Raw genomic sequence first — 48,394 nt, forward strand, 5'->3', positions numbered from 1 at the left:
CGGCGGGCCCGGACCGGCTTCTCGGCCGCGGGGACCTCCTCGGCCGGAGCCTCGGCGACGGCGGCGGGGGCCTCGGCGACGGCCGGCGCGGTGACGACGATCGAGGCCGCCTCCGGCGCCCCGGCGGGGGCCTCGGCACGCTTGCGGGTCCGGCGGGCCCGGACCGGCTTCTCGGCCGCGGGGACCTCCTCGGCCGGAGCCTCGGTGACGGCAGCGGGGGCCGGGGCGGCCTGCGCCTCGGCCGGGATCACGGTCTCGGCGGCCTCGGCCGCCGCGCCCTGCGGTGCACCCGCCGGGCGGGACACCGCGCGGCGACGGCGGCGCGGCGGCGCGGCGGACGCGCCCTCGCCACCGGTCGCACCGGTGTCGTTCGGTTCCGTCGCAGACTGCTGCGGATCGGTGTTATCGAGCATGCGGGTGGATCTCCCGTCAGGCCCCCGGGCTCCGCATCCGGGCACGGCACGACACCTGCGGCCGGCCGGCACCGCTCACGGTGCTCGGGCCGGACCCTTTCACGGTGCCGCCGCGCGGACGCGAGGCCGCACAGGGGCTCGTAGTCTCGCTCGGCGCCCCACGCTCGGCGGGGTGTCGAAAGTCTTCTGGTCTGACCAGTCTTCTGTGGTTTTCCCAAGCTGCGCCGTCCCCCAACCCCGGGTGGCTCCCGGAAGGGGTCCTCGGGCCCACCGACCGTCCTGGTCGGCGGGCCGCAAGGGGCCGGCCTGTGCTGCGACGACGCTCGCTCCCCTGGGGAGCCGCGGGAACCCCGGAGGTCCGTCGGATCCAGTGAGGCACTGGATCCGGCCTCCGCCCGCTAGGCGGACGCGGTAGCGCGCGGCCCTGCGGCCGGATCGGAACCGGCCGGGGCCGCGGCGCGGTCGAGCGCCAGCGGGTCGGTCACCGTGCCGGACTCCTCGTCGAGCGGCCCCTGCGCCAGCCTGGTCACCTCTGCGGGGACCGGCGGCGCCAGGTCGGCCGTCACACGGAGACCGGACAACACGTCGTCGGGTCGTACGGCTGGTGTGGCGTGTCGTACTACCAGGCGCAGTATCGCACAGGCACGGCCGGTCCGAACATCGTGGGCCGCTCCGGCCTCCGTGTCCGCACCGCCGTCGACCTGCGGCGCGAGCACCTCGAGCGCCGCCACGGCGCCGCGCGCGTCGAATACGCGCACGCCGTTCTTGGTCTGGCGCTGCACCTCGACCCGCTCCTCGGCGAGGAAGACGCCGACCGCGCGGGCCGCCTCCTGCGGCTCGACGCCGTCCAGCCGCACCCGCCACTCGGAGGCCTCCAGGCGCTCCACGAAGTTCGGCGTCCGGACCTCGACCGCGTCGATGACGTCCAGTCCGGCGGGCAGCGACTCGTCCAGCTGGGCGCGCAGCGCCTGCGGGTCGCGGACGGCGGCGAGGCCGATCTCCAGGTACTCCGCCTCGCTGGCCACCCCGGTCGGGGCGGCGTTGGCGTAGGACACCTTGGGGTGCGGGGTGAAGCCGGCCGAATACGCCATCGGCACGGCCGAGCGGCGCAGGGCGCGCTCGAAGGCGCGCTGGAAGTCGCGGTGGCTGGTGAAGCGGAGCCGGCCGCGCTTGGTGTAGCGGAGACGGATCCGCTGCACCGTCGGCGCGGGCGGCGGACCGTCGGGCGTACGGCGTGCCAGGTCGCTCAGTCCTTAGTCAGTTGTCCCCGTCCGGCGCGGCGGGTTCCCGCCACTGTCCGGACTCTGTCACCTCAAAGGGTACGCGCCCCGCCGCGCCCCTCGCTCCGCCCCTGGTCAGCCGCACACCGACGACCCCCGGCCGGAGTGCTCCGGCCGGGGGTCGTCGGTGTGCCGAGGGACTACTTGTTCACGACCGTCAGCGGCAGCATCTTCTTGCCGGTGGGACCGATCTGAATAGCGGTCTGCATCTGGGGCCATATAGACACAGGGGTAAAACCGGCCCTAGCGTCTCTGGCATGGGGAAACGCAGCCGCACGGCCTCAGCAGCCGCTCAGAAGGCCTACACCGTAGAAGCCGAATGGACCGCCGCAGACCTGGCCCAGCTTGAGGACTTGAAGAGGGCCGAGGCCGCCCTTCCGGACGACGCTCCCAGGGCCTTGCTCTCGGTCCGGTTGTCCGTACTGACGGAAGACACCACCTCCCCCGTGCGTCAGGAGCTCGACCTGCGCAGGGAGGCACTGAACCGGGGCTGTCGCGTCGTCGGCGTCGCCAGCGACCTGAACGTCTCAGCCACGAAGGTGCCGCCATGGAAGCGGAAGCAGCTGGGCGAATGGCTGAACGACCGGGCGCCGGAGTTCGACGTGCTCCTGTTCTGGAAGCTCGACCGCTTCATCCGCCGGCTGTCCGACCTCAACACGATGATCGACTGGGCGTTGAAGTACGGGAAGAACCTGGTCTCCAAGAACGACCAGATCGATCTGACCACGGTCGTCGGGAAGATCATGGTCACGCTGATCGGCGGCATCGCCGAGATCGAGGCCACCAACACCAGCACACGCGTTGCGAGCCTCTGGGACTACGCGAAGACACAGGGTGACTGGCTGGTGGGCAAGCCCACCTACGGATACGTCACCGGTGAGGACGAAAACGGAAAGGTCGTCCTCTATGTAGAGGACGACGCCCACAAGGCCCTGCACTGGTGCCGACGCATGGCCAGGCGCGGGGTCTCCGCCACACGGATGGTCAAGGTCCTGAAGCGCTCGAAGCTGATGGGCGAGAAGCTCACGACCTCCACCCTGCTCAGCCGACTGCGCAACCCCGGCCTGATGGGGTACCGCGTTGAGGTCGAGATGAAGGGACGCGCCCGCCGGTCAAAGCTCGTCCTGGACCAAAACGGCAAGCCCATCAGGGTGGCACCGGGCATCTTCACGGAAGATGAGTTCAACGAGTTGCAAGCCGACCTCGACAAGCGCAGCAGGAACCAGCCAACGCGCCAGCCTGGCGGCGCCACAAAGTTCCTCGGCGTCCTCACCTGCGTCGATTGCACGACGAACATGACAGTCAAGAGGTACGAGAACGCGTATGGCCCCTACTCCTACATGCGCTGCCAGAAGTGTAGGAGCGGCGGACATGGCATCCCGAACCCGGAAATGATCTACGCCAAGGTGGTCATGGATGTTCTCTCAGTCCTTGGCGACGAACCGGTGCAGGTCCGGGAGTACGCACGGGGTGCGGAAGCCCGAGCCCAAGTGGCGCAGCTTGAAGACTCCGTCGCCTACTACATGAAGGAGTTGGAGCCCGGCGGCCGGTACACAAAGACGCGCTTCACGCGCCAGCAAGCGGAACAGACGCTGGACAAGCTCATCACCGAACTCGGAGAGATCGATCCCGAGACCACCGAAGACCGTTGGGTGAACGTGGCCAACGGCAAGACGTTCCGGCAGCGGTGGGAAGAGGGCGGCACCGAGGCCATGTCGGCCGACCTCATGCGGGTGGGCGTTCGGTGCGAGGTCACCCGCACCAAGGTGAAGGGCCAGCGCGCACCCGCAGTGAAGCTGAGGCTCATGATCCCCAAGGACTACCGAGAGCGCCTGATCGTCAAGGAAGACCATTTCGCGCGCGAGCTCTGACGCGGGGAAGCCAGCCCGACGTAGAACGGCATGCGACAGGCCCCGGCAGTGAGTCGGGGCCTGTCGTCGTCAGTGCTTGGCCGGGTCGTACGGCTCTTCGTTGCCGTCGTCGTCCACGATCACGATCTCGCTCCAAATGACCTGTCCCTGAGCTTGCCCAGGCGCTCCTGTCCCCTCAACAGAAGCAAACAGACTGGCCGCCGCACCTGACACACCAGGATCGGCGGTCATGACGCTTCCCTACTTGCATCGGAACGTCTCGCACCTTCGCGGGCCATCTCCCGGTTCGTAGCGAGATCTTCGGCGATGCCAGCGGCGATGAGGGCTTCGGCGGGGGTGTAGCCGGTTCCGGCGAAGCGCCAGGCGGATTCGGTGGTGGTGTCGGTGTCCCAGTCCGTGTAGAGGACGGGGGCGCCGGCGAGGGTGCGGGCGTGTTCGGCGCGGTCGGCCCGGAGTTGGCCGTAGGTGGTGGAGTAGGCGTGGGTTTTGGTGAGGCAGTGGCCGCGGTAGCCAAGCATGTGGGCCCAGGTGCGCAGGCGCAGGTGTTCGAGTTCGGGTAGTTCGCCGAGGCGCCAGGCGGTGGCGATGAGGGCCCGTATGTGGGGCGTGACGTGGAGCGCTCGGATCTCGGCGAGGGATTCGATGCGGCGGTCGACGGCGCCGGCGGTTTCGGCGCTCTTGCTCGTGTACTTGGCGACGTAGGCAGCGACAGCGTCGTCGGTGAGGTGAGCGCCGTCGCCACCGCTGAGGGGATGGGCGTCGAGCTGGGTGCCGAAGCTGAGCCGTCCGTCGCCGTACGCCGCCGATTCGGGGCGTGACAGGGCGACGGCGGCAACCGCGGAGCGCACGGTCTCCATAAGGAGGTCGGCTGTGGCCCAGGGCGGGGGCGGGGAGGTCGGTCCGGTGGGTCCGTCGAGGCGGACGACGGCGTGGAAGTGGACGGCGCCGCGCTTCTGGTACTCGGCGACCTTCGCCGTCGAGACCCGGATCAGCTTGCGGACGGCCGTGCGGCCGTGGCCGGTGCGGGTGGCGACGTGGTGGTAGAGGTTGTCGCGGAAGGCCTTCCACAGCGCCGGGGCCATGGCGTTCCACAGAACGTGGCCGGGGTAGTCGTAGCAGTCGGCGCAGAGCGGCTGTCCGATCAGGGGGTCTGTGTCGGGGTGGGTTCGGCCGCAGCCGTGCCGTCCCCCGTGTTCACAGCGACGGCGGGCCCGGTGGCAGTCGCCCGCGCGGTGGACCGGGCCGAAGGACGGCGCCGTGAGGGTGACGAACAAGCGGGGGTGCGTGCGCACCGTCTCCGGGACGCCTTTGCCGCCGATGAGGCCGGAGCGGACCAGGTGGAAGGTGTCGCCGCTGTACTCGCGCGAGCAGGACGGGCACCGGGTGGCGCGGCGGTTGCGGCAGCGGACGGCGAGCCGGCCGCCGGGTTCGGTGGCGGTCGAGTAGTGCCGCAGGACCTCACCGGTGCCGGCGTCCAGGGTGGTGGTGTGCCCGGTGAGGTAGACCGGTTCGGCGCAGCCGCCGGTGGCGCGGATCTGCTCCAGCCAGCGGTTCAGGTCCGGCATTTCACCGAGGCGGACCAAGTCCCGATCAATAGAGGGTAGTTGGCGCAGCCGCGCCTCCCGGTCGAGGAGGGCGCGGCGTACGGTGGGGTCGGTGTAGGGGTTGGGGGCAGGGGTCATGGGGGGTGTCTCCAGGGCCAGGGTTCGCCGGGCCCCGGCCGGGCCAAACAGGTGGTCCGGCCGGGGTGGGCGTGGGGGCGAGTGGAGGAGGTCCGGCGGCTCGGGGTGGAGCCGCCGGCGGTGGCTGGGCTTGCTGGCACGGTGATCACGTCTTTCAGGTGGTGGTGTGGGTGAGGCCCTGGACGATCCAGGTGACGGCGTAGACGATCGGGTCGGTCCAGCCGATGCGGTCGAGGTAGATGGCGAGGACGCCGACGAGGGCGACGTGCCAGGCCTTGATTTCGCCGGAGCGCACCAGGAGGAAGGTGGCCAGGGCCAGGAAGGCGATCAGGATGAGGGCGGCGCCGTTGCCCATCAGAGGTAGACCCCTTCACTCGGCTCGTCCACGTGCAGGCCGGGCCAGGTGGGGGCGAGGCGGGCGTGCTTGCGTGCGGCGCGGCGGGCCTGGTCGGGGGTGACGTGGATGGAGCGGGCCCGGAGCCACTGGCCGTCGGTATCGGCGGTGATGGCGACGCCCTGTTCGGCGAGGGTGATGCGCTGGGCTGCGGCGAGGGCGTCCTTGTTGAGGTCGCCGAGCGCCATCTCCGCCGTGCCCGCGTCGCTCACCCGGTGGCAGATCCGGCCGGCCAGCTGAGCCCGCAGGGCCGTGACGCCGGGGCCGAGGTCGGAGCCGACCCGCTGACCGGCGATCACCAGGTGGATACCGAGCGCGGCGCCGAGCTGGGACAGCCGCAGGAGGTTCGTGGAGATCTCCCCGACTTCCGCCTTGTCCTCTCGCGTCGCCATCAGGTACAGCTCGGCGACTTCGTCGACGATCAGGACGACGGGCAGCACCCGGGCCTTGGCGGGCAGGTCCCAGATCGAGCGGGCCCCGACCGAGCGGCAGAACTGCATGCGCGCCTCGGTCTCCGCCACCAGCTCCGCGAGCAGCCGGGCCGCTTCCGCGCGGGTCGAGGCCAGCGCCGACAACCGGTCCTCGAACAGCGAGAGTTCCATGCCGCCCTTGAGGTCGATGCCGAACAGGGCGACGCGTTGCGGGGCGAGTTCCTTGACCAGGGAGGCGATCAGGGTGGACTTGCCGGAGCGGGTGGCGCCGACGATCAGCCAGTGCGGCGCCCGCCGGAAGTCGATCACCCACGCGCGGCCGTCCTCCAGCAGCCCGACCACCGCCCGCAGCACCCGCTGCTTCAGCTGGTACGGCACGACCGGCGCCCGCAGCGGGTCCCAGGCCAGCGCGGACAGGGTGACGAACCCGCGCTCGTCCGAGGACAGCCGGACGGCGTGGACCCGCCAGGCGTGCGTCAGCGCTTCCACGGCGGACAGGAAGTGATCGGGCACCTGCCCCGGGTGCATTCGCACCGCCACATCCAGGCCACCACGGCGGAGCTTCGGCGCACCCAGGCGGGGCGGGACCGGCTTGAGGGGATCGCCCCTCACCACCAAGTCCCCGAGCAGGGCCCGACTGGGACGCTTGGCGACGGCGAGGCCGAGGTTCGTGGTCAGCCGCCGCCAGGTGAGGCGGACCCGGATCACGGTGACCGGGTAGCCGAGCACGCACCACCAGATGTAGGGGTAGGAGCGCCGCAGCCCGGGACCGGTGGCGAGGAGGATGAGCACGGTGGCGAGCAGTGCCACCCAGAGGAGCTGGGCGAGGATCACGGCCGGCCCCCGTTCTCCAGGGCGGTGTTGTGAGCTTCGGTCTCCAGGTCGCGGGCCTGGCCGGCGGCCTTGGCGGCGAGGGTCGCGATGTGGTCGAAGAGCTGGGCGCCGCTGCTGTCGGCGGCGAACGGGTTGACCTCGTCGGCCAGGTCCCCGAGCTCACCGAGGAGGCGGCGGAGCCGGGCGCGGGTGACGGTGCTCATCAGGCGTCACCACCCTTGCGCGAGGACGACGCCGGGGCGGATGCGGGGGCGGCGGTGGGGACGGGGGTGATGGCGTCGGCGCGGAAGGACAGGCCGTGCCGGTCCCCCATCGCCCAGGAGAAGGCGGTCAGGCCGGTGACGTGCACGCGCACGCCCTCCACGACGCCGACCGGTTCGCCCGAAACGCTGATCTCGATGATCGAGGCCCGCCGGCCGTCCTGCCGCACCGCGACACCGACCGTGTACACGGTCTGCCCCTCACGGTCCTTGCGCACCTCTCCGGTGTCGCGGTTCGCGATCCGCACCTCGGGGGCGACGATGCAGGTCATCGTGCCGAGCCGGGTTCCGTCCACAGGAATGGACTGCATGAGCGCACGCTCCAATGGAGCAAAGGCCGCTTAACGTCGGTCGTCAAACGTACTTACCTTTGCGCTTCGATGATGCTCCTCCTTGACGCCCCGGCGCAAGCGATTCATGCTTACGTTTAACGCCTAGCGACTGACGACAGACCTACAGATGCCGCCCGACCAGGGCAAACGACGATTCACGAACTCTCAAAAACCACACGGCACACACGCGACGCGGGCCTCCCCGGCGCCCGCACCAAGGGGTCAACACCATGGCGATCATCCGGAACGAGGCCCTGCACAAGCAGGTGGCGGCAGCGATGCGACAGGCGATCGCCACCGGCGAGTGGCCTCCCGGCACGCAGCTGCCCACGGAGACCGATCTCGCCCAGACCTACGGCGTCTCCCGCCCGACCGTCCGTCTCGCCGTCGCCGCCCTCCGCAGTGAGGGCCAGTTGGACGTGAAGCAGGGCCGGGGCACCTTCGTCCGCACCAGCGTCAACGGCCCCTCCGCCACCATGGAGCGCACCGTCACCCTCCAGGCAGGCACCTACCGGACGCCCACCGACATCTGGTTCGGGCACGGTGAGGAGCCGGCCGTCTACCGCACCCGCACCGACGCCATCACGGCTCCGCTGCTGGACATGGGTGAAGACGAGCTGATGTTCGGCGTCGATCGCCTCATCGCCGACCCCGCCGGAGACGGCCGCGCCCTTCACCGCCTGCTGCTGCCGATGGAGCGCAGCGAAGGGACGTCTCTCGCCCAGCAGCCGGGCGTGACACCGGCCGAGGCCTACGCCGCATTGGCCGCCGCCGGGCACGAACCAGCCTGGCGTGACCGGGTCAGCGCCCGCGTCCCCCAGCCCGACGAGCGGGAAGCCCTCCAGTTGTCCGAGGCCGCCGTTCTGCTGGTTGTCCACCGTGTCACCTATGACCAGACCTCTGGCCTGCCCTTGATGCTCGAAGAGACCAGGCTCGGCGCCGAGTGCACCGGCCTGACCTTCGACATCGAGGCCACCAAGCCCAACCGCACCCAGAAGGCCAAGGCCACCCACTGACACCGTCGTCCAACATCGCGATCTTGGGCATGCCGAGCCGAACGCGCCGTCAGCCGCCGGCCAGTGCTTCCCGAAACCCATCAAAGAGTGACAACTTGGGCACCTGAAGACCTCGTCGTCTCAGGATCATTGAAAGTGCTTCCAATAGGTTAAATTCTGGCATTCCTGACAAAGAATCCAGGCACCGAGCTACAGCGACACCGGCCGTCCCCGTCGATCGCGCTGCCGACCAACCGTTCTTCGGAAGAAATCCGAGTCAGGCTCCGTAGACCGTGAGGCGCCATGGCGACGTGTACTATCCTCCAACTCGGCTGCCAGTACCTCCGCCTGCTGGCGACAGGCTAAAGCAGCTGGCAGCACGCACATCGAACCGGCCAGGCCCAGTCAACGAGCATGGAGTGATCGAATGCCATCACCGCAATACCGCAAGGTCCTCTTCGCGGTGTGCGCGATAGTCGTGTTCGCGGCCCTCTCAGTCGGAGTCACGGCACTGCGATCCAGCGCGAACGACCATGCCGACACCGACGGGCTCCTTTCCGCTCAGGTCCTTCTCAGCGCCGACGGCCGCACCATCACGGCGCCGGTCGACTGGGTGCCATGCCAGATGGCGAAGCCGCGAGTTTTCGCACGTGAGACATCGCAAACAGTCGCCGCAGACCTGAAGGTGGGAAACACCGCAGATCTGACTCACCAATGTGCCGGCTCCAGCGTGGAGAGCAGTTTCACCCTCCAGGCACCCCTCGGAAACCGAAAGTTTTCGGAATTCAACACGGGGAAAGCAATAACGCCATTTCCTGCTGCCCGGCTCGTTAACATTAGCTACCTTCCGACCGGCTTCTCGGAGACTCAAGACGTCCCCCGAGAATTCGGAGCTACTGGCGGATCATGGAAGCCCAATCCGTTCAACCGCAATGATGCCAGCCCTTCCTGGACCCGATTTTTCGCGAATGCCGGCACCCCGGCCCTGAGCTTCACCCAAGTCCTCGCAACCCCCCAAACCACGTGCCCGCCGGGAACAGAAAACGGCTGCTCCGCAGCAGCACCCCCTCAGCCCGATGCGCCGGCAGTCAACGGGCACAACGTCACAGTGCTCAGCGATAGTGATTCAGAGCGCGCTATCACATGGTCTGATGAGGACATGACTTTCACCCTGGAGAGCTACGCTCCGCAGCACTCGGCACTGTCGTTGGACGAGCTCCTGCGGGTGGCCAGCGGCGCGCGACAGCCCTGAGGCGAGGTGAACTGACGGTCACTGCCGCATCCAAGAGTCGCGAAGCAGGGGTAGAACCAATAGCGGCGAGGGGCATTCCGCAACACCATCCAAGGCCATCCCTCGCCATGGTCGACCAAGCCTCAATGGGCCATCGGCAAACAAGATCAAGTCGGACATTTAGCTCATTTAAGTCGATCTATCCTAAACTCTCCGGGTGCTTGGAAAAATCGAACCTGGTATACCATCTTCCACGTATTCACACGATCGGAAGGTGGGGGATGAGCTTCAATTCAAGAGGCTGGAAGATCTCTTCCGCCGCGCTGGTGGCACTGCTCGCCGGCGCGGCGTTTACTATAGCTTCACCAGCCAACACCTCGCATGCAGCTGAAAAGCAGCCGGGCACCGCGGCCTCGCTTAAGGCATGGGCTTTCTTTGACCCGAGTCAAGCCGAAATCCAGCGCAAACAAAAGGTTCTCGACGGAATAGTCGACCAGGTAACCGAGGGAAGGTCCGAAGGAGATCGAGCCCAAATACCTGGCTTTTCAAACGTCGTAGTTGATCCTGCAGGAAACAAGCTCCGCTTCTACTGGAAGGGGCAGGTTCCTGGCAACGTCACCAAGATCCTGCATTCCCTGCCTTCTGGAGTAACTGCCGAAGTCATACCAGCCAAGTACTCCATGGCCGAATTGCATGCCGCGCGAGACAAGCTTGTCAAGAATGAAATGCCGGTCACTATCCCAACCGGGCCGACGGCAAGCACCGGCCCGGCATCCAGTGTCAGCCTGATGGCGAGCACCAATGCCACGACGGCCGCCAGTCGGATCACGAGCATGGCGCCTGCACTCGACGGCAGCGGACTGGAGATCGGCTACGACGAGGATCGTGGAATCGGCCAGCGAGACGAAACCGATCCGCTCACGAGGTCGGCGCGATCAGAGAAGAATAGCGAGGTCAAGTCAAAAACTGATCTCCTCACTGGGGTAGAGACTCATGTAAACTATCAGCCCCTGAGCAAGGACCTGTCTACTCGTTATGCCGACCAAACCCCATGGTTTGGCGGCAGCTCTCTGACCACTCCTTCGGGTGAGATATGCTCCAGTGGTTTCGCGGTACACAGCAACTACAGCAACCGGGACTTGCTGATGGCGGCTTACCACTGCGATGGGGGAGCTGGCGGGGATTGGTACACACTTTCATCTCCACCGTCACCGATCGCCAGAAGGCACATCGGCACTTCCTCTAACGAAGTTCACCCGGAATACGATGTGGTTGGAATCGCCCCCGACTCCGGCATGACCGGCCGAGAAGTCTACGTGGGCACCGTAGACGACAGCTCCGGTCCCAGCTTGCCGGTTGCCGGCTGGAGCGCGAATAATACCGGGGATCTCGTTTGTACCGACGGTGCAAACTCCGGCGCACACTGCAACGTGCAAATTAAATATACCGACATCAGCATCACCGGGCCAAATTACATCTACCGACCGGACGTAGATCTGGCCGTGCAATTGAGCGACTGGAACTCTACGGATATTGGCGCTGCCGACGGGGATAGCGGTGGACCTGTCATCTCAATGGACGGGACCTACACACACGCATACGCGCGGGGCACGATCACTGCAAATTATGCACTAATGGATCACTGCCCTCCCTTTGTGCGCCTATGGAACAGCTACAAGCCGTGCTACGGCGGAACCTACTTTGTCCCGATTAGCCAGTCCCTATTGCACATGAACTGGACGCTCAAAACCCAATGATATTCGAATAGGCTGCGGCTGGCTTTTTCGGCTGTAGTCAAGCTGCTCTCCTCACCTGAGCAATAATTTCGTTGGCGCGAAGCCGTGGTATCCACTGGGACGCCACGGATTCGCCCGGAAAGCCGACCGCTCTGGACCGGCCACACTGCGCTTGTGAGCGGAAGACCTAATACTCCCAAACAGGTGACGCACCGTCTTGATGTCGAAGGACGGGAGCACTACTCTCTCGCTGCTGGCCTCGCCGGCCAGCCCCGACGTCCGAGCCGGGTGCGGCGGCTGTCGCAACTTGTCTTTACTTACTCAAGCGGCGGCGCCGAGCGCCGCCGGGCGGGCCCAGCCGCCTCGGCCGGGCTGCGGCCTGCCGGCCGGTCCCGGCCGGGCGTCTGGCCCGCCCGCAAGGCACAGCACTCTTAAGGGCCGAAGGCGTGCGGTCCCGTTCGCTGTCGGGGTGGCTGGGGTGGCCGGCCGAGGGAGGCTTTAGGCACCTTGCTGCGTCGGGGCCCGCGTCGGGCAAGGACGGGGGGCCACTCGGCCACATTGCGGTCAGGCCCAAAAGCCCTGACCGAGTCCGCAGCAGCTTACGGCCCCCCGACCATGCCCGACCCCAACCCGGCAAGGACACCGCCCAAAGCCTCCCCCAACCGGCCACGCGCACCGGCTCCCCACCCACCGGGCCGATCAGGTCGGCTCACGGCGCACGCTCGCAGCCAGACGCAGCAACGCCTCCAGGCGCAGCCAGCCCGCCGCCCTGCCCTCCAGGCGCACCACCGGTCCGCCCTGGGCGTCGGTGTCGGCGATGGCGCGCAGGGCGGAGCGCTCCACGCCACCGGCCGCCAGCAGGGCGTTCAGCTCGTCCGCCGCGTCGCGCGCGACACGCCACCCGGCCGCGTAATCCACCCCCGGCAGCCACACCCACGAGTCCGGGTCGAGGCCGGCCGCCAACTCCGCACCGAAGTCGTCGTCCCCGTACAACAGTCTCTCAACTCCCCTGTCCCACAACCGAACCGGCCAACTGTGCGCACACATGCCGAGGAGCCCGATACCATCGGCACCGGGTTCCGACCCACCGGACCACCCCACTTTCCCGCCAAGGTCAGGGGTGGTCCGGTACGTCTTCAGTTGTCCCTGCTCACGCCAGGGGCCCTACCGCGCAGCCTCACCCTTCTCGGGGTCGCGGCCGAAGATCCGGCGGAACAGCTCCGCCTCGTCCAGTCCGGCGAGCGGGTCATCAACTCCCGTGCGCTCCCGCCAGACCCGGCGCGCCAACCTGTCCCGAGAGCTGTCGAGGTATCCGAACTCGGCGAACCAGGCCGACACGTCGCGGTGGACCGCACGCCGGCTCGGGGAGACGGCCCGCACGGGCCAGGAGAACTGGCCGTGCAGCGACCACCACCACACGACCCGGCCCCACCAGGTCCAGGGATCGTGCCGGATCACGGGCGCGCCTCCGGATCAGCCGGGTAGAGCTTGACCACGTACGGGGTGATCCCGACGAACGCGAGCGCGCGCACCTGCCCGTACATCGCGAGGCGGTGGCCGACCGAGGGCACCGCGTCCGGCCCGAACAGGTCGTCGAAGTACTTCCACTGCTCCGCATCCAGCGGCAGCGCCCGCAGCGAGCCGAGCAGCGCCGTCAGCGCGTCCGGCAGCCGGGAGAACCGCGCGGGCTCTGTGACGCCCCGGACCTCCACTGCCACCGGGAACGGGTACGGCGCATTCAACTGAGCAGTGCGCCCGGTTCCGGTCATGACCTCCCCTTCCTGCGCGCACGGCGCTTGCACGCCGGAACGGTCAGCTTGCGCTCCATCAGTTCGAGCTCCACCCGGACCCGCACCGAGGGCTGGCGCGTCCGCCGCACCTCACCAACGAACGCCGACTTGCCGCCCCTGAGCGGCGCATCCGTATCCAGCGCCCACCTCAGGTAGTCACTGATCGGCTCGATCGCCTCAGCGAGCGTCGCCGGCTGGTCGATGGGGAACCCGCACTCCACCGCCTCCAGCAACTTCGTCAAGGACTCCACGTGCAGCAACGCGCCCCGGGCGGTGGACAGCAGCTCCGCGAGCCCCATCTCCTCCAGTGGCACCCCCGCCTTGAGCGCCTCCACGGCCCAGTACGCCTCATCCACCCGCCACCGCCCCAGGCTGAACGCCAGATGCGGAAACCGGTCAGCCGGACGAGGCCGGGCCCCGGCACCCGGCTCCATGGGAAGGCCCGTCACGCCGCCACCTCCCCCGCACGGCGCGGGTGCCACCGGTGCACACCGACCGCCTGACCGTTCACGACGATGAACCGCGCCAGCGCCTTCCGCAGCCCCGCACCGCCGTAGAAGCACCGCGTCCCCGCCACCCCGGACACCCTCCCCAACCTCATCGCCCACCACCTTCCGGGCCCACCAGAGCCCAAACGAACTTCCCGATACCTCCAGGCCGCGGGCAGCAGCCCCACTCCGCCGACAAGGCCTCCACCAGGCACAACCCCCGCCCCGAGCTGTCATCCGGGCCAGTCGAACGCCGGATCGCCGGCTTCTCGCTGCTCGCGTCGTGCACCTCCATCCGAAGGTGGTCACAGACCAGCTCGAACCGAACGGCAATGCGTCGCCCCTTGGGCACGCGAGCGTGAACCACGGCGTTGGTCACCAGCTCCGACAGCACGAGCAGGCCGCTCGGCAGGAGCTCAGCCCGTCCCGGGACACCGATCAGGAAGTCCCGCAGCAACACCCGAGCCGCATGGACCGACAGACGATGGCGTGGAAGCGTCGCCTCGAACGCGGATTCTTCGGTCACCGACTTGTGGGCCGAAGCGTCGTCCTGGAGTTCTCCCGGACTGATCACATCCACCACCCTCCCGACGCCCAAAGGGAGGCCCGAACGTGGATGTTCCGGCCCTTGACACCAGGCTGCCGGGACGGGATGCGGACTTCGTACCCAAGGTGATTACCCAATGTGGGTAAACTCACAGGTAATCAACTTCTGTGCAGTGATAGCCGATCAGCACCGGGGGCAGTGGTGACCGAGGCGCGCGTTCCGGACAGGCTCCCACCAGGTCTGCTCTCCAATCCGGAGATGATCGAGGCGTGCCGAAGACGAGACTTCGCCGCCGTCTTCCGGCTGCTCAAGCTGGCCGGGATCTACCCGTCGCTCATCGCCCGTGCCTGTGACATGACGCCGAGCCGAGTCGGCGAGGTCATGGCCGGCAAGCCCAAGATCGAGAAGATCGACGTCATCGAGCGAATCGCCGACGGCCTTCACATCCCGGGGCGCATGCTCGGCTTGGCTTCTCGGCCCTGGGAGCAGGAAGCACCCCCGTCGCAGCCCCGACACCGCGGACCGGAGCCATCGACGAGCGGGCCGTGTCTCAACTCGCCGATCGACCACGAGTTCTTCGTCAGCTACCTACGCAGCGCCATGCCCGGCCACTACAAGGCCGCAAATCTACTCGGCTCACGCCATGCACTCGATTCGGTGACGCGGCACCTCCAGCTACTTGACCGCCTTCAGCAGAACGCCGGGGGTCGCGCCCGCGATCAACTCCTCACCATCGGTGCTCGCACGGCGGAGTTCCTAGGCTGGCTGAACCAGGACCTCGGAAACTTCGACCGGGCCTTGTACTGGTCGGACCGCGCCATGGAGTGGGCGCAGGAGTCCGGGGACGACGTCATGGCCGCCTACATTCTCTTCCGGAAGAGCAACCAGGCCACCGCCCAGCGCAGCCCTCAGAAAGCCGTCAGTCTTGCCCGCGCTGCCCAGCGGTCGGCCGGCGCCACCCAGCGAATCCGCGCCCTGGCCGCCCAGCAGGAAGCCCAGGGCCACGCCCTCATGGGCAACCCGCGCTTCGCGCAGACCAAGTTCGACGAAGCCCACGAACTCGCTGCCGCGCCAGACGACTCGTATGATGATGACGCGCTCGACCTGGCGTACTGCACGCCAACGTACGTCGAGATGCAACGCGCGAACTGTTTGATCGAACTCGGCGACCCGCACACGGCCGTGGGCATGTTCGAGGCGGAACTTCGGGTCCTGCCGCCTCTCTACCGCAACGACCAAGGGGTGTACCTCTCGCGCCTGGCGCGCGCCTACGCGGTCTCCAACGAGCCAAAACAGGCCGCCGCCGCAGCAGACCGGGCGCTGTCGATCGCCATCGACACCGAGTCCGCGCGGGCCATGTCCGAGCTGTCCGCCGCAGGCAAGGCCCTCCGCCGATGGAGCGCCGTACCCGAAGTGGCCACGTTCACCAACCGTTTGACTCTGATGAGCAGCAAGGAACCCTCTCGACCATCAACGACCTGATGAGAGAGGCTGAGCCCATGGACGCACTGATCACGGCCGCCACTTCCGCAGACGAACGCAGGCGCGGTACAAAGATCGCCGTACTGCCGGTCGGCAGCTTCGAGCAGCACGGCGAGCACTTGCCGCTGACCACGGACACCGTCGTCGCCAGCCTGATCGCCCAGCGGATCGCCGCCGACTACGACCTGTTCCTCCTGCCGCCGATCACGCTGTCCTGTTCCCACGAGCACGCCCACATGCCGGGCACGGTCAGCATCAGCGCCGCCACGCTCTACGCCGTGATCAACGACACATGGAAGTCCCTCCAGGCGTCCGGGGTCCCCGGTCTCCTGATCGTGAACGGCCACGGCGGCAACTACGTCCTCTCGAACGTCGTCCAAGAGGCCAATACGGAGGGCCCGCGCGTCGCCCTCTTCCCCGTTCGGGAGGACTGGCACCAGGCCCGCGAAGCCGCCGCTCTGGAGAGCTCAGGTGCCGAGGACATGCACGGCGGCGAACTGGAGGTGTCCCTCCTCCTCCACGGCGCACCCCACCTCATCCGCGAAGGCATCGAAGGCGACGACCACGACGCCCCGGAGCGCCCCCACCTCCTCACCCTGGGCATGGCCGGCTACACCGAGAACGGCATCATCGGCCGCCCGTCGCTCGGTACGGCCCAGAAGGGCAAGGCCATCCTGGAGAGCCTGTCCAAGTCGGCCGCCGCGCACCTGTCACTCATAGGGGGTAGCTGACAACAGTCGGCTACCCCGTGAAGGCGGGCAAGGCCCCACCAATCACAAGAGCCCTCCCCGACAGAATCGGGGAGGGCTCTACGCGTCGCCTGAAGGCCTCAGACCCACTCGATCGAGGACTCGATGCCCGGGGCACTCTGAGCGGCGGGCAGAGGGGTCCTCTGGCTGCCTTGCCGGGCCTCCCCGGGGCGGACGGGGCCGCCCGGGGCGCGCATCAGGCCGATCGCGCCCAAGACGAGCTCCCGTTCACCCTCCGGGAGGCTGTGAATTAAGTCACACAGCTCGCTAACCGTGTCACCCATGCTTCGGCTACTTCTGCTGGTCAGAGCCGTTGACGACCGTCAGCGGGAGCATCTTCTTGCCTGTCGGGCCTGTTTGTACCCATGTCCCCATCTGGGGACACACGCCGCAGTCGAAGCACGGCGTCCAGCGGCAGTCGTCGACCTCGACCTCCTCCAGGGCGTCCTGCCAGTCCTCCCACAGCCAGTCCTTGTCGAGGCCGCTGTCCAGGTGGTCCCAGGGCAGCACCTCCTCGTAGGTGCGCTCGCGGGTGGTGTACCAGTCGACGTCGACGCCGGTGCCGGCCAGGGCCTTGTCGGCGCAGGCCATCCAGCGGTCGTACGAGAAGTGCTCGCGCCAGCCGTCGAAGCGGCCGCCGTCCTCGTAGACGGCGCGGATGATCCCGCCGACCCGGCGGTCGCCGCGCGAGAGCAGGCCCTCGACGATGCCCGGCTTGCCGTCGTGGTAGCGGTAGCCGATGTTCTTGCCGTACTTGCGGTCGCCGCGGATCGAGTCGCGCAGCTTGGCCAGGCGGGCGTCGGTGGCCTCGGCGGACAGCTGCGGGGCCCACTGGAACGGGGTGTGCGGCTTGGGCACGAACCCGCCGATGGAGACGGTGCAGCGGATGTCGTTCTGACCGGTGACCTCGCGGCCCTTCTGGATGACGTTCTTCGCCATCTCGCCGATCTGGAGCACGTCCTCGTCGGTCTCGGTCGGCAGGCCGCACATGAAGTACAGCTTCACCTGGCGCCAGCCGTTGCCGTACGCGGTGGCGACGGTGCGGATCAGGTCCTCCTCCGACACCATCTTGTTGATCACCTTGCGCATGCGCTCGCTGCCGCCCTCGGGGGCGAAGGTGAGGCCCGAGCGGCGCCCGTTGCGGGACAGCTCGTTGGCGAGGTCGATGTTGAAGGCGTCGACGCGGGTGGACGGCAGCGACAGGCCGATCTTGTCCTCGGTGTAGCGGTCGGCCAGGCCCTTGGCGATGTCGCCGATCTCGGTGTGGTCGGCGCTGGACAGCGACAGCAGGCCGACCTCCTCGAAGCCGGTCGCCTTGAGCCCGCGCTCGACCATCTCGCCGATGCCGGTGATGCTTCGCTCCCGCACGGGGCGCGTGATCATGCCGGCCTGGCAGAAGCGGCAGCCGCGGGTGCAGCCGCGGAAGATCTCGACGGACATCCGCTCGTGCACGGTCTCGGCGAGCGGGACGAGCGGCTGCTTCGGGTAGGGCCACTCGTCGAGGTCCATGACGGTGTGCTTGGACACCCGCCACGGCACGCCCGGGGCGTTCGGCACGACGCGGCCGATCCGGCCGTCGGCCAGGTACTCGACGTCGTAGAACTTGGGGACGTACACCCCGCCGGTGCGCGCGAGGCGCAGCAGCAGCTCGTCGCGCCCGCCCGGACGGCCCTCGGCCTTCCAGGCCCGGATGATGTCGGTGATGTCGAGCACGGCCTGCTCACCGTCGCCGACCACCGCGCAGTCCAGGAAGTCCGCGATCGGCTCGGGGTTGAACGCCGCGTGACCGCCGGCCAGGACGATCGGGTCGTCGTCGGTGCGGTCCTTGGCCTCCAGCGGGATGCCGGCCAGGTCGAGCGCGGTCAGCATGTTGGTGTAGCCGAGCTCGGTGGAGAACGACAGGCCGAAAACGTCGAAGGCCTTCACCGGCCGGTGGGCGTCCACCGTGAACTGCGGCACGTCGTGCTCGCGCATGAGCGCCTCAAGGTCCGGCCAGACGCTGTAGGTGCGCTCGGCCAGCACGCCCTCGCGCTCGTTGAGCACCTCGTAGAGGATCATGACACCCTGGTTGGGCAGGCCGACCTCGTAGGCGTCGGGGTACATCAGCGCCCAGCGGACGTCGCAGGCGTCCCAGTCCTTGACGGTCGAGTTGAGCTCGCCGCCGACGTACTGGATCGGCTTCTGGACGTGCGGGAGGAGGGCCTCCAGGCGTGGGAAGACCGATTCGACAGTCATGTACTAGGAACCCTTACGACGTGATTCGGGGCCGCGCGCACCGGCAGGCGACGGCTGGGAGGGGTGACCCTCAAGGGTAGCCCAATCCGGGGAACGACCCGGCGGGCCCGATCGGCGGCCACCGCCCGCCGGACGCCCGCGGCGCCGCCCGCCCCCGCCCCCGCCCGCGGCGCGCACCGGCGCGGCCCGGTCCGTTCGCACCCGCCCCGCACGCACGGTGCGCGCCCGCCGTCCCCGGGCCGTCCGCCGTTGACACCCCCGGACGGCCCGTGCGCTACTGGCAGGGCTCCGCCACCGACCCCTGCACCCCTTCCCGCGCCGGGAGTTGGGCCGTACGCTCGGCCCCTCGCCGACTCCCCACCGGCGACCGACACCGCCCCGGCCCGCGGGCCGCGGCCGGCGGCGCACCCGTCCGCGCCCCGGCGGCCCTCGCCCGGGGGCAAGGAGAAGCATGACCGACACCGGCCACCGGGTCCGTCCGCCCCGGCCCCTCGACGTGACGCCGGCCCGCTACCCGACGGTGGCCGGCGCCGAGGCCGCGGCCCGGCGGCTGGCCCGCAGCCACCCCGACCGCTGCCGGCTGCGCGAGGTGGGCCGCTCCCGCGCCGGACGGCCCCTGCTGCTGCTCTCCGTCGACCGCGGCCCGCACACCGTCCTGGCCGTCGGCGGCCCCCACCCCAACGAACCCGTGGGCACCGCCACCGCCGTCCGCCTCGCCGAACTCCTCCTCGCCTCCCCCGCCCGCCCCGGCCTCTCCTGGCACTTCCTGCTGTGCCTCGACCCCGACGGCGCCGCCCTCAACGCCGGCTGGCTCGACGGCCCCCTCACCATGCGCCGCCACTACCAGCACTTCTTCCGTCCCTCCTTCGAGGAACAGCCCGAACTCCTCCCCGCCCCCGCCGCCGGCCGCCGGCCCATGCCCGAGAGCCTCGCCCTCACCGCACTCATCGACGAACTGCGCCCCTTCCTCCAGTGCTCCCTGCACGGCGTCGACTTCGGCGGCGCCTTCGTCCAGCTCACCCGCCCCGTCCCCGGCCTGCCCGAACGCTTCGCCCGCTCCGCCGACCGCGCCGGCCTCCCCCTCGACATCGACTCCTTCGACGCCATCGGCTGGGCCAGCCCCGCCCCCGGCACCTACCTCATGCCCACCCCCGGCAGCGGCGCCGCCACCCGCGCCCTGCCCGACGAACCCGAACTCTCCACCTGGTCCTACGCCACCCGCCACGGCGGCGTCACCGCCGTCCTCGAAGTCCCCATGTGGTCCGTCGACGCCGTCGCCGACCCGCGCCCCCACCCCGCCGTCGGCCCCGCCGTCACCGCCGCCGCCCGCACCCTGCGCGACCGCGCCGAGGAACTGGCCGGACTGCTCGCCCGCGTCCCCGTACACGCCCGCGCCGTGCACGGCCCCCTGGTGCGCGCCGCCGATTTCAACCTGGCGGTCTGCCCGTCGGTCGCGGACGAGTGGCTGGAGCGCTGGTGCGCGGAGCCGCTCACGGTCTCCCGGGTGACGACCGCCGCGATCGTCGCCGCCCGGGTGCCGCTGCGCGTCGCGTCGATGCTGCTGCGGCTGCTGGCCGACGTCCGCGGACCGGGCGCGGAGGCCGGCCGCGAGCGCGCCCGCGCCATCGTCACCGAGAGCCTGAACCAGCTGCGCCACCGCTTCGGCGCCCGCTGGGTACCGGTCGAGGAGCAGGTGGCCCACCAGACCCGGGCCGCCCTCGCCGCCGCCGAGTGCCTGCTCGGCTGACCCTCAACGGCCGAGCCCCGTACAGAAGTCGAGGGCCGGCCCGGGAATCGTTGCCGGACCGGCCCTCGACTCGAGGACGTGCGCTCACGCCGCTCTCACGCCGCTATCGGCCGCTGGCTGCGCACCGCCTGGAGCAGTCCGATCGCGATCCACACCGCGAACATCGACGAACCGCCGTACGACACGAACGGCAGCGGGATGCCCGCCACCGGCATGATGCCCAGGCACATCCCGATGTTCTCGAACGCCTGGAACGACAGCCACGCGATGACGCCCGCCGCGACGATCGTCCCGTACAGGTCGGTCGCCTGCCGCGCGATCCGGCAGGCCCGCCACAGCACCACGCCGACCAGCAGGATGATCGCCAGCGCCCCGACGAAGCCCAGCTCCTCGCCGGCCACCGTGAACACGAAGTCGGTCTGCTGCTCCGGCACGAACTGCCCTATGGTCTGCGTCCCGTGGAACAGCCCCTTGCCGGTGAGCCCGCCCGAGCCGATCGCGATCCGGGCCTGCGCGGTGTTGTAGCCGACGCCGGAGGGGTCGAGCTGCGGGTTGGCGAACGCGGCGAAGCGGTCGATCTGGTACTTGCTCAGCAGCCCGAACTTCCAGACCGCGACGGACCCCGCGGTGCCCAGGACCAGCAGCCCGAGGACCCAGCGGTTGGCCGCGCCCGAGCCGAGCAGGATGCCCAGCACGATCGCGGACATCACCATGACCGACCCGGCGTCCGGCATCAGCAGCACGAGGCCCATCGGCAGGCACGCCCAGACCAGGCCCCGGAAGACCGCCCGGTGCGAGGGGAACGCCCGCTCCCCCGCGTCCACCTGGTCCGACAGCACGACCGCCATCGCCAGCACGATGCCGAGCTTCGCGAACTCGGCCGGCTGGACGGAGAAGCCGCCGCCGAGCTGGATCCACGAGTGCGCGCCGTTGATGGTCGAGCCGATCGGGCTCAGCGTGGCCATCAGCAGCAGGATCACGGCGACGTAGACGAAGGGCACGAGGGTGCGGAAGCGCCGGCTCCCTATCGCTATCACGACGGCGCACAGCACGAGCCCGACGACGACGTTGGTGAGGTGCCGGTAGAGGAAGTACTGCGGGTCCCCGTGGGTCAGCGAGTCCCGCCCGCGGGTGGCCGACCACACCAGCAGCGAGCTGCCCAGCGAGAGGGTCAGCGCGGCCAGCAGCAGTATCCAGTCGAGCCGCCACAGCGGCGAGTCCTTGGCGAGGGCCTTGGACACCCCGGTGCGCTGCGGCGAGAGCCGCAGCTGCCGGTAGGAACCGTACGAGGTCATGCGCGTCCCCTTCCCGCGCCGCGCTGCGGTTCGAGCGCGGCGCCGGCCGCGGCGAGCAGGGGCGCCGTCGGGCCGGCCGGCGGCGCCGGGTCGAGGAAGACCCGAGGGGAGCCGCCGGTCACGCCCGGGTCGGCGAGGCCGGACGGGTCCTCGACGGTGTACGCGGCCGGCTTGATGATCGCGGTGCCGTCCGGGTTGAACTTCGGCAGCTCGGCCTGCGGTGCCGGCAGCAGGGCCTTGCCGTTGTCGACGTTGCCCTTGTCGTCCACGCCGTACAGCGCCTGGTAGATCCGGCGGATCGCGTCACCGGAACCGCCGGAGCCGGTGCCGCCCTGGCTGATGGTCATGACGACCGCGTAGTCCTTGCTGTACGTGGTGAGCCACGAGGTGGTCTGCTTGCCCTCGACCTCGGCGGTGCCGGTCTTGGCGTGCAGCTCGATCTTGCCCTGCGGCCAGCCGGCGCCGGCGAACTTCCAGGCCGCGGTGCCACTGGTGATGACGCCCGCGGTGGCCTGGTCGATGTAGCTGAGGAGCTTCTGGTCGCCGGGGAACTTGGCGTCCTCGTGCGGGGCGATCTCGCGGACGAGGTCCCCGCCCGGGCTTATCACCGCCTTGGCGATGGTCGGCCGGTAGAAGGTGCCGCCGTTGGCCAGCGCCGAGTAGATCCGGGCCATCTGGACCGGGGTGACGAGGGTGTCGCCCTGGCCGATCGCGAAGTTGACGGCGTCACCGGCGCGCATCTGGTAGCCGTCGACGCAGTTCTCCCGGGCGATCTGGTCGGAGAAGCTGTTGCCGCCCTTCTGCGCCTGCGCGCACCAGGCGTCCTTGTTGTTGTCGTAGAAGGACTGCTTCCACTGCCGGTCCGGCACCCGGCCGGGGACCTCGGCCGGCAGGTCGATGCCGGTCTTGGCGCCGAGGCCGAACTCGTGGGCGGTCTTGAAGAACCAGTCACCCGGGTCCTTCTTCGGCTTGATGCCGCCGTCCTTCATCCACTGGTCGTACGCCAGGCCGTAGAAGACGGTGTCGCAGGAGACCTCCAGCGCCTTCTCCAGGGAGATCGCGCCGAAGTTCTCGCTCTCGAAGTTCTTGAACTCGCGGCCGCCGATGGTCATGGCCTTCGGGCAGTCGTACCGGCCGTCGAGCGAGTAGCCGGCCTGCACCGCGGCGGTGGTGGAGACGACCTTGAAGGTCGAGCCGGGGGCGGACTGACCCTGTATGGCCCGGTTCAGCAGCGGGAAGTTGGAGTCCTTGCTGGTCAGCGACTGGTAGTCCTTGCCGCTGATGCCGCCCACCCAGAGGTTGGGGTCGTAGGTCGGGGCGCTCGCCATGGCGACGATCCGGCCGGTGTGCACGTCCATCACGACGGCGGCGCCGGAGTCGGCCTCGTAGTTGCGGTTGGTGACCTTGTCGAAGGTGTTCCTGGCGTCGTTCATGGCCTGCGCCAGGTTGTCCTCGACGACCTTCTGCACCCGGGCGTCGATGCTGGTGACCAGGTTGTCGCCGGTCTGCGGGGCCACCGTGCCGGCGGTGCCGATCACCCGGCCGAGGTTGTCCACCTCCAGCTTGGTGATGCCGGCGGTGCCGCGCAGGTCGCGGTCGTAGACCGACTCCAGGCCGGCCCGGCCGATCTGGTCGGCCGGCAGGTAGCGGTCCAGGCCGGTCTTGGCGGCGGTCTTGCTGACCTCGTCGTCGGTGACGGGCGAGAGGTAGCCGAGCACCTGGGCCATGTTGGCGCCCTCGGCGCCGGTGTAGCGGCGGACGGCGGTGGGCTGCGCGGTGATCCCGGGGAAGTCCTCGCGGCGCTCCATTATCTGCATCGCCTGCTGGGTGGTCGCCTCCTTGGTGACCGGGATCGGCTGGTAGGGCGAGCCGTTCCAGCAGGGCTGCGGCGTCTTGGCGTCGCAGAGCCGGACCTTCTCCTGCACGTCCTTGGCCGGCATGCCGAGCACGTCGGCGAGCCGGGCGAGCACCGCCTTGCCGCCGTCCTTCTGCTGGAGCAGCGAGGTGCGGCTGACGGAGACCACCAGGCGGGTCTCGTTGCCGGCCAGGATCCGCCCGGAGGCGTCCAGGATCTCGCCGCGCACGGCGGGCTCGACCACTTCGCGGATGTGGTTGCCGGTCGCCTTGGCGGTGTAGACGCTGGCGTTGCGGATCTGCAGGTACCACAGCCGCCCGCCGAGGGTGGCGAGCAGTGACAGCACCAGGATCTGCAGCACCACCAGACGGATCGTCACCCGCCGGGTTCGGCCGGTCTCGGGGATGTTGCTCACGTCTCGTGCGCTCCAGGGTGCGGGAGGGTCGGGAGGTCAAGGGCCGCGGGGCGGGGCTACGGGCGCCGGGCGAAGCCGGGCACGCGCCGCTTCCGGTAGCCGGGGCCCGACGAGACCTCACGGGTGGTGCGGTAGCGGGCCAGCGTGCCCAGGCCCGGGCCGCCCTCGTCGTCGTCGCTGGCGGCGGTCACCGGGTCGCGGCCGAAGCGGCGGCCGAGCAGCATCACCAGCGGCACGACGAACGGTGCCAGCAGCAGGTCGTACAGGAGGGCGCTGATCACCAGGCCGCCGAGCCCGACGTGCCGGGCCGCGGTGTCGCCGACCAGCGCGCCGACCATCGCGTACAGCAGGGTGGAGGCGACGGCCGCGGCCGCGACGACCAGCAGCGCGCTGGAGACGGACCGCTGGCGGCCGTGCTCCGGGCGCAGCAGTCCGGCGGCGTAGCCCATCAGGCAGAGCACGAGCGCGTAGCGGCCGATCGCGTGGTCGGAGGGCGGCGCGAGGTCGGCGAGCAGTCCGGCGCAGAAGCCGACGACGCAGCCGCCGGAGGGCCCGTAGACCATGGCGAGGCCGACGACGACGAGCAGCAGTATGTCCGGGGTGGCCCCGGGGAGCTGGAGCCGTCCGAAGACGCTGACCTGGAGGATCAGGCCGAACAGGATTAGGACGGCGGAGACGGGGATGCGGGCGAGGCGCATGGCTCAGTTCCCCCCAGTGGGCTTGGCGGGCGGTGCGGCGGGAGCCGTGGTGGCGGGCGCCGCCGGTGCGGCGGGGGCGGCCGGGGCCTGGCTCTGGCCGGCTGCCGGCGCGGGCGGCAGCACGCCGTCGCGCGGGTCGGTGCGCGGCGGCACGACGACGACGCCGACCAGATCCAGCCGGGTGAACTGGACGAACGGCTCGACCAGGACGGTCTTGGTCAGCTGGCCGGCGTTGGCCTGGACCTCGACGACCTTGCCGACCGGGACGCCGGGCACGAACGGGCGGCCGCTCTGCGAGCCGAAGGTGACCAGCCGGTCGCCGGCCTTGACCTGCGCCTTCCCGTTGAGCAGGGAGACCTTCATCGGGCTGTCGCCGCCGCCGGAGGCGAAGCCGATCTCCCCGCTGCCCTCCAGCCGGGCGCCGGCGGTGAAGCCGGGGTCGGAGGCGAGCAGGACGGTCGCGGTGGTGGGGGCGACGGTGGTGATCCGGCCGACCAGGCCCTGGCCGTTGATGACGGTCATGTCGCGGGTGAGGCCGTCGTCGCTGCCGGCGTCGATGGTGATGGTCCAGGAGAAGCCCTGGGCCGGGCCGATCGCGATGACCTGGGCGGCCTTGACGGTGTATCCGCCGGCGCCGGCGGTGCGCAGCAGGTCGTCGAGCTGCTTGGTGCGGCCGGCGGCCATGTCGGAGGAGGCGAGCTTCTGCCGCAGTTCGGTGTTCTCGCGGGCGAGCTGGTCGGTGCGGCCGCTGTTGGTGGCGGCGTCGCGGAAGGCCCGGACGGTGTTGGCGACCGGGTCGACGAGGGTGGATGCGCCGCGCTCGACCGGGCCGAGGACTCCGGCGGCGGCGCGCCTGGCACCGCCGAGCGGGGAGCTCTCACCGCCCTTGATGTCCACGGTGATGAGCGCGAAGGCGACGGCCACCAGCAGGATGAGCAGCAGCCGGCTCTCTCGTGTGTCCCTCACGGTGCTGGTACTGCCCCTTCGTACCTGGCCGGCCGCCGGGGCTGTGGGGCCCTGGCGGCGGCGGCCCGTTCAGTTGAGTGTCGGGTGTGTCGTCGGTGCTAACGGCGCGGCTGGGCGTCGAGTACCTGCTGGAGCGCCTCGAACTCCTCGACGCACTTGCCGGAGCCGAGCGCGACCGAGTCGAGCGGGTTCTCGGCGATGTGGATCGGCATGCCGGTCTCGCGCCGCAGCCGCTCGTCGAGGCCGCGCAGCAGGGCGCCGCCGCCGGTGAGCACGATGCCGCGGTCCATGACGTCGCCGGCGAGCTCGGGCGGGCACTGGTCGAGGGTGGTCTTGACCGCGTCGATGATCGAGTTGACCGGCTCGTCGATGGCCTCGCGGACCTCGGCGGCGGAGATGACGACGGTCTTGGGCAGGCCGCTGACGAGGTCGCGGCCGCGGATCTCGGCGTGCTCGTCCTTCTCGCCCTCCAGGCCGTAGGCGCTGCCGATGCTCATCTTGATCTGTTCGGCACTGCGCTCGCCGAGGAGCAGCGAGTACTCCTTCTTGATGTGCTGGACGATCGCGTTGTCGAGTTCGTCGCCGGCGACCCGGATGGACTGGGCGGTGACGATGCCGCCGAGGGAGATGACGGCGACCTCGGTGGTGCCGCCGCCGATGTCGACGACCATGTTGCCGGTGGCCTCGTGGACGGGCAGTCCGGCGCCGATGGCGGCGGCCATGGGCTCCTCGATGATGTGCACCTGGCGCGCGCCGGCCTGGGAGGAGGCCTCGATGACGGCACGGCGCTCGACGCCGGTGATGCCGGAGGGCACGCAGACGACGACGCGGGGGCGGGCGAGGTAGCGGCGGCGGTGGATCTTGAGGATGAAGTAGCGCAGCATCCGCTCGGTGATCTCGAAGTCGGCGATCACGCCGTCCTTGAGCGGGCGGATGGCGACGATGTTGCCCGGGGTGCGGCCGATCATCTTCTTGGCCTCGGCGCCGACCGCGAGGATGCCGCCGGTGTTGGTGTTCACCGCGACGACGGACGGCTCGTTGAGCACGATCCCCTTGCCCCTGACGTACACCAGCGTGTTGGCAGTTCCGAGGTCGATCGCCAAGTCGCGGCCGATGAACGACAGGTTGCTCGCCATGGGGTGTAGGTGCCTTCCCGGGCTCGGAGTTCATGAGGGGTGGACGACTGCGTGCGCCCACGCTTGGGCGGAGACCAGCTGAGCTGCCTTACCGGGCCCTTGAGTCGCGTCCATCGTAGTCACGCCTCGCGGTACGGACGTCGACGTGGGGCATACCGTCCATTGTCCGGAGCGTGATCGCTTCTCCGAGGATTGGGACGCCGTGTCGGCACCCCCAGTTCCCTATTTCCCGATAAGAATGCCCCGGCCGGGCCAATGGTCCCGACCGGGGCAGTCCCTAAGTCCTCCGGGTGTGTCGCCCGGGCCGGCTCAGGCGTGCGCCGGGAAGAAGATCTTGATCTCGCGCTCCGCGGACTCGGGCGAGTCGGAGGCGTGGATCAGGTTCTCGCGGGTGATCGTCGCGTAGTCGCCGCGGATGGTGCCGGCACCGGCCTCCAGCGGGTTGGTGGCGCCGGCCAGCATGCGGATGCCCGGGACGACGTCCTCGCCCTCGACGATCAGGGCGATCGACGGGCCGGAGGTCATGAACTCCAGCAGCGGCTCGTAGAACGGGCGGCCGACGTGCTCCGCGTAGTGCTGCTCCAGCGTCGCCCGGTCGAAGGTGCGCAGCTCGACGGCGGCGAGCTGCCAGCCGGCCTTGCGCTCGATGCGGCTGATGATCTCGCCCGCCAGGCCGCGGCGGACGGCGTCGGGCTTGAGCAGGACGAGAGTGCGCTGGGACACGGTGCGTCTCCTGGGGAATCGGTTCGGCATACGGTATGCGGGTACGGCAGAGGTTACCTTGCGTGAGCGACCCGCCGGTTCCGCTGGTCTAGGCCTCCGCGGCGGCCGCGACGGCGGCGGCGCGGGCGGCCTTGAACTCGTCCACCTTGCGGCCGTAGTGCACCGAGCACCACCACAGGGCGGCGAAGACCACGCCGAGGCCGAACATCGTCGGCAGGATGAAGCCGCTGGCGATCAGGCCGATCTGCAGCGCCCAGCCGATCTGCACGGCGCCGGGCCGGTTGATCATGCCGCACAGCGCGATGCACAGCGCCATCGCGATGCCGCTGACGATCCAGACCGAGGCCGTCGAGACGCTGGAGAGCCGCATCGCGACCAGCGCCGCGAACATGATCAGCAGTGCCTCGCCGATCAGCGTCGAGGAGCAGAGCGTCCTCATCTTCACTTCCTCCCGAGCAGCAGGCGGGCCTCGCCCACCGTGATGACCGAACCGGTGACCAGGACCCCGGCGCCGCCGAGGTCGCCCTCCTCCTCGGCGAGGGTGACGGCGGCGGCGATCGCGTCGTCGAGGCGGGGCTCGACCTGGACGCGGTCCTCGCCGAAGACCTCGACGGCGAGCGCCGCGAGCGCGTCGACGTCCATCGCGCGGTGGGTGGAGTTCTGGGTGATGACGACCTCGGCGAGGATCGGCTCGAAGGCCTCCAGCACGCCGGCCACGTCCTTGTCGCCCGAGGTGCCGATCACGCCGACCAGGCGGTTGAAGCCGAAGGACTCGGTGATCGCGGCGACGGTGGCGCGGGCGCCGTGCGGGTTGTGCGCGGCGTCCAGGATGATCGTGGGGCTGCGGCGGACGATCTCCAGGCGGCCCGGTGAGGAGACGCCGGAGAAGGCCTGGCGGATCTTGTCCACGTCGAGCTGCCCGCCGCGGGCGCCGCCGACGCCGAAGAAGGCCTCGACCGCGGCCAGCGCCAGCGCCGCGTTGTGCGCCTGGTACTCGCCGTGCAGCGGGATGAAGACGTCCTCGTACTCCTCGCCGCCGAGTCCGCGCAGCGTCACCAGCTGGCCGCCGACGGCGAGTTCACGGCGGATCACGCCGAACTCCATGCCCTCGCGGGCGACCGTGGCGTCCACCTCGACGGCCCGGCGCAGGATGACCTGGGCGGCGTCCAGCGGCTGCTGGGCGACCACGGCGACGGCGCCGGACTTGACGATCCCCGACTTCTCGACCGCGATCTCGCCGGTGGTGTCGCCGAGCTTGTCGGTGTGGTCCAGCCCGATCGGGGTGATCACCGCGACGGCGGCGTCGATGACGTTGGTGGCGTCCCAGGAGCCGCCCATGCCGACCTCGACCACGGCGACGTCCACCGGGGCGTCGGCGAAGGCGGCGTACGCCATGCCGGTCAGCACCTCGAAGAAGGACATCGGCACCGGCTGCTGCGCGTCGACCATCTCCACGTAGGGCGCGATGTCGCGGTAGACCTCGACGAAGCGCTCGGGGGCGATCGGGGCGCCGTCCAGGCTGATGCGCTCGGTGACGCTCTCCACGTGCGGGCTGGTGTAGCGGCCCGTGCGCAGCTCGAAGGCGTTGAGCAGCTGCTCGATCATCCGGGCGGTGGAGGTCTTGCCGTTGGTGCCGGTGATGTGGATGGAGGGGAAGGACCGCTGGGGCTGGCCCAGGATGTCCATCAGCGCCTCGATCCGGTCGAGCGAGGGCTCCAGCTTGTTCTCCGGCCAGCGCTTGGACAGCTCGACCTCGACGTCGCGCAGGGCGTCGCCGGTGCCGCCGTCGGCGGGGCGGAGGGTGTACGGGTTCGGGTCGGCCTTGTCGCTCACGACCACAGTCTACGGAGGGTCGGCGGCCCGTCCTCACAGGGTGAGGTCCGGGGTGAGAACGACCACTTTGCCCGGTCTTGACCCTCGATTCCCAGTTCACTCCCTTTACTATCGATTTAGCGAGTTTGAACCGCAATGAAGCATCGATTCGCATCCCTGAGGAGCCAATAGCCTTTGATCACTGGGAGTGCCACGCCATGCCCGACGTCCTGCACGACTGGATCGTCCTCCGGCAGGACACGATCGTCCGGCTCGCCGGGCTGATCTCACTGCTGCTCGTCGCCTACATGGTCCTGGTGTTCGGCCGCTTCCTGGTCTACTGGGCCGGCTCCCGCCACGCCTTCAAGCGCAACCTCGCCGCCGAACCCGGCGACCCCGCCGCCTTCCAGTGGCACCTGGTCATCCCCTGCCGCGACGAGGAGGCCGTGGTCTCCCAGACCCTGGCCGGCCTGCGCGCCTCCGCGCCCGAGGCCCACCTGTGGGTCATCGACGACGACAGCGAGGACGCCACCCGCGAACTCGTCCTCGCCGCCGCGGCCCACGACGACCGCGTCCACCTCGTCCAGCGCCGCCGCCCGCACGCGCGGATCGGCAAGGGCGCCGCCCTCAACGCCGCCTACCGCGAGATCTCCGCCCGGCTGCCCGAGGACACCGACCGCTCCCGCGTCGTCATCGGCGTCGTCGACGCCGACGGACAGCTCGGCGCCGGCACCCTCGCGCAGGTGTGCAGCGACAAGGCGCTCGGCCGCCCCGACACCGGCGCCGTCCAGATCGGCGTGCGCATGCGCAACGCCGACGACGAGCTCCCGCTGCCCGGCCGCGGCCGCACCGCCAACGCGTTCGCCCGCGCGCTCGTGCGGATGCAGGACGTCGAGTTCCAGGCCAACAACGCCGGCATGCAGCTGCTGCGCCGGCGCACCGGCAGCGTCGGCCTCGGCGGCAACGGCCAGTTCGTGCGCCTCACCGCCCTCGACTCGCTCACCGCCGAGGAGGGCCGGGCCGGGCGGCCCTGGCCCGAGCGCGCCCTGCTGGAGGACTACGAGTCCGGCCTCGACCTGCGCCTGGCCGGCTGGCGCCTGACCCACGTCACCGAGGCCCAGGTCTCCCAGGAGGCCCTGGTCTCGCCGCGCCGCTTCCTCACCCAGCGCACCCGCTGGGCCCAGGGCAACATGCAGTGCCTGCGCTACACCGGCCGGGTGCTGCGCTCCCCGCACTACACGTGGCCGGGCAAGGCCGAGGTGCTGTACACCTTCCTGCAGCCGGTGGTCTGCGTGCTGCTCGTGCTGCTCACCCCGCTGTCGATCGTGATCACCGCGGCCGGGCTGGTGCTCTTCCCCGCCGAGACCGCCGACTTCCAGCTGCGGTTCGGGCCGTACATGGCCGTCGCCTTCGTCGTCGCCACGCTGCCGATGGTGTTCTGGGGCTTCGCCTACCGCACCCTCGTCCACCCCGACCGCCGCCGCCTGACCGGGCTGCTCTGGGGCGTCCTGGTGTGGATCTACGCCTACCACCTGTTCGTCGTCGCCACCCGGGCGGCCGTGCGGATGCTGCTCGGCCGCAACGGCTGGGCCAAGACCCGGCGCAACGCCGAGAAGGTCGCCGTCGGCGCCCCCACCGCCCTCGAATCCTGAGCCCCGACAGATACCCACGGAGCCTCCTCCCATGAGCACCTGCCTGCCCCCGTCCAGCGTCGCCGTCGTCCTCGGCACCCGCCCCGAGCTCGTCAAGCTCGCCCCGCTGATCCACGAACTCGGCGACGCCACCCGTCTGGTGCACACCGGCCAGCACTGGGACGAGGCCATGTCCGGCCGCTTCCTGCGCGATCTGGACCTGCCCCGGCCGGAGCTGCTCACCGGCGTCGGCGGCCGGCCGCGGGCCGGGCAGATCGCCCAGTCCCTCGGCCAGCTCGACGCCGCCTTCGCCGAGGACCGCCCGGTGGCCGTCGTCGTCCAGGGCGACACCAACGCCACCCTCGCCGGCGCGCTGGCCGCCAACGCCCGGGAGATCCCGCTGGTCCACGTCGAGGCCGGGCTGCGCAGCTTCGACCGGGCGATGCCCGAGGAGCACAACCGCGTCATGGTCGACCACGTCGCCGACCTGCTGTGCGCCGCCACCCCCGACAACGTCGCCAACCTGCGCGCCGAGTCGCTCGACGAGCGGCGGATCGCGCTCACCGGCAACACCGTCGTCGAGGTCGTCCGCCGCCAACTGCCGGACCAGGAGGCGCGCGCCGCCCTGCTCGCCGCGCACGGGCTGCGCCCCGACGGCTACGTCCTCGCGACCGCGCACCGCCCGGAGAACACCGACACCGCCGAGGCGCTCGGCGCCGTCCTCGCCGAGCTGGACCGCATCGCGCGGGCCGGCACGCCGGTGCTGTTCCCGATGCACCCGCGCACCCGGGCCGCCGTCGAACGCTTCGGGCTGGACGGACTGCTGGAGCGGATCGCCGTCACCGGACCGGTCGGGTACGCCGACTTCCTCGGCCTCGCGAGCCACGCCGCGCTGCTGGTCTCCGACTCCGGCGGCGTGCAGGAGGAGTGCACCGTGCTCGGCCGCCCGCTGCTGGTGGTGCGCCGCTCCACCGAGCGCCCGGAGGCCGTGGACGCCGGCTTCGCCGCGCTGGTGCGGCCCGGCGAGGAGCTGGGCGAGCTGGCACACGCCTGGCTGTCCGACACCCCCGAGCGGCTGGCCCGGCTCGCGGCCACCCCGAGCCCGTACGGCGACGGCCTCGCCTCGGCGCGCATCGCCGAACTCACCGCCCGGATCGCCGAGTCCGCCCGGTCCGAGGCCGGCGCCGGCCTGCGGGCGGCGTAGTCCTGATCGCCAGTCGGGCTTGACAGCCGGATTGGTCTACTCCACCTTGTGAGGCAAGTCCCGTTTCCCGAGCGGGACTTGAGTTGTCGGTAGCTCCCGCACGCGCACCATCGACACCCCGGACGGCGCCGCCCCCACAGCACGCCGCCGGGCCTCCCCCACAGGAGATGGAGTCATGCCACCTGCCCGACACCGGCGGCGCCCGCGCGCCGTCCGCACCCTGCTCGGCGGGGCCGGCGCGATCGCGCTGGGCCTGAGCGGACTCGTCCTCGTCACCGGCACCGGCGCCCGCGCCGCGGACGTCGACCTGATCACCAACGGCGGCTTCGAAGCCGGCGCCCTCACCGGCTGGTCCTGCACCGGCGGCACCGTCCAGAGCGCGACCGTCCACTCCGGCTCGTACGCGCTGCGGTCCACCCCGGGCGCGGGCGACACCGGCGAGTGCACGCAGACCGTCGCCGTGAAGCCCTCGTCGGCGTACACGCTGAGCTCCTGGGTGCAGGGCTCGTACGTCTACCTCGGCGCCCGCGGCACCGGTGGCACCGACCCCAGCACCTGGACGACGTCGGCGGGCTGGGCGCAGCTCAGCACCGGTTTCACCACCGGCCCGGCCACCACGAGCGTCACCGTCTACCTGCACGGCTGGTACGGGCAGGCGGCGTTCCTGGCCGACGACGTCTCGCTGGTGGGCCCCGGCGGCCCGCAACCGTCGCAGAGCCCGACGTCCCCCTCGTCCCCGAGCCCGACCGCCACGGGCAGCCCGACCGCCACGGCAACCGCGACGGGCAGCCCGACCGGCACCCCGACGAAGCCGCCGGGTCTGCCCAAGCACGTGCTCACCGGCTACTGGCAGAACTTCGACAACGGCGCCGCCGTCCAGCGCATCGGCGACGTCCCGGCCGCGTACGACATCATCGCGGTCGCCTTCGCCGATGCCACCGCCACGCCGGGCGCGCTGAGCTTCACCCTCGACCCGGCCCTGTCCTCGCGCCTCGGCGGCTACACCGACGCACAGTTCAAGGCCGACATCGCGGCCAAGCGCGCGGCCGGCAAGCGGGTCGTGCTCTCGGTCGGCGGACAGAACGGCACCGTGTCGGTGGCCGACCCGGCGTCGGCGGCGAACTTCGCGGACTCCGCCTGGTCGCTGATGCGGACCTACGGCTTCGACGGGATCGACATCGACCTGGAGAACGGCGTCAACGCGACGTACCTGGGCCAGGCGCTGCACACGGTCGCGGCCAAGGCCGGCAGCGGGTTCGTCCTGACCATGGCGCCGCAGACCATCGACATGCAGTCGACCGGCATGGAGTACTTCAAGCTGGCGCTGAACGTGAAGGACGTCCTCACCATCGCCAACATGCAGTACTACAACTCCGGCGCGATGAACGGCTGCGACGGCAACGTGTACGCGCAGGGGACCGAGAACTTCCTGACCGCGCTCGCCTGCATCCAGCTCCAGGGCGGGCTTCGGCCCGACCAGGTCGGACTCGGGGTGCCGGCCTCGACCAGCGCCGCGGGCGGCGGGTACGTGAGCGCGGGCGTCGTGAACGCCGCGCTGGACTGCCTCGCCGCCGGCACCGACTGCGGCAGCTACCGGCCCGGCACCACCTGGCCGGGGATCGGCGGGGCGATGACCTGGTCGACCAACTGGGACGCCTCGGCGGGCAGTCCGGTCGCCGGCACCATCGGCGCGCACCTGCACGCCATGCCGTGAGCCCGGCCCGGAGACCCGGGCCGGGTTCGGACTCCGGTTCGGACCCCGGCTCAGACCCCGGCCCGGGCCTCCGGCACGTGCGCCGCACCGCCGCCGTGGCGACGGCGCAACTCGGCGGTGATCTCGCCGAGTTCGCCGTCGGGCAGGAACGGCAGCATCATCGCGACACCCTGCAGCAGGCCGCCGAGCAGGAAGGTGGTGTCGGCGTTCGCGGCGACCAGGCCGCGGACCTCCGCCACGTCCCCGACGGCCACGGCCTCGATCAGCCGGGCGGCGTCGGCGGTCTCCTCGTCCACGCAGACCGCGCCGGCGTCGACCGGGGCGCGCCTGGCCATCGCGCGCAGCACCTTGTCGCCGACCGCGGGGGCGTAGGCCTTGCGGACCGCCTCCGCGGCGATCCAGGCCAGCAGGGTCGTCACCTCGCGCTCGGCGTGCTCGGCGAGCAGCACGTCGAGCTCGTGGTCGAAGGCGAGCTGGTTGCCGTGCCGGAACGCGAGCAGCAGCGTCGCCGCCCTGGCCTTGGCCTCCTCGACCGCCTCGGCAGGAAGTTCGTCGACCAACTCTTCGGTCACCACCACGCCATGCCCTCCCGTCCGTTGGCTCAGCGAAACGCCCGGCAGAAACCCGCTGGTGCGCACCGCGCAAACTCAGAGCACACCGTACACATCCGACCTGCAAACTTCCGAGAACCCGCGCTGGCAAGACCGGAATGAATTCGAGCGGAATAGGACCTTACCCGGTCCAGGATGAATATTCGCCGGAAGGGAGCAATGGTGCTGGGCTATTCGGCGTAAACGGCGGAGGGGCCGTACTCCGCTCGGCGCGGAATACGGCCCCTCGTGGACCGGTGGGGCGGCTCAGCCCTGCGGCAGCGCCGCGAGCTGGGCGGTGATCCGGGCGATGTCGGCCTCGGCGGCCTCCAGGCGGGTCCGGATCTTGGCGACCACGTCGTCCGGCGCCTTGGCGAGGAACGCCTCGTTGCCGAGCTTGCCGGTGGTCTGGGCCTTCTCCTTCTCGGCCGCCGCGAGGTCCTTGGCGAGGCGCTTGCGCTCCGCCGCGACGTCGATGGTGCCGGAGAGGTCCAGCGCCACGGTGGCGCCGGCGACCGGCAGCGAGGCGGTGGCCGCGAAGCCCTCCTCGGGGGCGGTCAGCCGCAGCAGCGAGCGGATCGCGTCCTCGTGGGCGGCCAGCGCGGTGCCGTCCAGCTCCAGGGTGGCCGGGACGCGCTGGCCCGGCTTGAGGCCCTGGTCGGTGCGGAACCGGCGGACCTCGGTGACGACCTGCTGCAACGTGGCGATCTCCGCCTCGGCCGCGGCGTCACGGAAGCCGCTGTCCTTCGGCCAGTCGGCAATGACGACCGACTCGGCGCCGGTGAGCGTGGTCCACAGCGTCTCGGTGACGAAGGGCACGATCGGGTGCAGCAGGCGCAGCGTGACGTCCAGGACCTCGCCGAGCACCCGGCGCGCGGCGTCGGCCTGCGGGCCGCCCTTGGCCAGGGTGGTCTTGGAGAGCTCGACGTACCAGTCGAAGACCTCGTCCCAGGCGAAGTGGTACAGGCCCTCGGAGAGCTTGGAGAACTGGTAGTCGTCGTACAGGCCGTCCACCTCGGCGACGGTGCTGTTGAGGCGCGACAGGATCCAGCGGTCGCTCGCGGTCAGCTCCTCCGGCGCGGGCAGCGGGCCCTCGACGGTGGCGCCGTTCATCAGCGCGAAGCGGGTGGCGTTCCAGATCTTGTTGGCGAAGTTGCGGGACGCCTGGACCCAGTCCTCGCCGATCGGCACGTCGACGCCGGGGTTGGCACCGCGCGCGAGCGTGAAGCGCAGCGCGTCGGAGCCGTACTTGTCCATCCAGTCCAGCGGGTTGACCACGTTGCCGAAGGACTTCGACATCTTCTTGCCGTTCTGGTCACGGACCATGCCGTGCAGCGCGATGGTGTGGAACGGCGGGGTGCCGTCCATCGCGTAGAGGCCGAACATCATCATCCGGGCGACCCAGAAGAAGAGGATGTCGTAGCCGGTCACCAGGACGGAGTTCGGGTAGAACTTCGCGAGGCTCTCGGTCTGCTCGGGCCAGCCGAGCGTGGAGAACGGCCACAGGCCGGAGGAGAACCAGGTGTCCAGGACGTCGGTGTCCTGGTGCCAGCCCTCGCCGGCGGGCGGCTGCTCGTCCGGTCCGACGCAGACGACCTCGCCGTTCGGGCCGTACCAGACCGGGATGCGGTGACCCCACCACAGCTGGCGCGAGATGCACCAGTCGTGCAGGTTGTCGACCCAGTCGAAGTAGCGCTTCTCCATCTCCTGCGGGTGGATCTTGACCTTGCCGTCGCGGACCGCGTCGCCGGCGGCCTTCGCCAGCGGGCCGACCTTGACCCACCACTGCATGGACAGCCGCGGCTCGATGGTGGTCTTGCAGCGCGAGCAGTGGCCGACCGAGTGGACGTACGGGCGCTTCTCGGCGACGATCCGGCCCTCGGCGCGCAGCGCGGCGACGATCGCCGAGCGGGCCTCCAGGCGGTCCAGGCCGAGGAAGGGGCCGTGCACGGTGATGACGGCGTGCTCGTCCATCACGGCGATGTTCGGCAGGCCGTGGCGCTGGCCGATCTCGAAGTCGTTCGGGTCGTGCGCGGGCGTCACCTTGACGGCGCCGGTGCCGAACTCCGGGTCGACGTGGGCGTCGGCGACGATCGGGATGCGGCGGCCGGTGAGCGGCAGCTCGATCTCGGTGCCGACCAGGTGCTTGTAGCGCTCGTCCTCGGGGTGGACGGCGACCGCGGTGTCGCCCAGCATCGTCTCGGCGCGCGTGGTGGCGACGACGATGGAGTTCTCGCCCTCGCCGTAGCGGATCGAGACCAGCTCGCCGTCGTCGTCCTGGTACTCCACCTCGATGTCCGAGATGGCGGTCAGGCAGCGCGGGCACCAGTTGATGATGCGCTCGGCGCGGTAGATCAGCTCGTCGTCGAAGAGCTTCTTGAAGATGGTCTGGACGGCCTGGGAGAGGCCCTCGTCCATGGTGAAGCGCTCGCGCGACCAGTCCACGCCGTCGCCGAGGCGGCGCATCTGGCCGGAGATCTGGCCGCCGGACTCCGCCTTCCACTGCCAGACGCGCTCGACGAAGGCCTCGCGGCCCAGGTCGTGGCGGGACTTGCCCTCCTTGGCGAGCTCGCGCTCGACCACGTTCTGGGTGGCGATGCCGGCGTGGTCCATACCGGGCTGCCAGAGCGCCTCGTAGCCCTGCATCCGCTTGCGGCGCACCAGCGCGTCGATCAGCGTGTGCTCGAAGGCGTGGCCCAGGTGCAGGCTGCCGGTCACGTTCGGCGGCGGGATGACGATGGTGAACGGGGGCTTGTCGCTCTTGGCGTCCGCGGTGAAGTAGCCACGCTCTACCCAGCGCTCGTACAGCTCGCCCTCTACGTCCGCGGGGGTGTAGGTCGTCGGGAGGGTTGCCGCATCGTCCCCGGTGGTGCTCACGGGGCGCTGGTTCGTCGTGTCGGTCACGACGCACAGTTTACGTAACGGCGGGCTCGGGTTACGAACCGCTTTCGGTCCGCGGACACCGCGCTCCCGACCGGCTCCCCCGTCGGCGGCGTGCGGTACCGTGCCCGGACAATCGTCTGGATTTCCGGACGTACACGGGACAATTCCACACCAGACAGGCCGCGGGTGCGGCGGGGGAGCACAGACAGATGTACGGCCAGGGTCAGCAGTATCCGCAGGGACAGCCGCAGCCCTACGGGGGACAGCCCCCGTACGGCGCGCCGCAGCAGCCGCAGCCGCCGTACGGGGCGCCGCAGCCGCCGCAGCAGCCGTACGGCGCACCGCAGCCCCAGTACGGCTATCCGCCGCAGGGCCAGCCGCAGTACGGCGCGCCCCAGCAGCCCTACGGCGCGCCTCCGCAGGCCCCGTACGGCCAGCCGGGGTACCCGCCGCCGCCGAAGAAGGGCAAGGGCGGCCTGGTGGTCGGCCTCGTGATCGGCGCGCTCGTGCTCGGCGGCGGCGGCTTCGCCGCGTGGAAGGTCCTCGGCGGCAAGGACTCCTCGGGCGGCAACTACAAGCTCTCCGCCCCGCAGTCGCTGCCGGACGGCTACGTCAAGAAGTCGTCCGACGAGAAGCCGGCCGACCCCAACAAGCCCGAGTCCACGAAGTACGGCTCGAACCTCATCGGCGTGATCTCCAGCTACACCAAGGGCGCCGACCCGCTCGACACGATCTCGGTGATCGGCATCTACGGGCAGCTGAACAGCCCCGACCAGATCATCCAGGAGTCGAAGCAGGACAGCGGCGGCCTCACCTGGACGACGCCGATGACGGACTACCCCGCGAACGACAGCACGAGCTCCGCCGCGAAGCTCGCCTGCGGCGCCACCAGCATCATCGGCAAGCCCGGACCCGTGGTCTGCGTGTGGGCCGACAAGTCCACCTACGGCCACGTCAGCTTCAACCACGTCAGCATCACCGGCACCGCCCCGACCCCGCTCTCCCCGGCCCAGGCCGCGGAGAAGACCCGCGCCATCCGTGACGCGATGAAGGTGGCCAAGTGACCGACCAGAGCCCGTACGGCGCACCGCCGCCGCCCCCCAACCAGCCCTACGGGGCACCGCCGCCGCCCGCCGGCCAGCCCTTCGGGGCTCCCCCGCCGCCCACCGACCAGCCCTACGGCGCCGTGCCGCCGCAGGCGCCGCCGCCCGGCTACCCCGCGCCCGACCAGGCCGGCTACCCCGGGTACGGGATGTACCCGCCGCCCCCGCCCCGCACGTCGCACAAGACGCTGTGGATCGTCCTCGGCTGCGTCTTCGGCGTGCTGCTCCTCGGCGGCGGCGCGCTCGCGTACTTCGTCTTCGACGTGACGAGCAACGCGGGCACCCAGAAGATCGTGATGCCGACGGCCTTCAAGGACCTCAAGGCCAACGACGACCCGACCACGACCCGGAAGATCCAGGACGAGATCACGTCCAAGATCGGCAACGGTGACGGCAACTGGAAGCCCACCGGCGTCGCCGCGGTCTACCAGGACGCGAACTCCGACCCGCAGCTGGTCGCGGTCGGCGTGTACGGCAAGGTCCTGCTGCCCAAGCAGGAGCTGGACCAGATGTTCCAGGGCTTCTCCGGCTCGGGCGGGCAGGTCGGCGACCGGCACGCGGTCGACCCCGGCCCCAAGGGCGGCACCATGGAGTGCGGGACGTCCGTGGACGGCGACACCAAGATGGCCGTGTGCGCCTGGGCCGACAGCAGCAGCCTCGTGATGGTGCTCAAGGGCGCCGACGACGGCACCCAGCCGGACGTGGACAAGCTCGCCGCCGACACCCGCGACCTGCGCGCGGTCGCCGAGGTGCCGAAGTAACCACGAGCCACCCACCGGGCGAACGGAACACGCGAGAGGGCCCCGCACCACGACGGTGCGGGGCCCTCTCGTTCAAGGCTTCAGGACTCAGGCGCTCTTCTCGCGCCGCTCGCGCTTGATCATGTCGCGCGGGACGAGCGTCGGGATCGCGTGCTTGGAGACCACGTCCCCGGTGACCACCACGCGGGCGACGTCCTGGCGCGAGGGGACCTCGTACATCACGGACATCAGCACCTCCTCCATGATGGCCCGCAGCCCACGCGCGCCGGTGCCGCGCAGGATCGCCTGGTCGGCGATCGCCTCCAGCGCGTCACGCGTGAACTCCAGCTCCACGCCGTCCAGTTCGAAGAGCTTGCGGTACTGCTTGACCAGCGCGTTCTTCGGCTCGGTGAGGATCTGCAGGAGCGCCTCGCGGTCCAGGTTGTGCACGCTGGTGATCACCGGCAGACGGCCGATGAACTCCGGGATCATGCCGAACTTCACCAGGTCCTCGGGCATCACCTGACGGAAGTGGTCGCTCGCGTCCGACTCCCGCTTGGAGCGGATGTTCGCGCCGAAGCCGATGCCCTTGGCACCCGCGCGGCCCTCGATGATCCGCTCCAGGCCGGCGAACGCGCCGCCGACGATGAACAGCACGTTGGTGGTGTCGATCTGGATGAACTCCTGGTGCGGGTGCTTGCGCCCGCCCTGCGGCGGCACCGACGCGGTGGTGCCCTCCAGGATCTTCAGCAGCGCCTGCTGCACGCCCTCGCCGGAGACGTCCCGGGTGATCGACGGGTTCTCGCTCTTGCGCGCGACCTTGTCGATCTCGTCGATGTAGATGATCCCGGTCTCGGCCTTCTTGACGTCGTAGTCGGCCGCCTGGATCAGCTTGAGCAGGATGTTCTCGACGTCCTCGCCGACGTACCCGGCCTCGGTCAGCGCCGTGGCGTCCGCGATCGCGAACGGCACGTTGAGCATCCGGGCCAGGGTCTGCGCCAGCAGGGTCTTGCCGGAGCCGGTGGGGCCCAGCAGCAGGATGTTGGACTTGGCCAGCTCGATCGCGTCGTCGCGGCCGTTGCCGCCGCTGCGGCCCGCCTCGCCCGCCTGGACGCGCTTGTAGTGGTTGTAGACGGCCACCGACAGCGCCTTCTTGGCGAGGTCCTGGCCGACCACGTACTGGTCCAGGAACTCGTAGATCTCGCGCGGCTTCGGGAGTTCCTCGAAGCGCACCTCGGAGGTCTCGGCGAGTTCCTCCTCGATGATCTCGTTGCACAGGTCGATGCACTCGTCGCAGATGTACACGCCTGGGCCGGCGATCAGCTTCTTCACCTGCTTCTGCGACTTGCCGCAGAACGAGCACTTGAGCAGGTCGCCACCGTCTCCGATGCGTGCCACGAGGTGCTTCCCCTTCGCCAGGGGCCCCGCGGGGGTTCCGGGGCCTGGTGCTGTGGACCGTCAACGCCGACGGCGATCGGTCTCGCTATCCGACGGTACTCTGCCGGGCCCCTGATTCCGTCCTCTTCGCCGGGTCTGCCCTACGCCCTGGGCGAATTGATACCGAACAGATGCCGTCGCGGCGACCGCCGAAGGGTCCGGGGCGGGCGCGCGCGCCCGCCCCGGCGCCCTGCCGACCTCAGGAGGTCAGCGAGGTCTTGCGGGTGGAGATGATCTGGTCGATCAGGCCGTACTCGGCGGCCTCCTCGGCGGTGAGGATCTTGTCGCGCTCGATGTCCTCGCGCACCTGCTCCACCGACTTGTTGGAGTGCTTGGAGAGCATCTGCTCCAGCTGCTCGCGCATCCGGAAGATCTCCTTGGCCTGGATCTCCAGGTCGGACACCTGGCCGCGGCCGGTCTCGGTGTACGGCTGGTGGATCAGGATCCGGGCGTTCGGCAGCGCCATGCGCTTGCCGGGGGTGCCGGCCGCGAGCAGCACGGCCGCGGCGGAGGCCGCCTGGCCCATGCAGACCGTGGTGATGTCCGGCTTGACGTACTGCATGGTGTCGTAGATGGCCGTCAGAGCCGTGAACGAGCCGCCGGGCGAGTTGATGTACATCTGGATCTCGCGGTCCGGGTCCATCGACTCCAGGCACAGCAGCTGCGCCATGATGTCGTTCGCCGAGACGTCGTCGACCTGCGAGCCGAGGAAGATGATGCGCTCCTCGAACAGCTTGGCGTACGGGTCGTACTCGCGGATGCCCTGCGTGGTGCGCTCGACGAAGCGCGGGACGATGTAGCGGCCCTCGGCGCGCATGTCCTCGACGCGGGCCTGGGCGGCCGACAGGCTGGGGATGTTCATGGGGGTTCTTGTCCTCCGGGGCGTTGGGGCTGTGGTCTCGTGGGCCGGGCCGAGGCTCAGGCGCCCGTGCCGCCGCCGCCGGGAACGTCCGCGGCGCTGTGCATGATCGCGTCGATCAGGCCGTACTCCAGGGCCTCCTCCGGCGTGAACCAGCGGTCGCGGTCGGAGTCCCGGGTGATCTGCTCGAAGGACTGGCCGCTGTGGAAGGCGATCAGCTCGGACATCCGCTTCTTGGTGCGCAGCAGCTGCTCGGCCTGGATGCGGATGTCGGTGGCGGAGCCGCCGAGGCCGGCCGACGGCTGGTGCATCAGGATGTTGGCGTTCGGCAGCGAGAAGCGCTTGCCCTTGGCGCCGGCCGTCAGCAGGAACTGGCCCATCGAGGCCGCCATGCCCATCGCGATGGTGACGACGTCGTTCTTGATGTACTGCATGGTGTCGTAGATCGCCATGCCGGCCGAGATCGAGCCGCCCGGGGAGTTGATGTAGAGGAAGATGTCCTTTTCCGGGTCCGCGGCCAGCAGGAGCAGCTGCGCGGTGATCTTGTTGGCGATGTCGTCGTCGACCTGCTGGCCGAGGAAGATGATCCGCTCGTTGAGCAGCCGGTTGTAGACCTGGTCGCCCAGGCCGCCGAGCACGTCACCAGAGGCGGCGTGCGGCGCCATCGGGCCCATCTGCATCTGCGGGAACGTCACTTAGCCACCTGCTCAGTCGATTTGGACGGTCGCCGGGCGGCCGTCACGGTGTCGCACAGCTTCCGGGTATCACGTCGTGATTGTTGCTGTCCAAGGACCCTAACGCGCAGGCCGGGCCGCAGAATCCCCCACGCAGAACTGTTCGCTGTGAGCGCAGGGTCACGCGCGCCGGACGGGACTGCTCCGGTTGGGGTGCCCGCGCCGGGAACGGCGACGGGCCCGGACGCCATGACGGCGTCCGGGCCCGCTGCGTGCCTCAGGGGGCTACCGCGGCCATCAGGCCTCGGTGGTCTCCTCGGCGGCGGCCTCGGTGGCCTCGACGGTCTCGCCCGACTCGTCCTCGTCGTCGAAGTTGACCTCGTTGCCCTCGGTGTCGACGACCTTGGCGGCCTCGACCACGGTGGCCAGCGCCTTGCCGCGGGCGACCTCGCCGACCAGCAGCGGAACCTGGCCGCCCTGGACGACCTGCTGGGCGAACTGGTCCGGGGTCAGGCCGGAGCCGGCGGCGCGGCGGATGAGGTGCTCGGTGAGCTCCTCCTGGTTGACCCCGAGCTCCTCGTTGGCGACGATCTGGTCCAGGACGAACTGGGTCTTGATGCCCTTCTTCGCCTGCTCCTCGATCTCCGCCTCCCACTCCTCGCGGGTCTTGCCCTGGGTCTCCAGGTAGGCGTCGATGGTCAGGCCCATCGGCTCCAGCTGGTGGTGCTCCAGGTTGTGCTTGCGGGTCTCGATCTCGTCCTTGAGGAGCTTCTCCGGGTACTCGATGTCGACCAGCGCGAGCAGGGCGTCGAGGACCTTCTCCTGGGCCTGGGTGGCCTGGTCGTACTCCTTCATGCGCTCCAGGCGCTTGCGGGAGTCGGCGCGCAGGTCCTCCAGGGAGTCGAACTCGCTGGCCAGCTGGGCGAACTCGTCGTCCAGCTCGGGCAGCTCCTTCTCCTGGACGGCGGTGACGGTGACGGTGACCTCGGAGGTCTTGCCCGCCTGGGTGCCGCCCTTGAGCTCGGTCTCGAAGGTCGCGGTGCCACCGGCCTCCAGGCCGGTGACGGCGTCGTCGATGCCGTCGATCAGGCGGCCGGAGCCGATCTCGTAGCTCACGCCGTTGGCGGTGCCGTCCTCCGGCACCTCGCCGTCGACCGTGGCGACGAGGTCGACGACCACGATGTCACCGGCGGCGGCGGCGCGCTCGACGTCCTTGACCGAGGAGAAGCGCTCGCGCAGCTGCTCCAGGGACTTCTCGATGTCCTCGTCGGCGACGACGATCGGGTCGACGGTCACCTCGATGGAGGAGAACTCCGGCAGGGTGATCTCCGGGCGGACGTCCACCTCGGCGGTGAACTTCAGGTCACCGCCATCGGCGATCGTCTCGACACCCTCGATGTTGGTGATGTCGGGCTGGCCGAGGACCTCGATCTTGCCCTCGTCGACGGCCTGCGTGTAGAAGCGCGGCAGGGCGTCGTTCACGGCCTCCTCCAGCACGGCGCCACGGCCGAAACGCTGGTCGATGACGCGAGCCGGGATCTTGCCCTTACGGAAGCCCGGAACCGTGACCTGCTGGTTGATCTTCTTGTACGCCGCGTCGAGGCTGGGCTTGAGCTCCTCGAAGGGCACCTCGACGGTGAGTCGAACCCGGGTCGGGTTCAGAGTCTCGACGGCGCTCTTCACGGTTTGGTCTCCTATGGGCTTGCGGTCAGGTTGCCTCCCCAGCCCCGGATCGCGCCGGCCGGGGCCGGTACGGGTGGGTCTGGCGAGACGGGCGATGGGCGGTTGGAGCTGCATCTCCCGTGGGGGGTGGACGGTGAGCGTGACTCCTCGCCCTCGTGCGGTTGACCTGGGTGTTCGCCGCAGGGACTACCGCCAGCGCCCCATCCTACCGGTACCACGAAAGGCGGACGCCAGACGTCACCGTACCCGGGGAACAGAACAGGGCCCCGCCCGGTGGGCGAGACCCTGCCGCACGTCGGGGTGACCGGATTCGAACCGACGGCCTTCCGCTCCCAAAGCGGACGCGCTACCAAACTGCGCCACACCCCGTGGTGCCGAGAGGAAGCGTACACGCCGGGCCCCGGCGGTTCGCCGACTTATTCCGGGCCGCCGGAAGGGGTTTCGGGAGCGCGTCCGGGGGGCGCGGAGAAATGCGGTGTGCACGGGAGCGACCGGACCAGGTACGCTGTTCCCCGAACTTCCGGCTCCGTGCCGGGGGATCACGCGGGCGTAGCTCAATGGTAGAGCCCTAGTCTTCCAAACTAGTCACGCGAGTTCGATTCTCGTCGCCCGCTCCACGGCCCGGCCCCGGTGCGTCCTCGCACCGGGGCCGTCGGCGTTCCCGGGTCCGTCCGCAGGTCAGAGCCCCAGGCGGGCGGCGCGGGCCGCGGCGCGGTCGAGCAGCAGGTGGACGTCGGCCTCCCGGGTGGTCGGGCGGTCGTTGTACTCGTCCGGGGAGTGCGCCGGGCGGCCGGTCGCGTGCAGGACCTCCATCAGCTGGACGCGCGCCGTACGGACGGTGCGCGGGGTGCCGTAGCCGTGCGCGAGGACGGCGGCCTGCGCGCCGAGGAGGCAGACCCGGCCGCCCGCGTCCCACAGCGCGCCCTGGAGCCAGCCGAACGCGCCGATGTAGCGCGAGGCGAGCCGCAGGTGGTCGGCGGCGCTGACCGGCACCGGACGGACGGGGCGGCGCAGCACCCGGCCGACCAGGGTCGCCCGGGGCTCGGGGTGGCCGGCGTGCCACGCGAGCGGGGCGGTGCCGTACGGGCAGACGTACGGGACGGGTGTGCGGGCGGAGGCGGGCAGGGAGGCGAGGTAGGCCTCGACCTCGGCGACCAGGCCGGAGCCGTCGGCGCCCCTCAGGATCGACGGCGGGAGGGGCAGCAGCGGCGGCGGGGGCGTCGGGACGGTGCGGGGCATGCGGTTCTCCGGGCTGGCGGCCTTCAGGTTCCGCTCCCAAAGTGGGGCATGGCGGACATTTCCGCGACCGGAGGTCCGGGCGGTCCGGGCGGTTTCCCGGCAGGCTGTCGGGCCGATAGCCTCGGCGCGTTCGAGCACGGTTCGATCGCGTGTCCGGAGCGTCACGCGGAACCGCGCGTCACGCAGATCACTACGCAGACGACTGCGGTCCCGAGGTGGAGGAGTTCCGGTGCGTCCCGAGGAGCGGCTTGCCGTCATACAGCGCTGCGTCGTGCGGGAGATGGCGGGGCTCGGGCAGGTGTTCACCGTCGACGGCGAGGTGGTGCGCGGCCCGGGCACGACGGCGGTGGCCGTGCGCGAGCACCCGGGCGGCGACGGGGCCGGTCACGTCGACCTCGGCTTCGTGCTGCACCTGGGGCGGGCGGACGCGCCCGTGGTCTGGGACTGTTCGGCGGGCCTCGGCAAGACCGAGGAGGAGAAGCTCGCCAACGCGGTGAAGATGTGGGCGACCACCACCGCCTCGGTGCTGGTCGAGCTGGCGGACGGCCGGGGCGTGTACGCCGACCGCGCGGACCACGCCGAACTGCCCGGCTGGCACGCGCTGCAGGGGCCGGCGGCGGTGTTCGGCTTCGGCAACGAGCGGCTGGCGGCCTGGCTCACGGAGCACCGGGTGCTGCCCGCGCTGGCGCCGGCGCTGCGGCCGGGGCTGACCGGGGCGGGGCCGGTCGGGGTGAAGCTCTTCCTGGGCGGGAAGGCGGGCGACGACGTCGCCGAGGTCCGGGTCGACGGCGAGGTGTCGGAGGCGGCTTCGGCGGCGCTGCGCGCGCTGGACTGGCCGCGCGGCGAACGCCTGTGCTGGGCACGGCTGTTCGTCCTGCTGACGGCGGTGCGCCCGGTCGGGCCGGCGGTGGTGCCGGCAAGTGCCGGGGCGCCCGCACCGGTGCGCACGCCCGCCCCGGCGGCAGTGCGCCCCCGGGGACTGTTCGCTCGCTGGCGGGAGGCCAGACGGGCCGGCCGGTGACCCTCGCGCGGGTGCCGCCGGCCCTCCCGTCAGCCGCCGGTGATGCCGGAGATGCTGTGGGCCAGGTTCGCCAGCAGGGAGTTGATCGAACCGGCGACGGTGGTCTCGTGGAGCATGAAGCCGAACAGGGCGGCGATGATCGCGTGCGGGATCTTCAGCTGCTTGTTGCGGATGAAGATGATGCACAGGATCGCGAACAGGACCAGCGCGGAGACGGAGAGTGCCACCCGGACTCACTTCCTCGTTTCATAGCGTGGCGCCACCGGCCGGCGGCACCTGCGAAGCCGGACCCCGGCCTGTCCGACGGTCCCGAGGCGGAATCGCGGACCGTCCGGCACACCCCGGCCGGGCGGGGAGCACTCAGCGATCGCACAAGCTCTTCCGTGCCGCACGTGACGCCCCCCATCCCCCGAATCCTGACCAGTCCCGCCCGGACTCAGTGTGGTCGACCGTGCCGATTGCGTAAAGGTCTGACAGTCGGCCCAACGCCGATATCCTGGGATGCGAGACGAGTTTCCGCCGTCCGAGACGATAGCCGAGTCGTTCTGACGAATCGTCGGCGGGGCCGCGCTGAGCGGCCGGGAAACGCGCGGCGGCGGGGAACGGAAGGCTCAGGTCCACTCCGCTGACGGGGCGCCCGATTTGGCCGAAGATCGGCACCCAGGCTTGACAGCTCCTGCCTGCGGCATGTGCCGGCGCGGGGCCCCGCCCGATCCGGCGGCGGGCGCCGCGGACGGCCCGTCGGCCGGTCGGGGCGTCAGTCGCGCCAGAGCAGCAGCACCGCGCGGTCGTCGTTGATGTCCCGGGCGACCGTCTCGATCAGCGCGGCGGCGGCGCCGGCCCCGGCGCCCGGGCCGCTGCCGGGCACCAGCCGGTCGGCCTCGCCCATCAGCCGGTCCATGCCCTCGGTGAGGTCCCGGCCGGGCGCCTCGACCATGCCGTCGGTGCACAGCAGCAGGACGTCGCCGCGGTTCAGGCGTCCGCGCACGCCCTCGAACTTGGCGCCGTCGTAGATGCCGAGCAGCGGGCCCTCGGTGGCCTCCTTGACCTCCCAGCGCCCGGCGCCCGCCAGGCGCTGCATGCCCGGCAGGTGCCCGGCGGAGAGCAGTTCGTACTCGCCGGTGTCCAGGTCGAGCACCAGGTGGACGGCGGTCGCGAAGCCCTCGTCCCAGGACTGGCGCAGCAGGTAGCCGTTGGCGGCGGGCAGGAAGTCGTGCGCGGGCAGCGAGCCCACCAGTCCGCCGAAGGCGCCGGACAGCAGCAGCGCCCGCGAGCCGGCGTCCATGCCCTTGCCGGAGACGTCCGCGAGGACCACCTCCAGCACGCGCTGGCCCGGGCCGGTGCGGGCGGCGACCACGAAGTCCCCGGAGAAGGACTGCCCGCCGGCCGGGCGCAGCGCCATGTCGGCGTGCCAGCCGTCCGGCAGCCGCGGGACGCGGCTCTGCACCCGCAGCCGCTCGCGCAGGTCGAACAGCATCGTCGAACCGCCCCACCAGGGCACCCCGACCCGGGCCCGGAACTGGGCCAGCAGCAGGCCGCCGACCCCGGCGGCGCCGACCACGAGGGCCGCGCCGGGGGTGACGCCGTAGACGTACGCCTCCGGGTTCAGGCTGGCGACCCGCTCGCCGGTGTGGATCACGGACTCGGCGGACAGGCCGAGGGCGGCGAGCGCGTACAGCACCACGAGGCTGCCGGGGCGCAGCAGCAGGGCGCCGGCCAGGATCGGCAGGACGAGGGCGGTGGGCGGGGCCCAGGCGGGCATCCAGATGTTGAGCAGGATCAGCAGCGGGACGAGCAGCGCGAGCGCGCAGAGCACCGGCCAGTCGGCGGCGCCGCCGCGGAAGTAGTCGACCCCGGCCGTGCGCAGCCTTCGGCGGGCCCGGCGGAGCCTCCTGCGCAACCGGGCCGTCACGGGGTCGGACGCCGGGACGGCGCCGGGCCTCGTCGCAGTCGTCTGGGGCGGTGCGCCCGGCGGTCTGCCAGCCATGGGGCCCGACCTTATCCACGGGCACCGCCCGGCGTCGACGGCTCGGCCGGGGGCGGTCGCGCCGAGGTGCGGGCGCGTCAGCGGGTTTCGGCCGATCGGTGCGGTGGTGGCCGCGGCGTCAGGAGGCGTGCGCCGGTTGGGCGTACGAACCAGGCGGACGACGTACGCGCCCCGCGTGCGGGGGTCTTCGCGCGCTGCCGGGCTGTGGCCGATGCCACAGGCGGCGCGGGGG

Annotated in this window: 42 protein-coding genes, 2 tRNA genes and 1 pseudogene; 13 read left to right on the top strand and 32 right to left on the bottom strand. The window is 70.5% G+C overall.

What is annotated here, in order from left to right:
* Positions 1–413, bottom strand: a pseudogene (locus tag ACFVU9_RS33220) (ribonuclease E/G); the annotation flags it as partial.
* A gap of 398 nt (positions 414–811) precedes the next feature.
* Positions 812–1,612, bottom strand: a complete 801-nt coding sequence (locus ACFVU9_RS33225) for a TIGR03936 family radical SAM-associated protein (RefSeq protein WP_380446161.1) — start codon at positions 1,610–1,612, stop codon at positions 812–814.
* A 338-nt stretch (positions 1,613–1,950) separates the two neighbouring features.
* Between ACFVU9_RS33225 and ACFVU9_RS33230 the strand changes: the two genes are divergently transcribed.
* Positions 1,951–3,564 carry a recombinase family protein gene (locus tag ACFVU9_RS33230; RefSeq protein WP_387599815.1) on the top strand — a complete coding sequence of 538 codons (1,614 nt, stop codon included), beginning with the start codon at positions 1,951–1,953 and terminating at the stop codon, positions 3,562–3,564.
* Between the two features lie 69 nt (positions 3,565–3,633).
* Here ACFVU9_RS33230 and ACFVU9_RS33235 read toward each other — a convergent pair whose 3' ends face one another.
* The 6 genes from ACFVU9_RS33235 to ACFVU9_RS33260 form a co-directional block, all read right to left on the bottom strand.
* Positions 3,634–3,795, bottom strand: a complete 162-nt coding sequence (locus ACFVU9_RS33235) for a hypothetical protein (protein WP_387599818.1) — start codon at positions 3,793–3,795, stop codon at positions 3,634–3,636.
* A complete protein-coding gene (locus ACFVU9_RS33240; RefSeq protein WP_387599820.1) occupies positions 3,792–5,246 on the bottom strand; it encodes a replication initiator in 1,455 nt (484 codons plus the stop codon). The genes ACFVU9_RS33235 and ACFVU9_RS33240 overlap by 4 nt, the downstream gene beginning before the upstream one ends.
* Positions 5,247–5,400: 154 nt before the next feature.
* Complete coding sequence (locus ACFVU9_RS33245) at positions 5,401–5,601, bottom strand: hypothetical protein (RefSeq protein WP_387599823.1); 201 nt, start codon at positions 5,599–5,601, stop codon at positions 5,401–5,403.
* Entirely contained in the window at positions 5,601–6,905 is a 1,305-nt protein-coding gene (locus ACFVU9_RS33250; protein WP_387599826.1) for an FtsK/SpoIIIE domain-containing protein, read from the bottom strand. Before ACFVU9_RS33250 ends, ACFVU9_RS33245 begins: the two co-directional genes overlap by 1 nt.
* Positions 6,902–7,108: a hypothetical protein gene (locus ACFVU9_RS33255; protein WP_387599829.1), complete on the bottom strand. Its 207-nt coding sequence runs from the start codon at positions 7,106–7,108 to the stop codon at positions 6,902–6,904. Before ACFVU9_RS33255 ends, ACFVU9_RS33250 begins: the two co-directional genes overlap by 4 nt.
* On the bottom strand, positions 7,108–7,476 hold the full coding sequence (locus ACFVU9_RS33260; protein ID WP_387599832.1) for a hypothetical protein: 369 nt from the start codon (positions 7,474–7,476) through the stop codon (positions 7,108–7,110). The genes ACFVU9_RS33255 and ACFVU9_RS33260 overlap by 1 nt, the downstream gene beginning before the upstream one ends.
* A 251-nt stretch (positions 7,477–7,727) precedes the next feature.
* Between ACFVU9_RS33260 and ACFVU9_RS33265 the strand changes: the two genes are divergently transcribed.
* Entirely contained in the window at positions 7,728–8,513 is a 786-nt protein-coding gene (locus tag ACFVU9_RS33265) for a GntR family transcriptional regulator (RefSeq protein ID WP_387599835.1), read from the top strand.
* A 1,491-nt stretch (positions 8,514–10,004) separates the two neighbouring features.
* A complete protein-coding gene (locus ACFVU9_RS33270) occupies positions 10,005–11,480 on the top strand; it encodes a hypothetical protein (protein WP_387599838.1) in 1,476 nt (491 codons plus the stop codon).
* A gap of 678 nt (positions 11,481–12,158) precedes the next feature.
* On the opposite strand, the gene ACFVU9_RS33275 is transcribed toward ACFVU9_RS33270, so the two are convergent.
* The 5 genes from ACFVU9_RS33275 to ACFVU9_RS33295 all read right to left on the bottom strand — a co-directional run bounded on the left by ACFVU9_RS33275 (position 12,159) and on the right by ACFVU9_RS33295 (position 14,317).
* The gene (locus ACFVU9_RS33275) at positions 12,159–12,452 is read right to left on the bottom strand and encodes a hypothetical protein (protein WP_387599840.1); all 294 of its coding nucleotides are present in this window, start codon (positions 12,450–12,452) and stop codon (positions 12,159–12,161) included.
* A 171-nt stretch (positions 12,453–12,623) separates the two neighbouring features.
* Complete coding sequence (locus tag ACFVU9_RS33280) at positions 12,624–12,917, bottom strand: hypothetical protein (protein WP_387599843.1); 294 nt, start codon at positions 12,915–12,917, stop codon at positions 12,624–12,626.
* Positions 12,914–13,228: a hypothetical protein gene (locus tag ACFVU9_RS33285; protein ID WP_387599845.1), complete on the bottom strand. Its 315-nt coding sequence runs from the start codon at positions 13,226–13,228 to the stop codon at positions 12,914–12,916. The genes ACFVU9_RS33280 and ACFVU9_RS33285 overlap by 4 nt, the downstream gene beginning before the upstream one ends.
* Positions 13,225–13,698 carry a hypothetical protein gene (locus ACFVU9_RS33290; protein WP_387599848.1) on the bottom strand — a complete coding sequence of 158 codons (474 nt, stop codon included), beginning with the start codon at positions 13,696–13,698 and terminating at the stop codon, positions 13,225–13,227. Before ACFVU9_RS33290 ends, ACFVU9_RS33285 begins: the two co-directional genes overlap by 4 nt.
* Positions 13,699–13,846: 148 nt before the next feature.
* Complete coding sequence (locus ACFVU9_RS33295; protein ID WP_387599850.1) at positions 13,847–14,317, bottom strand: ATP-binding protein; 471 nt, start codon at positions 14,315–14,317, stop codon at positions 13,847–13,849.
* Between the two features lie 225 nt (positions 14,318–14,542).
* Here ACFVU9_RS33295 and ACFVU9_RS33300 point away from each other — a divergent pair, with 225 nt between their 5' ends.
* Together ACFVU9_RS33300 and ACFVU9_RS33305 are read left to right on the top strand one after the other, a co-directional pair.
* Positions 14,543–15,766, top strand: a complete 1,224-nt coding sequence (locus ACFVU9_RS33300; RefSeq protein ID WP_387599853.1) for a tetratricopeptide repeat protein — start codon at positions 14,543–14,545, stop codon at positions 15,764–15,766.
* A 17-nt stretch (positions 15,767–15,783) separates the two neighbouring features.
* Positions 15,784–16,497: a creatininase family protein gene (locus tag ACFVU9_RS33305; protein WP_387599856.1), complete on the top strand. Its 714-nt coding sequence runs from the start codon at positions 15,784–15,786 to the stop codon at positions 16,495–16,497.
* 309 nt (positions 16,498–16,806) lie between these two features.
* Here ACFVU9_RS33305 and ACFVU9_RS33310 read toward each other — a convergent pair whose 3' ends face one another.
* Positions 16,807–18,750: a TIGR03960 family B12-binding radical SAM protein gene (locus tag ACFVU9_RS33310; protein ID WP_387599858.1), complete on the bottom strand. Its 1,944-nt coding sequence runs from the start codon at positions 18,748–18,750 to the stop codon at positions 16,807–16,809.
* 451 nt (positions 18,751–19,201) lie between these two features.
* Between ACFVU9_RS33310 and ACFVU9_RS33315 the strand changes: the two genes are divergently transcribed.
* On the top strand, positions 19,202–20,497 hold the full coding sequence (locus tag ACFVU9_RS33315) for a M14 family zinc carboxypeptidase (protein ID WP_380446116.1): 1,296 nt from the start codon (positions 19,202–19,204) through the stop codon (positions 20,495–20,497).
* Between the two features lie 95 nt (positions 20,498–20,592).
* Here the strand turns inward: ACFVU9_RS33315 and rodA are convergent, their stop codons facing one another.
* From rodA to ACFVU9_RS33355, 8 genes are all read right to left on the bottom strand, one after another.
* Entirely contained in the window at positions 20,593–21,792 is a 1,200-nt protein-coding gene (rodA, locus tag ACFVU9_RS33320) for a rod shape-determining protein RodA (RefSeq protein ID WP_380497732.1), read from the bottom strand.
* On the bottom strand, positions 21,789–24,062 hold the full coding sequence (gene mrdA, locus ACFVU9_RS33325) for a penicillin-binding protein 2 (protein WP_380497734.1): 2,274 nt from the start codon (positions 24,060–24,062) through the stop codon (positions 21,789–21,791). The genes rodA and mrdA overlap by 4 nt, the downstream gene beginning before the upstream one ends.
* A gap of 56 nt (positions 24,063–24,118) precedes the next feature.
* On the bottom strand, positions 24,119–24,760 hold the full coding sequence (mreD, locus tag ACFVU9_RS33330; RefSeq protein WP_380446119.1) for a rod shape-determining protein MreD: 642 nt from the start codon (positions 24,758–24,760) through the stop codon (positions 24,119–24,121).
* A gap of 3 nt (positions 24,761–24,763) precedes the next feature.
* Positions 24,764–25,726: a rod shape-determining protein MreC gene (gene mreC, locus ACFVU9_RS33335; protein WP_380446120.1), complete on the bottom strand. Its 963-nt coding sequence runs from the start codon at positions 25,724–25,726 to the stop codon at positions 24,764–24,766.
* A 98-nt stretch (positions 25,727–25,824) separates the two neighbouring features.
* On the bottom strand, positions 25,825–26,850 hold the full coding sequence (locus ACFVU9_RS33340; RefSeq protein ID WP_329931217.1) for a rod shape-determining protein: 1,026 nt from the start codon (positions 26,848–26,850) through the stop codon (positions 25,825–25,827).
* Between the two features lie 321 nt (positions 26,851–27,171).
* Positions 27,172–27,585, bottom strand: coding sequence for a nucleoside-diphosphate kinase (gene ndk, locus ACFVU9_RS33345; RefSeq protein WP_329931154.1), 414 nt, complete (start codon positions 27,583–27,585; stop codon positions 27,172–27,174).
* Positions 27,586–27,673: 88 nt separating this feature from the next.
* A complete protein-coding gene (locus ACFVU9_RS33350; RefSeq protein WP_380446121.1) occupies positions 27,674–28,024 on the bottom strand; it encodes a DUF4233 domain-containing protein in 351 nt (116 codons plus the stop codon).
* A 2-nt stretch (positions 28,025–28,026) separates the two neighbouring features.
* Positions 28,027–29,418: a bifunctional folylpolyglutamate synthase/dihydrofolate synthase gene (locus tag ACFVU9_RS33355; protein WP_380446122.1), complete on the bottom strand. Its 1,392-nt coding sequence runs from the start codon at positions 29,416–29,418 to the stop codon at positions 28,027–28,029.
* Between the two features lie 197 nt (positions 29,419–29,615).
* Here ACFVU9_RS33355 and ACFVU9_RS33360 point away from each other — a divergent pair, with 197 nt between their 5' ends.
* From ACFVU9_RS33360 to ACFVU9_RS33370, 3 genes are all read left to right on the top strand, one after another.
* Positions 29,616–31,049, top strand: a complete 1,434-nt coding sequence (locus tag ACFVU9_RS33360; RefSeq protein ID WP_387599864.1) for a glycosyltransferase — start codon at positions 29,616–29,618, stop codon at positions 31,047–31,049.
* A 31-nt stretch (positions 31,050–31,080) separates the two neighbouring features.
* Positions 31,081–32,232 carry a non-hydrolyzing UDP-N-acetylglucosamine 2-epimerase gene (gene wecB / locus ACFVU9_RS33365; RefSeq protein ID WP_387599867.1) on the top strand — a complete coding sequence of 384 codons (1,152 nt, stop codon included), beginning with the start codon at positions 31,081–31,083 and terminating at the stop codon, positions 32,230–32,232.
* Positions 32,233–32,407: 175 nt separating this feature from the next.
* A complete protein-coding gene (locus ACFVU9_RS33370) occupies positions 32,408–33,946 on the top strand; it encodes a chitinase (protein ID WP_387599870.1) in 1,539 nt (512 codons plus the stop codon).
* A 50-nt stretch (positions 33,947–33,996) separates the two neighbouring features.
* On the opposite strand, the gene ACFVU9_RS33375 is transcribed toward ACFVU9_RS33370, so the two are convergent.
* Together ACFVU9_RS33375 and ACFVU9_RS33380 are read right to left on the bottom strand one after the other, a co-directional pair.
* On the bottom strand, positions 33,997–34,524 hold the full coding sequence (locus ACFVU9_RS33375; RefSeq protein ID WP_380446126.1) for a hypothetical protein: 528 nt from the start codon (positions 34,522–34,524) through the stop codon (positions 33,997–33,999).
* Between the two features lie 279 nt (positions 34,525–34,803).
* Positions 34,804–37,440 carry a valine--tRNA ligase gene (locus tag ACFVU9_RS33380; protein ID WP_380446127.1) on the bottom strand — a complete coding sequence of 879 codons (2,637 nt, stop codon included), beginning with the start codon at positions 37,438–37,440 and terminating at the stop codon, positions 34,804–34,806.
* Positions 37,441–37,628: 188 nt separating this feature from the next.
* Here ACFVU9_RS33380 and ACFVU9_RS33385 point away from each other — a divergent pair, with 188 nt between their 5' ends.
* Complete coding sequence (locus ACFVU9_RS33385; RefSeq protein ID WP_380446128.1) at positions 37,629–38,483, top strand: hypothetical protein; 855 nt, start codon at positions 37,629–37,631, stop codon at positions 38,481–38,483.
* On the top strand, positions 38,480–39,283 hold the full coding sequence (locus ACFVU9_RS33390) for a hypothetical protein (RefSeq protein ID WP_380446129.1): 804 nt from the start codon (positions 38,480–38,482) through the stop codon (positions 39,281–39,283). Before ACFVU9_RS33385 ends, ACFVU9_RS33390 begins: the two co-directional genes overlap by 4 nt.
* Before the next feature lie 87 nt (positions 39,284–39,370).
* Here ACFVU9_RS33390 and clpX read toward each other — a convergent pair whose 3' ends face one another.
* The 5 genes from clpX to ACFVU9_RS33415 form a co-directional block, all read right to left on the bottom strand.
* Complete coding sequence (gene clpX, locus ACFVU9_RS33395) at positions 39,371–40,660, bottom strand: ATP-dependent Clp protease ATP-binding subunit ClpX (protein ID WP_329931163.1); 1,290 nt, start codon at positions 40,658–40,660, stop codon at positions 39,371–39,373.
* A gap of 238 nt (positions 40,661–40,898) precedes the next feature.
* Positions 40,899–41,561 (bottom strand): ATP-dependent Clp protease proteolytic subunit, encoded by a 663-nt coding sequence (locus ACFVU9_RS33400; RefSeq protein WP_380446130.1) that lies wholly within the window; start codon positions 41,559–41,561, stop codon positions 40,899–40,901.
* 56 nt (positions 41,562–41,617) lie between these two features.
* On the bottom strand, positions 41,618–42,232 hold the full coding sequence (locus ACFVU9_RS33405) for an ATP-dependent Clp protease proteolytic subunit (protein WP_329931219.1): 615 nt from the start codon (positions 42,230–42,232) through the stop codon (positions 41,618–41,620).
* A 297-nt stretch (positions 42,233–42,529) separates the two neighbouring features.
* Positions 42,530–43,915 carry a trigger factor gene (gene tig, locus ACFVU9_RS33410; protein WP_380497743.1) on the bottom strand — a complete coding sequence of 462 codons (1,386 nt, stop codon included), beginning with the start codon at positions 43,913–43,915 and terminating at the stop codon, positions 42,530–42,532.
* A 295-nt stretch (positions 43,916–44,210) separates the two neighbouring features.
* Positions 44,211–44,284 (bottom strand) — tRNA-Pro (locus ACFVU9_RS33415).
* 174 nt (positions 44,285–44,458) lie between these two features.
* Between ACFVU9_RS33415 and ACFVU9_RS33420 the strand changes: the two genes are divergently transcribed.
* A tRNA-Gly gene (locus ACFVU9_RS33420) sits at positions 44,459–44,532 on the top strand.
* Between the two features lie 61 nt (positions 44,533–44,593).
* Here ACFVU9_RS33420 and ACFVU9_RS33425 read toward each other — a convergent pair.
* The gene (locus ACFVU9_RS33425; RefSeq protein ID WP_387599877.1) at positions 44,594–45,154 is read right to left on the bottom strand and encodes a hypothetical protein; all 561 of its coding nucleotides are present in this window, start codon (positions 45,152–45,154) and stop codon (positions 44,594–44,596) included.
* Between the two features lie 229 nt (positions 45,155–45,383).
* Between ACFVU9_RS33425 and ACFVU9_RS33430 the strand changes: the two genes are divergently transcribed.
* Positions 45,384–46,175, top strand: a complete 792-nt coding sequence (locus tag ACFVU9_RS33430; protein WP_380446133.1) for a DUF6348 family protein — start codon at positions 45,384–45,386, stop codon at positions 46,173–46,175.
* 29 nt (positions 46,176–46,204) lie between these two features.
* Here the strand turns inward: ACFVU9_RS33430 and ACFVU9_RS33435 are convergent, their stop codons facing one another.
* Both ACFVU9_RS33435 and ACFVU9_RS33440 read right to left on the bottom strand, forming a co-directional pair.
* Positions 46,205–46,402 (bottom strand): hypothetical protein, encoded by a 198-nt coding sequence (locus ACFVU9_RS33435; protein WP_363648347.1) that lies wholly within the window; start codon positions 46,400–46,402, stop codon positions 46,205–46,207.
* A 530-nt stretch (positions 46,403–46,932) separates the two neighbouring features.
* The gene (locus tag ACFVU9_RS33440; RefSeq protein WP_380446134.1) at positions 46,933–48,075 is read right to left on the bottom strand and encodes a PP2C family protein-serine/threonine phosphatase; all 1,143 of its coding nucleotides are present in this window, start codon (positions 48,073–48,075) and stop codon (positions 46,933–46,935) included.
* Positions 48,076–48,394: the final 319 nt, after the last annotated feature.

Source organism: Kitasatospora sp. NPDC057936 (assembly GCF_042887525.1).
Lineage (GTDB): Bacteria > Actinomycetota > Actinomycetes > Streptomycetales > Streptomycetaceae > Kitasatospora.

Bases quoted from the DNA above. Each gene is read 5' to 3' on its own strand.
- ACFVU9_RS33230 (WP_387599815.1), top strand. From the start codon at position 1,951: ATGGGGAAACGCAGCCGCACGGCCTCAGCAGCCGCTCAGAAGGCCTAC.
- ACFVU9_RS33235 (WP_387599818.1), bottom strand. From the start codon at position 3,795: ATGACCGCCGATCCTGGTGTGTCAGGTGCGGCGGCCAGTCTGTTTGCT.
- ACFVU9_RS33240 (WP_387599820.1), bottom strand. From the start codon at position 5,246: ATGACCCCTGCCCCCAACCCCTACACCGACCCCACCGTACGCCGCGCC.
- ACFVU9_RS33245 (WP_387599823.1), bottom strand. From the start codon at position 5,601: ATGGGCAACGGCGCCGCCCTCATCCTGATCGCCTTCCTGGCCCTGGCC.
- ACFVU9_RS33255 (WP_387599829.1), bottom strand. From the start codon at position 7,108: ATGAGCACCGTCACCCGCGCCCGGCTCCGCCGCCTCCTCGGTGAGCTC.
- ACFVU9_RS33260 (WP_387599832.1), bottom strand. From the start codon at position 7,476: ATGCAGTCCATTCCTGTGGACGGAACCCGGCTCGGCACGATGACCTGC.
- ACFVU9_RS33265 (WP_387599835.1), top strand. From the start codon at position 7,728: ATGGCGATCATCCGGAACGAGGCCCTGCACAAGCAGGTGGCGGCAGCG.
- ACFVU9_RS33270 (WP_387599838.1), top strand. From the start codon at position 10,005: ATGAGCTTCAATTCAAGAGGCTGGAAGATCTCTTCCGCCGCGCTGGTG.
- ACFVU9_RS33285 (WP_387599845.1), bottom strand. From the start codon at position 13,228: ATGACCGGAACCGGGCGCACTGCTCAGTTGAATGCGCCGTACCCGTTC.
- ACFVU9_RS33300 (WP_387599853.1), top strand. From the start codon at position 14,543: ATGATCGAGGCGTGCCGAAGACGAGACTTCGCCGCCGTCTTCCGGCTG.
- ACFVU9_RS33305 (WP_387599856.1), top strand. From the start codon at position 15,784: ATGGACGCACTGATCACGGCCGCCACTTCCGCAGACGAACGCAGGCGC.
- ACFVU9_RS33310 (WP_387599858.1), bottom strand. From the start codon at position 18,750: ATGACTGTCGAATCGGTCTTCCCACGCCTGGAGGCCCTCCTCCCGCAC.
- ACFVU9_RS33315 (WP_380446116.1), top strand. From the start codon at position 19,202: ATGACCGACACCGGCCACCGGGTCCGTCCGCCCCGGCCCCTCGACGTG.
- rodA (WP_380497732.1), bottom strand. From the start codon at position 21,792: ATGACCTCGTACGGTTCCTACCGGCAGCTGCGGCTCTCGCCGCAGCGC.
- mreD (WP_380446119.1), bottom strand. From the start codon at position 24,760: ATGCGCCTCGCCCGCATCCCCGTCTCCGCCGTCCTAATCCTGTTCGGC.
- ACFVU9_RS33350 (WP_380446121.1), bottom strand. From the start codon at position 28,024: ATGAGGACGCTCTGCTCCTCGACGCTGATCGGCGAGGCACTGCTGATC.
- ACFVU9_RS33360 (WP_387599864.1), top strand. From the start codon at position 29,616: ATGCCCGACGTCCTGCACGACTGGATCGTCCTCCGGCAGGACACGATC.
- wecB (WP_387599867.1), top strand. From the start codon at position 31,081: ATGAGCACCTGCCTGCCCCCGTCCAGCGTCGCCGTCGTCCTCGGCACC.
- ACFVU9_RS33370 (WP_387599870.1), top strand. From the start codon at position 32,408: ATGCCACCTGCCCGACACCGGCGGCGCCCGCGCGCCGTCCGCACCCTG.
- ACFVU9_RS33385 (WP_380446128.1), top strand. From the start codon at position 37,629: ATGTACGGCCAGGGTCAGCAGTATCCGCAGGGACAGCCGCAGCCCTAC.
- ACFVU9_RS33400 (WP_380446130.1), bottom strand. From the start codon at position 41,561: ATGAACATCCCCAGCCTGTCGGCCGCCCAGGCCCGCGTCGAGGACATG.
- ACFVU9_RS33405 (WP_329931219.1), bottom strand. From the start codon at position 42,232: ATGGGCCCGATGGCGCCGCACGCCGCCTCTGGTGACGTGCTCGGCGGC.
- ACFVU9_RS33425 (WP_387599877.1), bottom strand. From the start codon at position 45,154: ATGCCCCGCACCGTCCCGACGCCCCCGCCGCCGCTGCTGCCCCTCCCG.